Origin of the sequence: Rhizobium sp. RSm-3 (genome assembly GCF_001854685.1) — a bacterium.
Classification (GTDB): Bacteria; Pseudomonadota; Alphaproteobacteria; order Rhizobiales; family Rhizobiaceae; genus Rhizobium; species Rhizobium ecuadorense.
Genome location: NZ_MAWZ01000002.1, coordinates 55,119 through 112,237, shown reverse-complemented (window position 1 = coordinate 112,237; position 57,119 = coordinate 55,119). Strand labels below are relative to the sequence as shown.

The following is a 57,119-nucleotide window of genomic DNA, read 5'->3' as shown; positions in this document are numbered from 1 at the left end:
CCACGACTGCTTCGCCGGCCCGGGCTGATTTCTGGTCTGACGCCGGGGCTAAATACAAGGGCGTGACGCTGCACGGCGTCACCGAAAGCACCCCGCCATCGAACTACATCAAGAACGTGCTCGCGCCGGAATTCGAAAAGAAGACCGGCATCAAGGTCGAAATCGAGACGACATCCTGGGATCAGATGTACGACAAGGCCATCAAGGACATGGAAGCCAAGACCGGCATCTACGACATGGTCTATATCGAGCAGGACATCATCTATTCCTATCTCGCCAGGAATTTCCTCGTTGACATCACCAAGACGCTGAAGGACCAGCCGGATCTGAAGGCGCCGACCTACGACGATACGAACTTCACCAGCTTCGCCGACTACTTCAAGGATGCCAACGGCGATCTCTTCGGCACGCCGATGGAAGCTTTCCTGAAGACATATCTCTATCGCAAGGATCTCTTCGACGATCCGAAGATCAAGGAGGCCTTCAAAAAGGAGGCCGGCAAGGACCTGAAGCCAGCGACCACCCACGAGGAATACACTGAGATCGCCGAGTTCTTCACCAAATACGGCAAGGACAACGGCCTGGAGCTCTGGGGTACGACCGCTCAGGCCCATACGGGCCATCCGGCGTCCTGGTACGAATTCTTCGAATCCATCGTGCCGACGTTCGGCGTCTATAATTGGGGCATCGACGCCAAGAACAATTATGCGGCGACGGTCGAACACGGCGGCACGATGAACGGCGACAAGGCGAAGGCCGCGTTGAAATACTGGCTGCACCTGCGCGACATCGCTCCGCCGGAATCGACGCAGTCGACCTGGACGGAGACGGCAACAACCTTCGCGGCCGGCCGCGTCGCTCAGGGGCTGATCTACGGTGAGAATGCCGCGTGGATTGCAAGCGATGCCGCGCAGTCGAAGGTTGTGGGACAGGTCGGGTTCGCACTGCCGCCGCTCGAGCCGGGCGTGCTGGACGATGCGAAAGCCGGAAAGGGCTATATCGGTTACTACGATGGCGGCGCCTTCGGCGTGCCGGTCACGTCGAAGAACAAGGAAGCGTCGCTGCTGTTTCTCGAATTCATCGGCCAGAACGAAGTGCAGCCCGACTGGGCCATCGCCGCGCCGCGCATCACCAACAAGGCAACGTTCGACGATCCGAAGGTGAAGGAGATGGACACCAAGCTCGGCGGCTTCTACACGATGCTGAAGGACGAGGGCAAACTCTTCGCCGGCGCTCCTCCCTACCCCTTCCATGCGCAGGTGCGTGAAGCGACCGCTCCGATCTTCTACGACATCCTGACCGGCAAGATCGCCCCCGATGAAGGCCTCGACCAGATGGCGGCCAAGGCCGAAGAAGAACTGACATCGCTCGGCTATCGCAAATAAACATCCTCCCCGACTGACGGGTCGTGTCCTACGACCCGTCATCTTTCGCTTCCTGCGTGGGGCGGACGTCGACATCAGGTTCAATGGGGGATAGGCGATGCATTCGCAGAAGCTCGGGTGGCTGTTGCTGTCACCGACCATAGTGATCCTCGGGCTGTTCGGGATCTTTCCGTTCATCTACGTCCTCTGGGTCTCGTTCCATGCATGGAACCCGTTCGCGGCCAATCCGGGCATGGTCTTCAACTGGTCCGACAACTATCGGCGGCTCGTCTTCGACGCCCAGTTCCTGGCCTCGCTCGGCATCACCCTGGCATTCGTCTTCTTCGCGGTCGTGTCGGAGCTGGTCCTCGGCTATGTCCTCGCCCAGGCGCTGCTCAAGGATTTTCCAGGGAAAGCGGTGTTTCGCACCATCCACACCCTGCCGCTGATCATGGCGCCGATCATCGTCGGCTCCGTGTGGAAGCTGATGACCACACCGTCGATCGGCATCATTCCCTATCTTCTCAGGAGTTGGTTCGGCTACGATCTGAATATCGGCCAGAGTGCTGCCGCAGCCTTCACCGTCACGGTGATCATGGACATCTGGCACTGGACGCCACTCGTCACCCTTTCGCTGATCGCCGCCCTGGTCTCGCTGCCGCCGGATCCGTTCGAGCAGGCGCAGATCGATGGCGCGGGCAAGAGTCAGATCTTCTGGCACATCACGCTTCCGCTGATCCGCCCGGCGCTCATCGCCACGGTGTTCATCCGGCTGATGGATGCGCTGCGCACCGTCGACGAGGTCCTGATGCTGACCGGCGGCGGCCCGGGTTCATCGACCCGCTACATCGGCGTCCATATTTTCAGGGAAGTCTTCCCCAAGACGAACTACGGCTACGGTTCGGCGATCTCGGTCATCGTCCTTTACCTCACCATCGTCGTCTGCTGGCTGCTCTATGTCGGCCTGATTGCGCCCCGTGTGAAGAGAGGCTGACGCGATGAAGACGCAGAACCCCTGGCTGCCGGTCGTGCTGTGGATCCTGATCAGCCTCGCGACGCTTTTCCCGATCTACTGGCTGTTCGTCATATCGGTGAAACAGCCCTTCGACCTGTTCTCGACGCCCGACGTCGTTCTCCGCAGCTTCTTCTGGAAGAACTACCAGGATGTGCTGACCAATCCGACCTTGCGCCGATACATGCTCAACTCGATGATCATTTCGTCGGGCAATGCGCTGCTCGTCACGACGCTCGGCTTTTTTGCCTGCTACGCGCTGACGCGCTTCGACCTCGCCGGCAAGGAAAGCATCTTCTTCTGGACGATCACCAACCGCATGGCGCCTCCGGCGGTCTTCCTGCTGCCGCTTTTCCTGCTGCTGACGCAGGTCTACAAAATCGGCGACTTCTCGCTCGCCGATTCCCGGCTGGGCATGATCCTTGTCTACTGTTCCTTCAACCTTCCTTTCGCCATCTGGACGCTACGCCCGACCGTCGAAGGAATTCCGAAGGAGTTGGACGAAGCCGCCTATATGGATGGCGCAAGCCCATGGACCGTCCTCTATGACATCATCTTTCCCCTGGCACGGCCAGGGCTTGCGGTGACGCTGATCCTGACCTGGGTATTTGCGTGGAACGAATACCTGCTGGCCGCGACGCTCACCAACTTCAATGCGCGGACCCTGACCACCGGCCTGTCGGAATATGTGACGACCACGGGGACGGCCTGGGGGATCATGGCCGCGATTTCGATGCTGACATTGGTTCCGGCGCTCATCGTCTTTTCGGTGGTGCAGCGCCACATCGTGGCCGGCCTGACTTTCGGTGCGGTGAAAGGGTGAAGCCATGACCTCTCCATCAGAAAACAACCCACGCAAGCCGGGATTTCTGCCGATCGAAACGAACTGGTTCGACCGGCTCTTCATCTCGGTGGTGATCTGGGTCGCGCTCTCGCTGTTCTGGATGCGGTTCATCGAGCCGTACGGGCTTTCCGTATGGTGCGCGGCGGCAATCTCGGCGGTTCTCGGCACCTATATCGTCTGGAAGGGATGAGCCGATGGCTTCCGTCAACACACAAGCCGCGCTGTTTTAGGGAGGAACGACATTGGCAAATGTACAGGTTAGCGACGTCACCAAGAGATATGGCGCGCTTCAGGTGATGCATGGCGTCAGCGTCGACATCGACGACGGCGAATTCGTCGTGCTGGTCGGCCCTTCCGGATGCGGCAAATCCACCCTGCTGCGGATGATTGCCGGTCTCGAGACCGTCAGCGGCGGGGACATTCGGATCGGCGGCCGTGTCGTCACCAACGCTCCGCCGAAGGAGCGCGACATCGCGATGGTCTTCCAGAGCTACGCGCTCTACCCCCATAAGACGGTGGCCGAGAACATGGGCTTTCCGCTGAAGATGGCCCGGCGCCCCAAGGCGGAGATCGACGAAAAGGTCGGCAGAGCGGCCGAGATCCTCGACCTGACGCGCTATCTCGACCGCTATCCGAAGCAATTGTCGGGCGGGCAGCGTCAACGCGTGGCGATGGGCCGCGCCATCGTCCGCGATCCGCAGGTCTTCCTGTTCGACGAGCCGCTGTCCAATCTGGACGCCAAACTTCGCGTCACCATGCGTGTCGAAATCAAGGAGCTTCACCAGCGGCTGAAGACCACCACCGTCTACGTCACCCACGATCAGATCGAGGCGATGACGATGGCGAGCAAGATCGTGGTGATGCGCGACGGCAGGGTCGAGCAGATCGGCAAGCCGCTCGATCTTTACGACTTCCCGGTCAACCTCTTCGTCGCCGGCTTCATCGGCAGCCCATCGATGAACTTCCTTCAGGGTCGCGTTGCGTCACGCGACGGCAGGAAAGTCGTCGTCACCGACCAGGGCGTCGCCCTTCCCATTGAAAACACCAATGCGGATGACGGACGGGCCGTCACCTACGGCATCCGGCCGGAGCACATCACGATCGGCGAGGACGGCGTTCCTGTGGAGGTATCGGTGTTCGAGCCCACCGGCTCCGAGACATTGATCTTCGGCCGCACGGGAGGCGTGCCGATCGACGCGCTGATCCGCGAGCGCATCGAGGTGGCGCCCGGACGGACGATGTACTTCCACATCGATCCCCGGCGTGCGCATATCTTCGATCGCGAAACGGGCCAGAGACTGTAAGGGGAGGCGACCATGGATTTTAATGGAAAGACGGTCATCGTGACCGGCGCCGGCAAAGGCATCGGACGCGAAATTGCGCGCATGCTCGTCGAACGGGGTGCGCAGGTCGTCGCTCTGACCCGCAGTGCCGCCGACGTCGACGCGCTGCGAGTGGAACCGGGCTGCCGCGCCATCCAGGTCGATCTCGCCGACGCCGAGGCGACGAGGAAGGCGGCGATCGCCGCTTTGCCCGCGGATTTCCTCGTCAACTGCGCCGGCACCACCGAATTGCAGCCGTTCCTGGATACGACAGTCGAAGCGTTCGATCGTCTTGTCGCGGTCAACACCCGTGCGCCGATGATCGTGGCGCAGGAATATGCCCGTTTCCTGATCAAGGAGGGCCGCAAGGGCGCCATCGTCAACGTCTCGTCGGTCGCCTCCTTCATCGGCATCCCCGACCACGCTGCCTATTGTGCCTCGAAGGGTGGATTGGACGGTTTGACGCGGGTCATGGCAAAGGAGCTTGGGCCGCACAGCATCCGCGCAAACGGCGTCCACCCGACGGTGACGCTGACGCCAATGGCGGTGAAGGCATGGAGCGATCCCGAAAAGGCGGCCGGGATGAAACAGCGCATTCCGGTCGGCCGCTTCGCCGAGCCGGAAGACGTCGCCGAGGTTGTTCTGTTCCTGCTCTCGGATGAGGCGGCGATGGTGAACGGGATATCGATGCCGGTGGACGGCGGCTATATGATTGCCTGAGGCCGGCAGCGCTGCGTCTTTTCCGGATCTACTGCACCAACCGGCGCAACTGATCCTGATCGACGAAATGATCCGTCACCCCGGCCTCTTTGTCAGGATGACTGAACACAAGACCGTCGGAATCCTCAAGCTCCAGCGCTTGCTCGGTATTCATAATCCCCAGCGGGTGGCGCTCGTACTCGGACTCGAGCGCCGCCTCGACGATGGCTTTTTTCTTGCGCATGTCCATGTCCTCCATTCCTTTAGGAGTAACGGACGGCCGGACTCGCGGTTCCCACGTGGGTTTCACGATATGAGACCAGCTGAAACGAACACCCGAGGGCTGACACGCCGCGCGGCCGCCAGCGCAACCGTCTGATCCGTTTTGCGAAGTTTATCCGAATCGCGCAGGCAACTTCGGCGGCGTTTCGACGTCGGCATCCTTTGTTAACTTCTCGCCACGCCTTAATGGCTCCAGTCCTTCGAGCAATGTCTCGATGCGCTGAGCTTCGGCGCCGCTGCCGAACTCGTCACGCCACGAATGAATTGTGGCGCTTTCCCCGATGCCCATAAATGCACGACGTCCTGATGCTGCTCTCGAGGGGCAGCCGGACGGGCTTGCTTCCAACGACTGAGGTAAATGCATGATCTCGAGCAGCCTGCTGGTTATTGGCATGCGAGCGGTCGACGCAATCGGGTTGTCGATCATCCAGGCCGGAGCGCTGAAATGAGCGGCACCGGCATGAGCGCATTGTTGAAAATCGTCTTCAGACCGAAGGTGAGCCGGAAAACACGTCACACCCTTGCGTCGCGGGCTTTACGGCTGGCGGCGCTGCGTATCGCTCTGGTCTGCGCCTGCGCCGGCGGCGTATCCTATTTCATCAATCATTCGGCGCTTGAGCAGTCGGTGCGGTCGCAGCTCTCGCTTTCGACCGAACAGGCCTTGCAGCGCGAGTCTCTACCATTCCGTGAAGTGACGGATCTTCAGAAGAATTTCCTCGCCGAATTCAACAGGATCTACGCGATACCGGAAGCCCGGCAATCATTGGCCCGGGATTTCGACGATATCTTCTATCGCCATGAGGATGGATCCTATACCCAGCGTCCGGGATTGTTCGAAGGCGAACCCTTGCCCGATGGGCGCAGATTTCCCGACATGTCGGCGACCTACGCGCCTGACGTGACGCCTGAGGAGGACGTGAAGACGCGGTTTGCGCTGTCGTACCTGCTCTCTTACCAATTCGGTTCTGCCGCCAAGGGCCGCCTCTTCAATTTCTACGGCGTGGTTCCGGAAAAAGGCTTCCCGATCTATCAGGCTGCCGACATCGCCAAGGTTTTCACATATGAAGGGCCGGATGCGCTGAAGCTCGAAACCTTCGAATTTTTCTCCCGCGGCTTCGGCGGGCCTCAAAGCGATACTTTCTTTACGCGCATCTATTGGGACCCATCCAACAATGCCTGGATGACAACGATCGCGACGCCCGATGCGCCTGACGCTTCGGGCAAACATCGCATCATGGCGTGTGTCGACGTGCTGCTCGACGATCTGATGAAACGAACCGCCAATCCGACGCTGCCGGGCGCGCGGGCGACGATCTTTACGGCCGATGCCGAGGGGACCCTGATCTTCGACGGCAAATATAGCGATGCGATTACGGCCAGCGCCGGCACCGCCTCGATTTCCTCACTGGCGCTCACCGACTACCAGCCCTTGCTAAAGGCAAGCCAGTCGATCGGAGCGGGTTCGGTATCGCTCATCGACAGCACCAGCGAAATTACCGCCGTCGGCCGCATCCCGGATACGCCCTGGGTGCTTGCCGTCCACTATCCGAAATCTCTGATGCGGCCCGCCATCCTCACCAATCTCGGGATCGTCATCGCCGTTGGCCTGCTCACTCTGTTCGTCGAACTCTTCATCCTCCGTTCGATCCTGCAAAAGCAGGTCGCCGAACCGCTGGTGAGATTGATCCACGCGACGCAGTTGGTCGGCCGTTCCGGCGTTACCGTTGCCAACGACGCCCTGCCCACACACTCCGACGACGAGATCGGCGAGCTTGCCCGCGATTTTGCGTCGATGGCCGCGCGCGTTCACGCCGCCCATGAAGCGCTTGAGGGAAAGATCCGGGATCGAACGTCCGAGCTGGAGCGGCTCAATCAGAAGCTCCTGACGATCAGCCAGACGGACGAGATGACGGGCGTCGCCAACCGCCGTCGCTTCGACGAGGTTCTCGCAAGCGAGCTCGCCGGTCTTGGGCAAGGTCGGGACCTGCTGATGCTTGCCATGGTGGATGCCGATTGGTTCAAGGGCTACAACGACCGATACGGCCATCCGGCGGGAGACGCCTGCCTGAAGGAAATCGCCGGGGTGCTGGAACGCAATACGCGAAGCAAACAGGATCTGGTCGCCCGTTATGGCGGCGAGGAGTTCGCCATCATTGCGCGGATCGCCTCAGCCGGCAACGCGCCCGTCATCGGACAGGCTCTCTGTTCGGCGATGGCGACCGTCAAGCTGGCGCATGAGGGATCGCCTTTCGGGCATGTGACGCTCAGCGTCGGCATTGCGCTGGCGGCGCCGGATCAGAATATCTCTCCGGAAGCGCTATTGCTCGAAGCCGATCGCGCGCTTTATCGCGCCAAGCAGGCAGGGCGAAATCAAGCCGTCGTTGCCGAGCCTTCTGCTGACACGCAGATACAGCAAATAGGCGCCTAGCTCGGGGAGGCGTCAGGGCCGCCGGCGGCTCTTTGAATCAGGCGGGCAACCACTTCAGTGCGGTTCTGCGCCTGCAGCTTGCGCATGATGTGTTGCAGATGCATCTTCACCGTATGCCCCGACAAATTGAGTTTTCCGGCAATGACCTTGTTTGAACAGCCGGATTGCAACTCCGCGAGGACATCCGCCTCCCGGGGCGTGAAGTCGGCAAGCGCCAGGTACTGTGTCCTATCATCCAAGCTCTTTTCGGCCTCATTTCTGGCCGGACTATGCTCGTTTGAGCCGTTTGCGGCAGCTCCCAAAAGCTGTGGGAAAAATGTTCCTCCTGCCAGAACGAGACGAAGACCGGCAAGGGCAATGTCGATGGGAAGTGACGTCGAGAAAAATCCGCGGATGCCGATCTTGAGCGCCTGGCGAGCTATGATGGCGTCATCCGTACCTGAGAGCAACGTGATAGGAACCTCGGGAAAACGTGCAGCAATCGCGGCGAGATCATCACGCAGGCTGGCGCTCTCGACATCTCTGCCAGCCAGATCCAATGCGATCAAACGCACCTCGGCTCCGAGCGCTCGATCGAGACTCTCGGTCGAGCTCAAATCGATAAAGTTCCACCCGGCGAGTTCACGCTCAAGAAGCTTCACCACGGTCGTGCGCGCCAGTGTAGAATGCTCAATAATGATCACAGTTGGTGCATTGCGCCGGCGCTTTATTCCAGCACTGTCGGACACTTGCGTGCTCCCCAGAATATGTGCAACCCAACAGTTATTCATCCTATTCCAGTTCTCGCGACATGTCATGATAAAAAGCGAGTGTATTCTCGTTATCAATAGTCGAATCTCTCATGATAATTCTTATAGTCTATAAGATTTCATCGATAGATAACTGTGATCACAGAACACGGCAAAAAGATTGTTCATCATGAGCTGTCGGTTCGACTTGTTGCCGAAGACTTTCCATTCTTCGCCGAATTCACGTACGGCAAGCAGGTCAACAAAACTTCCAAAAGCACTGAAAATGCAACCGATCCGCTAGAGACCTATTCAGCAAAGAGCTGTTGGATATACCGAGCCGCCGATCGGCTCGGCTTTATCACCCGATCTCAATTCAAAGCAGTCGCAGACCTCGACAGCAAAACGACAAATGCGAAAGGCAACAAAAGCCTGAGATCGCCTATTACCCGTTATGATTACTGAAAACTGCGCTCTAATGACGCATTAATACCAGCCGGCATCGTTTCTCCTGGCAGCACCGCGCGGGCGCCGACAATGCCGATAAGGTCATGGCGGAAGGGTCGGTAGTTCTGTCGAAACCCGGGCGGAGGAAGCGATCAACATATGGCTTTGAAAAACGGCGCCAAGAACAATCTCGTGCAGTTGAGCGGCGCAATACGAGCGGGGAGTCTATCCTTCTAAAGCGCGTCGCGATCTTTCAGATTCGCTCCTTGCGCTTTAGCTCTTTGTTTTTACGCATGCATGTCGTTGCGGCAAAAGCGCTTCGCGCTTTGCCTGGGAAAACCGCGGCACACTTTTGCGCGACATGCTCTAGCTATGCATGAAACTCAGAATGTCATCGACGAGCGCCGAATGGGCGTCGGTGAGGTTACCCTCTCCGCCGTGGCCTGCGATGCCGGCCAGCTGAAGCGCGTGCTGATCATAGAGAACATGATCGATCTGTTGAGCGTCCGCCGTTCCACCGGCGGGAACGGCAATATTGATGGGATGGAAATAGCCGACATTGACGTCGACCATGCTGCCGGTTGACGATCCGACGCCGCCACCGCCACCGGCATGATTGCCGGTAAAAATCGTGTCCGACGACAGGTTGAAGCCACCGCCATTGCCGCCGATGCCAGCGATCTGCACAGTGCCCTGATCGAAAATGACATTGTTTGTCTGATGGGCCTCCGCCGAGCCGCCTGCGGCGCCGATGGCGATGTTGATCGGCGAGAAGATGGCAATACTCACGTCGACCATGCTGCCGACGAAATATCCATCGCCGCCGTGGCCGGCATAAAAGTCGCCGGTCAATGTCAGTGCAGTTCCCCCGCTCATCGGCGAGCCGTGGCCCGCGACGTTATGGTCTCCGCCAGAGCCGCCCATGCCGCCGATCTGAGTTGCGCCCTGCAGGAACATTGCGTTGTTCGATTGTTCGGCGTGAGCCTCCGCGCCGGGGCCTGCAGCCACAGCAGTATTCACGGGGGCAAACAGCGCGACTTCGGTGCTGACGAGCCCGCCGTAAAAGACCCCGTTGCCCCCGGTGCCGGCATGACCGCCACCATCGCCGCTGCCGATGGCAACATTGCCACTTCCGCCATTCCCGCCGATCCCAGCCATTTCGGTGGGATGCTGGTTGATAAGCGCATCGTTGCCCTGGAAGGCGTCGGCACCCGAATGAGGTCCCGCAATAGCCGCATTGGACGGCATGAAGACGGCCAGCGCATTGCTGCTGATCACGCCTTCGCTTATCCCGTCACCTCCGCTGCCGGCTGAATTGTGACTTGGACCGGAAGCGACATCCAACGGAAGCCAGGTCGGCACCAGTGCCAGATGCCCCGCGGCCACATTGGAGGCGAGGTGTTGATCGGTGCCCGTCTTGGGCAGGTCTTCCAATAAGGGCCGAGTTTCCGCCATTGCCGTCTCCATTCGCGGCCGACCGCACGTCCACCGAGCATGCGGCGCTATGCAGCCTGAATTGTTCCGGCATTGTGCCTCCGAACGTGGGAAAAGCAGAGCCTGCAATTCGTCTACATCCTGTCGGCTAGTTCCATAGCCATTTGGCGGTCATCTCGGCAGCGCCGGTTTTGCGCGTTTGCGAGCGTTGGAACCTTTGGATGATAGGCGCTGGCGTCGCTTCGACGAGGTCGCAGACATGATCATGACCATGCCGCCCTGCACCAAATCACCAAACATCGGCCCAAATAAATCTTCGGCATCTGCAAGTATACATCCGAAGGAATGTCTCCGAATATCTAGATAGGCCACAGATTAAATCGCGGGCAATATTCCCTGGCGGTTGTATTGGCTGCGGTGACATGCTGGACGCACGCCGCAGGGGGACGCCGTCAAACGAAATCAGACGCAACGAAGTAGAAGGAGTGACATCAATGCCTATTCCACAAATATCCGACACGATTCACCTCAATCACCCAGATGCAGGTGACGCCAATGCCGGCAACGGCGGTGATGGCCACAATGATGGAAACATCAACTACAACCCGGTTGCCTATATCTCGCCCGTGCAAACGGTCGACGGAGCATCCACCCATCTGCACAACGGCGATCACGTTTGGCAGACGGCAGATTGGGACGCCGGCGGCGGTGGAGCCGGTGGCTTGAGCCAGGCTCAGAATGGCTTCCTGGCATCGCTGACCAGCGGCGCCGGCGGCGCTGGAGGAAACGCCCACTCCAACGGCGATCAAAGCAATACGAGCGGCCATGACACGGCTTCGGTGGCTGCGGCGACGACCGCCACGCAATATACCCAGCTCGTAGCCGATCAGCATGCCACCATCCTCGCAGGCGTCGGCGGCAACGGCGGCAACGGGAATAACGCTCTGGGCGGCGACATCTCGTCAGCTCTGGTTCACACCAATCCCGACACGACGACGGTGAACAATTCCCTCGATCACTTCATAAACGCCTTCGGCCATATCGACGTCGACCATCTCGGCTCCTGACCTCAGGCCCTGAAGGTCGCCGGTTTCGGCCGGCGACCCTCCTCAATTGCCGAACCTGCAAGCAGCCTCCTTTTGTCAGTATCAAGTGCAGCAGCGAGATCTGATAATGACAACGATTTCCATAAAGCCATCGCGGCCGCCGACACAGCTCGTTGTTGCGCTTCGGGCTTGCGCCGGAGCCTTCGGGTTGGTCTTCCTTTATAGCTGCGGCTACAATCTCTTTCTTCTCGCGCCTTCCCTCTATCTTCTGCAGATCTATGACAGGGTCATGTCGAGCCGAAGTGTCGACACGCTCGTGATGCTGACGATCATCATCGCCGCCGCCGTGTTGGTCGGGTCCACACTGGATATCGTGCGCAGGGCAGCTCTTTCGCGCATCGGCAGCTGGCTGGACCACAGGCTCCGGCCCATGGTGCTCACCGCATCGTTCGAATATGCCGCCCGCGCCGATACGGGAGCCGCCACGGAGTGCTACAGGGACCTGGCCGCCTTGCGCCAGTTCCTCGATTCACCGGCCAGCTCGCTGTTTTTTGACGTTCCCTGGGCGCCGGTATTCCTGCTTCTGCTTTTTCTTGTTCACCCGCTGCTTGGGACTATCGGTCTTCTGTGCGCAGTTGCGCTGCTGCTGTTTGCGCTGCTGACGGAACTGGCGACGCGAGAGCCGCTTGCCCAAGCCAATCTTGCCCTTTCGAGGAGCTATCTGCGATTTGCGACGGCGCTGAAAAACCTCGAGGTGATCCGGGCCATGGGCATGCAGGACGGCGCAGCGCTGATCGTCTACCGCGATGCGGAAATGGCAAGAAGGGCCCAGGACATCGCGATGCATCGCACGGAGATCATAATAGGTTGCTCCAAATCGATCCGCACGCTGGCGCAGATCCTGATGATGGGATCGGCGACATGGCTGGTGCTCGCAAACAGCGGCAGTCCCGGGATCATCTTCGTCTCAAGCCTGCTGCTCGGGCGCGGGCTTGCCCCTATCGAGGGCGCAATAGGGGCATGGCGCTCTTTTGCCTTTGCGCGCAACGCCTTCAATCGCTTGAACAGAATGCTGATAACGGTCGCATCGGAACGCGATGACCGCATCGTGCCGCTGCCGGAACCCAATGGCCTCCTTCTCGACAATGTCAGCTATATCAAGCCATTCGCCGATCGGCCGATATTGAGCGATATCACATTGCGCCTGGCACCTGGCGATTGCATCGCGCTCATCGGTCCGTCGGGATCGGGAAAATCGACACTGGGTCGCGTCATGGCAGGCGTTGTGCCGGCAACGAGCGGATATGCGCTTCTCGGTGGGGTCGACATCTCGGCTCTGCGCCTTTGCGGGGGGGCCGGCCACGTCGGATACCTGCCGCAGGACATCGAACTCTTCGGCGGCGCAATCAAGGATGTGATCGGCCGGCTGGATGGAGCAGATCCCGGCAAAGCGATCGACGCCGCAAAGCTGGTTGGATTGCACGAGGCGATCATGCGGCTGCCGCGGGGCTACGAGACCGATATCGGCGAAGGTGGAAGCCTGCTCCTTCGGGCTCAGCGCCAGCAGCTCGGACTGGCACGGGCAGCCTATGGAAATCCGTCTCTGATCGTTCTCGACGATCCGAATTCGAGCCTGGATTACGACGGCGAACGCATGCTGTTTACCGCCATCGAGCGCATGAGATCCCGGGGGATGACCGTGGTTATCATCACGCACCGGATGGGGATCCTGCCGGTCACCAACAAGATCGCCATCATGCGCAACGGGACAGTGGCTGCCTTCGGCGACAGCGAGCGGATTTATGAAACTTATCTTCAACCACCGTCTCGAACAGGAACCTAGGGAGGAGGGACGCTGCCATGACCCTTGTTCCACTGGACGCCACACCGGCGAGATCTTCGAATTCGTCAAGGATGGGCGAGCTGTTCCCTCGACGCTCGACAGCCAGGCAGCAGACCGCCTATGCGCCGGTGATCGAACAGAAACGGCGCGGACCCGCCCCGCCTTCGCCCATGCCGGGGCTCAGAGGCGTTGTCTGGACGGGCAACCTGCTGATCCTGGTTTTCATCGTCGGATTGGGAATCTGGTCGGTTCTGGCGCCGCTGAAAAGTGCCGCGATCGCATCGGGCGTTATCGAACCGGAGTTCAGCCGCAAGACCATCCAGCATCTGGAAGGCGGTATTGTGCGGCGGATCCTCGTCAGAAACGGCGATGCGGTGATGGCCGGGCAAATCGTGATAGAGCTCGAAGACACGAAGTTTCGCTCGGAGCGCGACAGCATTCAAGGGCAGCTTTGGGATGCCGAAGGAAGCCGCGCTCGGCTGTCTGCGGAGCAGACGGGTGGCGATCATGTTGCCTATCCCCAGGATCTCAGGGCAGCAATCGACAAATATCCTTCGGTCAGCGCGATTGTGATCGGGCAACAGAAAATCTTCGAAGCCCGTCGCCGGGTCGTGCAGGCGGAAATACAGATCGCCGATGAAAAAATCGCGCAGGTGCGGCAGGAAATCGTCGGACTTGGCGCGCAGAAGGCGGCACTGGCCGACAGAGCTGCCATCTCGAGCCAAGAACTGGAGCAGGTGACCGCCCTCAACGCCAAAGGACTGGAAACAAGGAGCAGGCTTCTCAACCTCCAGCGGGAAAAGGCAGACATCGATGGCCAGCAGGGTCAAATCGAGGCACAGATCTCTCGCGCCTACCAGGTGATCAGCGAGACGCAGGCCGATCTCGCAAAGCTCGAGAGCGACCGGCTGAGCGAAGTCGCCCAGGGCATGCGCGCTGCGGAAAGCCAGATCATGCAATTGCGCGAGCGCTTGCGGGCGATCGACGATCAGCTTTCGAGGACCGATATCCGGGCGCCCGAAGACGGCACGATCATGAACCTGCGCATCCACACATCAGGCGGGGTGATCGGCGCGGGCGAACCGCTCGTCGATCTTCTGCCACGCGCCGATCGCCTGATCGTGTCCGCCCATGTCAGACCGGAGGATATCAATCTCGTCCATGCGGGGCTGGAGGCACAGGTTCACCTTCTTCCCTACAATCAGCGGCGCGTTCCACTGCTGAAAGGCCGGGTCGAGTACGTATCAGCCGATCGCCTCACCGATACGCAGAGCGGCCAGCCCTATTTTGCCGCGACAATCCGCGTGACGGACGAGCGGCTGGCGAAAATGAAGGATGTCGAACTGGTGGCCGGCATGCCCGTACAGACATTGATCGAAACCGGCAAAAGCAGCGTCGCGCTCTATGCTGTCAGGCCACTGCTCGACAGTTTCAACAGAGCATTTCGTGAGGACTGAAGCGGTGATGGGCAAGAGAAAATTCGACGACGATCAGATTACGGGCATTCTGAAGGAGCACCAGGCCGGGGTGACGGTGGCAGATGTTTGCCACAGGTACGGCATCAGCGAGCCGACCTTCTATCGGTGGCAATCCCTGCAGCACGGAAATGTCGGCCTCCATGCCAGAAGGCTGAGAGCCCTGGAGGAGGAAAACCAGAAGCTGAAGAAGCTTTTGGCCGAATCCATGCTCTCGGCGGCAACGCTGAGCGAGATGCTGGCGAAAACATCGAAAGGGCGGAACTAACCTCAAAGGGGTTCGTTGGCCGCCTTCCGGCTTTGTATATCACGCGCGCGGCATCAATCCGTCGAAAACCAGTCCGACTGCACTTTGCCATTGTGCTCGCCAAGCCTCGGCGATTTGCGATGCGAGGTCAGCGCTGCCCCTGAGAAAATGATTGGCGTCCGGATGCCCGGTATCCCTTCATTCTCTACCATCATCTGCCGATGGGCGACCTGCGGGTCCGCGAAGACGTCTTCGACGGTGTTGATCGGCCCGGCGGGAACGCCCACGCGCGCCAGGTCGGCTAACAAATCCATCCGTCTGAAAAGCTTCGTCTGCGCTTCCATCACCGATGTCAGTTCCGCGCGATGACGCACCCTGTCGGCGTTCGTTTTGAAACGCAGGTCGGCCGCCACAGCCGATAGCCGGAGGATATCGCATAGGCGTGCGAACTGATTGTCGTTTCCGCAGGCGATAATGATACTGCCGTCGGATACCGGGAACAGCTGGTATGGCGCGATGTTGGGATGCGTATTGCCGAGTCTCGTCGGCGCCTTTGCCGAGGCCAGGAAATTCATCGCCTGGTTGGCCAGTACGGCGACCGTGCTGTCCAGCAGCGCCATATCGATATGCTGCCCCTCACCCGTACTGTTGCGGAGGATCAAAGCGGCCTGGATGGCGATGACCGAATAGAGGCCGGTGAAGATATCGCCGAACGCCACGCCGATTTTCTGCGGCTCCCGGTCCGGCTCACCGGTCAAATCCATGATGCCCGCCATGCCCTGGACGATGAAATCATAGCCTGCACGCCCGGCATAGGGGCCGGTTTGGCCAAAACCGGTAATCGAGCAATAGATCAGCTTCGGATTGATCGCTTTCAGACTCTCGAAATCGAGACCGAACTTCTTCAACCCGCCTACCTTGAAGTTCTCGATGACGACGTCCGCGTTCGCGATCAGCGCACGGAGCTTTTCGACGTCTTCCGCCGAGTTGAAATCCGCCGTGATGCTCAGTTTTCCACGATTGCAGCTATGGAAATAGGCTGCAGCCACATCATCCCCATCCGTGATGAAGGGAGGTCCCCAGCGGCGCGTATCGTCGCCCTCCGGGCTTTCCACCTTGATGACGGTCGCTCCCAAGTCGGCAAGTGTCTGTCCGGCCCACGGACCGGCCAGGATACGCGCCAGTTCCACGACCCGCACGCCTTCAAGCGGAAATTGCATCGGTAACTCCTTCATCATTCCCAAGCCCCGGACCAGCACCTGTCCTACATATTCGGATAGACCGGCCCCTCGCCGCCCTGCGGCGGCACCCAGTTGATGTTCTGGTTGGGGTCCTTGATGTCGCAGGTCTTGCAGTGGACGCAGTTCTGGGCGTTGATGACGAAGGTRTCCTGTCCGTCCTTCTCCACCCATTCGTAGACSCCGGCCGGACAGTAACGSGTCGACGGGCCGGCATARATRTCGTGYTCGGARCGCTTCTGCAGGCCYATGTCCTTGACCTKSAGATGCACCGGCTGATCCTCCTCGTGATTGGTGTTCGAYAGGAACACCGAGGACAGRCGGTCGAAGGTCAAAACGCCATCCGGYTTCGGATAGGCGATCGGCTTGTGTTGAGCGGCCGGCTCCAGCGACTGCGCATCGGTCTTGCCGTGACCAAGCGTGCCGAAGAAAGAAAAGCCGAACARGGTGTTGGTCCACATGTCGAGRCCGCCGAGCGCCACGCCGAGCGCCGTGCCGAACTTCGACCACAGCGGCTTGACGTTCCTGACCCGCTTGAGATCCTTGCCGATGTCGCCCTGGCGCCATTCRKTYTCGATCTCGRYSACYTCGTCATGGCTGCGGCCGGCTGYRATYGCMGCCGCSAYCTTCTCGGCCGCCAGCATGCCCGACAGCACCGCATTGTGGCTGCCCTTGATGCGGGGAACGTTGACCAGACCGGCGGAACAGCCGATCAGCGCCCCGCCGGGGAAGGACAGYTTCGGCACCGACTGRTARCCGCCCTCGGTGATSGCGCGCGCCCCATAGGACAGCCGCTTGCCGCCCTCGAAGGTGCCTCGAATGGCAGGATGGGTCTTGAAGCGCTGGAACTCCTCGAAGGGATAGAGATAGGGGTTCTTGTAATTCAGGTGGACGACGAAGCCGACSGCSACCAGATTGTCTTCGAGGTGATAGAGGAAGGARCCGCCGCCGGTCTTCATGCCGAGCGGCCAGCCGAAGGAGTGCTGCACCAGGCCTTGTCTGTGGTKCTCCGGCTTGACCTGCCAGAGCTCCTTGATGCCGATGCCGAACTTTTGGGGTTCGCGGTCTTTCGAGAGATCGAATTTGGCGATCAGCTGCTTGGCGAGCGAGCCGCGCACGCCTTCGCCGATCAGCACATATTTGCCGAGCAATTCCATGCCGCGGGTATAGTTCGGGCCGGGCTCGCCGTTCTTCTCGATGCCCATGTCGCCGGTGGCAACGCCGATGACCGCGCCCTTGTCATCATAGAGCACTTCGGTTGCGGCAAAGCCCGGATAGATCTCGACGCCGAGTTCCTCGGCCTTGCCGGCCAGCCAGCGACAGACATTGCCGAGCGAGACGATGTAGTTGCCGTGATTGTTCATCAGCGGCGGCATCAGCATGTTCGGCAGGCGGATCGAGCCGGCCGGGCCGAGCAGCAGGAAGTGGTCTGATGTGACCTCGGTCTTGAAGGGATGCTCACCCTCTTCGCGCCAGCCGGGCAGCAGCCGGTCGATGCCGATCGGATCGACCACAGCGCCGGAGAGAATATGGGCGCCGACTTCCGAGCCCTTCTCAAGCACGACGACCGAAAGCTCCGGATTGACCTGCTTCAGCCGGATCGCCGCAGAAAGACCGGCCGGACCACCGCCGACGATCACCACGTCGAATTCCATGCTTTCGCGTTCAGGCAACTCACTCGTCTCGGTCATTCACTCGTCTCCGCTTGGCGGCGCGCAGCCGTCATCCCTCAGGCACTTTCTTGTCAAAACGAGCAAGCCTTGTCGAGCCGGGATACGACAGCCAATCTTCAATTCGCACAATGATATGCCTTGTACGGCAGAATTATATAACGTTTACGTTAACGTCAATTAACAAACGCCGCCGAACCGGTCACACTCCCTTTCCTTTTCCGCTGCATGCGCCTTATACATCGCACGAAGATATCGAGCATGATGCCGAAAAGTGTGCGCGGTTTTCTTATGACATCATGCTCTAACTCTATAATGTAGAACAGGATTCAGATTTTAGGCCGACCCGGCCTAAAATCATCCGGTTCTAGGAGGACAATCATGGATCTCGGCATCGAAGGCAAACGGGCGCTCGTCCTCGCCTCCTCACGTGGCCTCGGCCTCGGTATCGCCACAGCACTGGCGCGCGAAGGCGCCAACGTGCTGCTTTGCGGGCGCAGCGGCGAGCAGTTGGAGGCCAATTGCAAGACGATCAACGGCGAAGGCAAAGGCCGGGCCGATTGGATCTGGGCCGACCTCGGAGATGAACGCTTCGTCGAGACGGTGACGACGGCGGTGAAGGAGAAGTTCGGCGGGCTCGATATCCTCGTCAACAATACCGGCGGGCCGACGCCCGGCACGACCGAGGAGATGACGGGTGAAAAGCTCGATACCTATTTCCTTTCCATGGTCGCCCGCGTCATCACGTTGACCAATGCGCTGCTGCCCGGCATGAAGGCGCAGGGCTGGGGCCGGATCCTGACGGTAGCTTCCTCAGGCGTGATCGAACCGATCGCCAATCTGGCCCTGTCGAATACGCTGCGCCCGGCGCTTGCCGGCTGGAGCAAGACGCTTGCCTCCGAAGTGGCTGGCTTCGGCGTCACCACCAACCTGCTCCTGCCGGGCAGCATCCTGACGGCGCGGCTCGACGATCTGGACGGTGCGGCGGCAAAGCGGACGGGCAAGAGCCTCGAAGAGATCCGCACCGATAAGGAAGCGCGCATTCCGGTCGGCCGCTACGGCCGGGTTGAGGAATTTGCCGCGACGGCAGCCTTCCTGTGCAGCCAGCCGGCCAGCTACATCACCGGCTCGCTGATCCGCTGCGACGGCGGCGCGGCCCGATCCGTCTGACGGCGGCTTAGCCGGCATGGGCCGCAACAGCGGCCCAACTCGCCGCACTTTGGACCATCGATCCGACATGCGCCGGATCGTCGGCAAGCTCGGCGAGCTCGGACAACCGATGGAAGCCGGTCAGGATCGCGATGCGCCGCCGGTCGAGCCTGCGTCCGGTCAGCATTTCATAGGCCGATATGATGCGGGCGGTCAGATCGGGCGAGATGAAGTTCGAATAGATGAACTCCTGATGCAACGGCCCGAAGCCCGAATCGGCGAAATCGTAAATGCCGTTGAGCCTGCCTTGCGCATGGTCGAAGGCCATGTTCCAGCCATGACCATCGAAGAAGCCGTAGATGTTGCCGTGGGGATCGGGCGGCAAGGTTTCGAAATCTGAAATTACAGCCTCGGCAAAGGGCCTGATCGCGGGCGGCAGCAGCGGCAAAGCCTTTATTCGCACAGTCTCTGGCGATTGCCAGGGCTGGATCGGCCCGGCGCCGGCCGAGCGCATCCGATCGGCATCGAGCACATGCAGCTCGGCGTAAAAGCGCGCCAGATCGTCGGCGAGGTGCTGACGATCGCCTTCGCCAAGCGTATCGTAATCTGCGGCAATGAGATGTTCGCCGTCGATCTTGGCATGGCTGGAGAAAATCGACGGTCCATCGTGAATGCGCATGTCGGGAACCGCCATCGACAGTGCCGGCCTGATGATGTCCAGCAAGGCGGCTTCCTTCACGAGCGCTCTTTCCGCACCTGAATGGCGGGGAAATTTGAAGATCAGCGTGTCATCGACGTCGACGGCAAGCGAGTCCCAGCTCTTCGACGCCAGCTTGAAGACAGAGGCCGTGAGTTCAGGAAACACGCTTATGATGAGAGAGCGAAATTCGCTGGCGTTCAACTCGGTCATGACGACCTGCTTTCTCGGGTTTTTCCCGTGTTTTTCGCCGGGCAACGAACCGTGCGGACCGACTTCGTCCGCCGTCAAAGGGCACCAGGCTACACTGGGCCTATATTAGTATAGTTTGAATATTACGGAATATTCATTACAAAAATTTAAGCCGTTATAACCACTTAGTGATGCCGACCCGGGAATTATGTCTTTTTTGCGCCGCAATATAGGCGGCTCAATCAGGGCATAAAATCGCAAACCCCGTTCAACACCCGGTCTCGCCCATGAAGAAATTTTGGATCACTGTCAGCGTTATCACAGTTGCCGCCGTCGGCGTCTGGCAATTCGGGAATCTGATCCCTTATGCCTCCCGCATTCCCACCCTCTCGCAGTTCATCAAGCAGCCGGTTGGCGGCAATGGCGGGCAGCCGGCAGAGGGCGATCAGGCGCAGGCCGATCAAGCGCAGAACGGTGGCCAACATCAGGGCGGCGGGCGCAAACGCGGCGGCGGCCCGACCGTCGTCAAAACAGTCGCGGCGGTGAAAACGACGCTGCCGACGGATGTGACGGCGACCGGCTGGGCCGACGCCGATGACAACACGACCATTGCCGCACAGGAACAGGGCCTGATCGTCAGTATCAATGGCCAGGATGGGGCGACCGTCAAAGCCGGCGACCTGATCGCCAAGCTGGACGACCGGACGGCCAAGGCGGCGGTCGACAAGGACAATGCGATGATCGTGCGTGACACGGCAACTCTTTCGGAATCCGAAACCGCATTGACGCGTGCGCAGGATCTCTTCGACCAGAAGGCCGGCACCCAGCAGAGTCTCGACCAGGCGGTCGCCGCCCGCGATACCGCCGCCGCCACGGTCGATGCCGACAAGGCGACGCTCGCCTCCGATCAGATCATCCTCGAAAACACCGATATCCGCGCCCCCTTCGACGGCCGGCTCGGCGATATCGCCATCAGCAGGGGCGCTTTCCTCAGTGCCGGCGCGGCCATCGTCACCATCGCCAAATACGATCCGATCTATGTAAAATTCCATCTGCAGGAACGCTACCTGCGCACCTTGAAGAGCGCACTCGCAGCCGGCCCGGTCGAAGTCAGCACGGTTCCCGCTTCCACCAAGGGACAGGTCCGCAAGGGCGAGATCAGCTTCTACGACAACACGGTCGACACCGCCTCCGGCACGATCCTCGCCAAGGCGAAATTCGAGAACGCCTCCGGGGCGCTCTGGCCCGGCCAGTCGGTCAATATCGTCGTGCATTTCAACAATAACGATCAGCAGGTGGTGGTGCCGACGGTTGCCGTCAGCCCCGGGCCGGACGGTTTCTTCGCCTTCGTCGCCAAGGACGGCAAATCGCATCTGACGCCGGTCACCGTTGCCCGCGCCAATGGCGGCTTCACCGCCATCGAATCGGGTCTTTCGGAAGGCGACCATGTCGTCGTCGAGGGTCAGGGCCAGCTCAGCGACCAGCAGGCGATCAACGAGCAGTTCGATGAAAAGGCGCTTGATGTCGCCTCCGCCGAAGAGCCTCGGCAACAGCAACAGTCCGAGACGATCGCGGTGGGAGCTCAGCAATGATCCCCAATTTCTGTATCCAGCGCCCCGTCGCCACGACGCTGCTTGCCATCGGCGTCATTCTGGCCGGTCTCGCCGGTTACCGGCTCGTGCCGGTCGCGGCATTGCCGCAGGTCGATTTTCCGACAATCAACGTTTCGGCGCAGTTGAGCGGCGCCTCGCCGCAGACGATGGCAACCTCGGTCGCCACACCGCTGATCAAGCAGTTCGAGACCATTCCCGGGATCAGCGAAATCAGCGCCTCGAGTTCGCTCGGCAGCAGCAGCATCGTGCTGCAGTTCGATCTCAACCGCGATATCGACGCCGCTGCGGCCGACGTGCAGGCGGCGATCTCGCATGCAACGAGGCAGTTGCCCGACAATCTGACGACTCCGCCGAGTTACCGCAAGACCAACCCGGCCGATGCACCGGTCATGCTGCTCTCGGTACAGAGCAACACCATGCCGCGCAGCAAGCTCGACGAGATCGCCGAGGATATCATCTCGCCGTCGCTTTCGACGCTGCCGGGCGTTGCCCAAGTCAGCGTCTATGGCGCGCAGACCTATGCCGTGCGCGTCGAGGTCGACCCCAACAAGCTGCTCACCCGCGGCATCGGCATCGATACCGTCAACAAGGCGCTGGCTGCGGCCAACAGCCAGCAGCCGGTGGGAACGCTGCAGAACAATTCGCAGAGCATGACCATCACGGCGAACACGCAGCGCACCAATGCCGAACAGTTCCGCTCGCTGGTCATCGCCAATCCGAACGGCGCGCCGATCCATCTCGGCGATATCGCCGACGTGCAGGACAGCGTCGAGAACCAGTATACCGGAAGCTGGTATGACGGCCAGCGCGGCATCATCCTCGCCATTCAGCGTCAGCCGGATGCCAACACGGTCGATGTCGTCGATGCGATCAACGCCAAGCTGCCGCAGCTTCACGCCGAAATTCCACCCTCGGTCAACACGGTCGTGATGAACGACGCGGCAAAACCGATCCGTGCCGCCATCGCCGACGTGAAGTTCACGCTGTTCCTGACGATCGGCCTCGTCGTTCTCGTCATCTACCTCTTTACTGGCCATGCCACGGCAACGATCATTCCGGGACTTGCCGTTCCGCTGTCGCTGATCTCGACCTTCGGCATGATGTATGTGCTCGGCTACAGCATCGACAACATCTCACTATTGGGGCTGACGCTCGCGGTGGGGCTGGTGGTCGACGACGCGATCGTCATGCTCGAAAACATCCTGCGCCATGTCGAGGAAGGCATGCCGGTGCGGGAAGCGGCGATCAAGGGTGCCGGCGAAGTCAGCTACACCATCATCTCAATGTCGGTTTCACTGATTGCGGTGTTTATTCCGATCCTGCTGATGGGCGGCGTCGTCGGCCGCGTGTTCAACGAATTCGGCATGGTGGTCGCCATCGCCATCATCTCGTCGGCGATCGTCTCGCTGACCGTGACGCCGATGCTCGGCTCGCGCCTCTCCAACAACCACAGCCGGCCGCCGCTTCTCATCCGCATCTTCGATGCCGGTTTCGAGCGGACGCTGAACGGTTATGACAGGGCGGTCGGCTGGTGCCTTCGCCATCGCCTGACGATCCTCGGGGTTTTCCTCGGCTCGGTGGCGCTGACGATCTATTTCTTCATGACGCTGCCGACGAGCTTCTTCCCGCAGGAGGATATCGGCCGTCTGACGATCAGCACCCAGGCGCGCCAGGATATTTCCTATACCGCCATGGAAGCGCTGCAGCAGCAGGCGGCAGCCGCCGTCAAGGCAAACTCGGCCGTCAACCACGTGATGTCGACGATCGGCGGCAACCCGAACAAACCGCAGAACAACGGCTCGATGTTCGTCGAACTCAAGGACAAGAAGGAGCGTCCGCCGCTTGACCAGACGCTGCGCGAGCTGCGCACGGCGATCAACAAGATCCCCGGATTGCAGGCCTTCGTGACGCCGAACCAGAGCCTGCGCTTCGGCGGCCGCCAGACCGCCAGCCAGTATCAGCTGGTGGTGCAGGCGCTCAGCGCCGACCAGACCAACCTCTGGGCCGGCAAGATCCAGGCGGCGATGCGTGGCGACCGCGGCCTGTTCACGGACGTGACCTCGGACGCCCAGAACAACGCTCTCCAGGCCAATATCGTCATCGATACCGAGCGGGCAGCCGCCTACGGCATCGACAACGACACGCTGCGCACGACGCTGCAGGAATCCTTCAGCGGCTATGCGGCGGCGGAAATCCAGTCGACCGGCGACAGCTACGACGTCATCGTCGAATACGACACCAGCAAACCCTGGGACGACCAGAAACTGTCGGAAATCCGCGTCGCCTCCTCCAATGGCAGCCTCGTGCCGCTGTCAAATTTCGCCCATGTGCAACGCACCACCGGCCCGGTGACTATCAACCAGACGGGCCAGCTGGTCTCGACCACGGTTTCCTTCAACCTGCCGGAAGGCGTCTCACTCAGCAATGCCACGGCGGCGGTCGAGCAGATCAAGAAGGACATCAGCGTGCCGGCCGACGTCTTCACCTCCTATGGCGGCACGGCTGAAATCTTCCAGCAGTCGCAGGGCAATACGCCCTATCTGATCCTGGCGGCGGTGCTGACCATCTATGTCGTGCTCGGCGTGCTCTATGAGAGTTTCATCCATCCGCTCACCATCCTCTCCGGCCTGCCGGCCGCGGCCTTCGGCGCGCTGCTGGCGTTGAAGATCATGGGCTTCGATCTGTCGATCATCGCCCTGATCGGCCTGCTGATGTTGATCGGCATCGTCAAGAAGAACGCGATCATGATGATCGACGTGGCAGTGGAGACGATGCGCACGACAGGCGAAAAGGCGACGGCGGCGATCCACGAGGCCTGCGTGCGGCGCTTCCGGCCGATCATGATGACGACCTTTTGCGCCCTGCTCGGCGCTCTGCCGATCGCGCTCGGCACCGGCGCAAGTTCGGAGCTGCGCCAGCCGCTCGGCATCGCCGTCGTCGGAGGCCTGATCGTCTCGCAGATGCTGACGCTATTCATCACCCCGGTCATCTTCGTCGAGATGGACCGCTTCGGAAACTTCCTCGGCCGCCTGATCGGCGGAAAGAAGGTGGAGGAACCGGTGGTGCAGGAGGCAAGGGCAATGGCAGCCGAATGATGACGGCCCTCTGATTTCGGTACTGCCGATTATCCCCTTGCGGCGCACTTCTTCATTCCAACCGGAAGAAGAAGTGCGCCTGCGGTCATATCAACCTTCAATTCCCTTGAATGTGTCACGCCCCTGTGGCATCACCCGCCCTCCTGAATCCGGGGCGTGCTTACGCCCCTTCGCGGAGCCATGCTCCGCCTCCAATAACAATCGGCATGAAAGAGGTGCGGGCATGGCTCAGGCGCTGGGTTTGGACTTCGGCACGACCAATACGGTTCTCGCCATGGCGGATAGCGGGGCGACGCGCTCGATGGCGTTCACCAGCACTGAAGGCACGGCCGACAGCATGCGCACGGCGCTTTCCTTCATGAAGGATGCGCAACTCGGCGCCTCGGCGCTGAAGGTGGAGGCGGGCCATGCGGCGATCCGGCAGTTCATCGACAATCCCGGCGACTGTCGTTTCCTGCAATCGATCAAGACCTTTGCCGCAAGCGCGCTTTTCCAGGGCACGATCATTTTCGGCAAGCGGCAGAGCTTCGAAGACCTGATGGAAATCTTCATCCGGCGCCTTCGCCATTACGCAGGCGAGAGCTGGCCCGATGATACCAGCCGCATCATCACCGGCCGCCCGGTACATTTCGCCGGCGCCAGTCCGGACCCGGTGCTGGCGGTGCAACGCTACAACGAGGCGCTGACGCGCTTCGGCTTTCCGGAAATTCACTATGTCTACGAGCCGGTTGCCGCCGCCTTCTACTTCGCGCAGAATCTGAAGTACGATGCGACCGTGCTCGTCGCCGACTTCGGCGGCGGTACGACGGACTATTCGCTGATCCGCTTCGAGACCAGGGCCGGCAAACTGACGGCAACGCCGATCGGCCATTCGGGCGTCGGTGTGGCCGGCGACCATTTCGATGCGCGCATGATCGACAACATCGTCGCGCCGCAGATCGGCAAGGGCAGCCATTTCAAGAGCTTCGACAAGATCCTCGAGGTGCCGTCGAACTACTATGCGAGCTTCAGCCGCTGGAATCAGCTGTCGATCTTCAAGACCTCGCGGGAATTCGAGGATCTGAAGAAGCTGGTGCGCACGGCGCTGGAACCGGAGAAGCTGGAAATCTTCGTCGACCTGATCGACCATGACGAGGGCTATCCGCTCTACCAGGCGGTCTCGGCAACGAAGATGGCGCTTTCCTCCGCCGAAGAGGCTCCGTTCGATTTCGCTCCGCTCGGCCGCGCCGGTCATCGCACAATCAAGCGCAGCGATTTCGAAAGCTGGATCGTCGACGACCTCGCCCGAATCGAAGGCGCGCTCGACGACGTGCTGGAAAAGACCAACACCGATGCATCCGGCATCGACAAGGTGTTCCTGACCGGCGGCACCTCCTTCGTGCCGGCGGTGCGGCGCATTTTCACCGAACGCTTCGACAGCGACAAGATCGAGAGCGGCGGCGAATTGCTGTCGATCGCCCACGGCTTGGCGCTGATCGGCGAACGCGACGACATCGCGCAATGGACTGTGCAATAGCACTGGCAAGGGTGGGCAATCCGTCGCCTGCCCTTTCCATGCCACAGTCTCTCCGCTAAACCTGTCGGATGATCTCCGCCAACGACCTTTCCCCCGCCGAGCTCGCAGCGCTTCTGCATTTCCATGCGGATGCCGGCGTGGAATGGTTGCTGGAGGAAGAGGCGGTCGACCGCTTCGCCGAATTCGAGGCGATGAAGGCCGCCCGGCGCCCGGCGACACAGGCGCAGTCGCAACCTGCCGCCGTCGGGGAACGTGCCATCTCCGGCGAAGGCCGGGCACCGACGCGCCCGAATGCAGCGGCACGCCCTGCCCCGGCCGAACGCGCCGCTTCCGGCCCGCAACCGGCGATCCCGGACGGCGAGGCGGTGCAGCAGGCGCGTTTCGTCGCCGAATCCGCGCGGTCGCTGGCAGAGCTCAAGACCGCGATCGAAGCCTTCAACGGCTGCAACCTCAAGCACAGCGCCCGCTCGACCATCTTTGCCAGCGGCGATGCCGAAAGCGGTATCATGGTGATCGGCTCGGCGCCGGGCGCCGAAGACGATCGTGAAGGCGTGCCTTTCTCGGGAAAATCGGGCCAGCTGTTCGACAAGATGCTGGCGGCGATCGGGCTGACGCGCTCGAGCATTCTGCTGACGCAGGTCATCCCCTGGCGGCCCCCTGGCAATCGTGCGCCCTCGGCCGCCGAAATGGACATCTGCCGGCCCTTCATCGAACGGCAGATCGCGCTGGCCGAACCCAAGGCGATCCTGCTGCTCGGCAATTTTTCGGCCCGCTTCTTCTTCGGCGAAAACGACACGATTCACGGCCTGCGCGGCCGCTGGAAGGAGATCGCCGCTGCAGACTGTGTCATTCCTGCCATAGCCAGCCTGCATCCGCAGGATCTGTTGACCGCGCCGGTCAATAAACGGCTGGCCTGGAACGACCTGCTCTCCTTTCAAGCGAAGCTTAAGTCTCTCTCTTTGCTTAGAAATTAGCCAAAGTTGAATAATTTATGAATCAGTCTATGCGCCTTGCGCATAGCTGCATCCCGCCGTGACGCATTGCGGAATCGATGCTGCACCGCAATATGAGGTGGTGTCTTGGGAGGAACCACAGGAACCAAGGCCATGAACAAGCATTTTCGTCCTATCCATAGCGGGTTTGAAACCCTTCGCCTCGCTGGCGACCAAGTTCGTTCCACCCACGGCTACAGCCGTTTCGGCTTTGCCGCGAATGAACAGATGACCGCCCGCGGCACCGGCATCAACGGCCGCACGGCGCGCCCCGACGCGATTTTCTCGGACTTCCAGCAATATTGAGCGGCAGGCGCTTCGCCTGCTTTTTAAGAGTGACAAGATGACGATCCTGATATCGCTTCTGCGCAACATCGAGACCTTCGAACATATCCGCGTCGCAGTCTCAGCCGCGCGGGAATATGAGCGCGAGCTTTCGGTAAAGCCGACCGATGCCGGCAATGGCGGCTCAAGCGCTGCGGCAATCGTTCTCTGATCAGACGGCCATTTCCTCGAACTGGGCTTTCGCCCATTCGAAGGCTTCGTCGACATAGGCGAACTTGACCGCCTGCCAGGCGCAATATTGCTCGACGAAATCCCGCGATATCCAAAGATGCGCCTTGCGTGGTTCGTCGTACCAGCCGACGCTGCCGCGTTGCGCCGCCTTTGCCAGGAGCCGCTGCAGATGGGTGCGCGACATCATGAAATCGGCCGCGAGCGCGCGGGTTTCGACCCGGCCGACGGAGAACCTCTCCGGTTCGCTGCTTTCCATATCCATGCGGGCGATGAAGTTGTCGACGACGAGGCCACCGGCTTCCGTCCAGAGGAACATCGCCACCTGTTCCGGCGGTTCGCGCCAGGCGGCATCCTCAAGGCAATGGCGGGCAATGCGCGGCTGAACGAGCCGCATCATGGATGGGTTTGCCTGAAAAAACGCCGCCCTTTGACCGCCGTCAAGCAGATCGAGCGCGCCGAGATTGGAATGAATCCAGGCAAACATCGCCTGATGGCTGACGTCGGCCGGCTCGAAATGACGCGGTCGCCGCCGCTCGTCGCCGGGAGTGTGAACGATGAAACGGTAGGTATAGAGCTCTTCGATGAAGGCGAGCACGGTGTTACGGCTCGCCACCTTATGCGCGGTGATGCGCCCGGTCAGCCGGACGGCGGTGAAACCCGAGGTCGGGTCGCGCGGATCATATTCCAGGTTGAGGGCATAGGCAGTCTGGGTCAGAAGCCAGCGCTGATGCGAGGCGAGCAATCGCGCCAGGCGCGGACCGGCATCGAACACACCGCGCATCTGCCCAGCCAAAAAGCGGATACTCAGCAGAAAGGAGCAGTTCTCCGCCAATTGCTCCGCCGTGAATGCCATTACGCTTTTCTCCACCTCCCTCGCCGACCGGCGATCGGAGTAACGACACCGAGCGCTCTTCCGGCATCAGCGGCCATTCAGACATGCACAGCTTCAAATAAATGATACTCGCTCATCTTCAACAAACATATTCCGTGAGAGAGCGGTATCCCAAGAATTCACCATTCTTTTCGCTCTTTGCGAGCAATTTTCCAATCGCGGCAATCCTCGCATTAAAGCCTTTCATATCAGCGGCTTGCCGGGGTCAGGCCGGCGGCGTCGTGGCTTTGCGCGCCTCCCGCTGCTCGATGCCAAGCTGGTGCTCGCGATAGATGATGAAGATGCCGGCGGAGATGACGATGAGGGTGCCGATCAGCATGGTCACGCTCGGCACGTCGCCGAAGACGAAATAGGCGACGATGCCGCCGAGCAGGATCGAGGTATATTCGAACGGCGCGATGGTGGAGACGTCGGCATGGCGGTAGCTTTCCGTCAGCAGGATCTGCGCGACACCGCCGCAAAAGCCGGCCGCGATCAGATAGAGCGCCGACGGCCATGCGAGGGCGAGCCAGCCGAACGGCAGGGAGGCCAGCGAGAAGACCGAAGCGGTGAGCGAGAAATAGAGCACGATCGTCGCCGTCTTCTCCTCCTCGACGAGGCGGCGCACCTGGATCATCGCCATGCCGCCGAGAACCGCCGAGAGCAGCACTGCGAGCGCGCCGACGGCCTGCTCGGCCTCCATGCCGCCATTGCGGAACAGCGTGAGTTTCGGCCAGGAGACGATGGCGACGCCGACGATGCCGACCAGGACTGCGCTCCAGCGATAGATGCGCACGGTCTCGCCGAGAAAAACCGCGGCGAAGATAACGGCGACGAGCGGCAGCGCATAGCCGAGCGCAATCGCCTCCGGCAGGGGCAGATGCAGCAGACCGTAGAAACCGAAAGCCATCGACAGAATGCCGATCGTGCCGCGCTTCAGGTGGCCGACCGGATTGGCGGTGTAGAAGGCGGCGCGCAGTTGCCCGATATAGGCGAGATAAGCCATGATCGGAAAGAGCGCGAAGAAGGACCTGCAGAAAGTTACCTGCCCCGGCGGAATGTCCGAACCGGCCAGCTTGATGAAGGTCTGCATGGCCAGGAAGACCACGACCGACGAGACCTTCAGCGCAATGCCTCTCATCGGGTTTTTGAGAACCGCGTGCATGATCCTGGCTCTTGATACCGACTTAACGGGAACGGGAAGACGCGTTCGACTCGGGAACGCAGAGGATGACGTTCCCTATCGTAGCGAAGAAAATCCGGATTGGCGAAAAATTCGCAAGCAGCGCGGCAGAATCGCAAAATCATCGTCGACCGCTGGCTGGACGGAGCGGCAATGCACGCCCACGCATCGAATTTATCCTCTCTTCAGCGATTTCGCCCCAAAATGTTCACCTCTGACCGGTCGGTGTTAACCAATTGAAAACCATAGGCACGCATCGTTTTTACAGATCTCGAAATTTTTCGACCTGCAAACGATTGCCCGCCCCTTCCAGGATCATTTGATGAAGCCGCTTAGCGCCGAAACCATTGCCCAGTCGCAGAATGCGACACCGCGCTCGATGCGCGTCGTCACCGACGGCATCAGCACCGACCTCGAGCGCTTCAGCGCCGACAACACCAATATCGTCAAGCAGATCAAGCTACTCGCCATCAATGCGCTGATCGAAGCGGCAAGAGCCGGAGAGACCGGAAAGGGCTTTGCGGTCGTTGCCAACGAGGTACAGCGGCTGGCACAGATCGCAACCGACATCACCGGCAGGTTCGAGAGCAACGTGCTCGGCCGCATCGGCCTCAGCCGCGCCATGGCGGATTGCCTGGTCGAGGAAATGGAAGGCGTTCGCCTCACCGACCTGGCGCAGACGCTGGTGCAGCTCATCGTCCGCAATCTTTTCGAGCGCACCGCCGATGTGCGCTGGTGGGCGACGGATCCGGCACTCTGGCAGGCACTTGAGAATCCGGATCGGGAAACCGTCGCCTTTGCGGCGGAGCGTCTCGGCGCCATCAACCGCTTCTACACCGTCTATCTCGATCTCGTCATGACCGATCTTTCCGGCAAGGTGATCGCCTCCGCCAATCCCAAGTTCCAGCGCAAGCTCGTCGGGACAAGCCTTGCCGGCGATCCGTGGTTCCGTGCGGCGTCGGCCTGCTCCTCCGGCGACGCCTATAGTGTCGACGAGGTCAAGGCGAGCCCGCTCCACGACAACAGGCATGCGCTCGTCTATGCCACCGGCATCCGCCAGGAGGGCAAGCTCGACGGACGGCTGATCGGCACGCTCGGCGTTTATTTCGACTGGCAGAACCAGGGCCAGGCGATCGTCGAAAAAGAGGCGAACCTGCCGCCGCAGATGGCGGAGAAAACAACGGTCATGCTGCTCGACGGCAAGAGCCGGGTGATCGCCACCACCAATCCCGCCCTGCTGTTTTCGCATTTCGCCCTCGCCAATCCCGCCGGCCGGGCCAAGGGCAGCTACTACGACAATAATGGCTCGATCGTCGCCTTCGCGCGCACCCTGGGCTACGAGGATTATGATGGGCTCGGCTGGTACGGCGTCGTCGTACAGCAGACGGAAAATGACGCGACAATCAAGGCGGCGCTCAATCTGAAATAGCGGCGCGCTCCGCAGCGGCCGGGCTTATCCGCTCCAAACAGGATATTTTGCCCGTGAACTTGGTGTTTGCGGGCAATTTGCTTTAACTTTAGTTCAGACTTTAATGTAATCATGCCCGGCAAATTTATGGCAGAGTGCGCCCGCCTCTGTATTCCGCGGTTGTCAAATAACGGTCTTCAGGAAACACCATGCGAACAGATACCGGCCAGGTCATTCATCTGGCAGATTACCGTCCCACCGACTTCGTGCTGGAACGCGTGGACCTGACCTTCGAACTCGACCCGACGGAAACAAAGGTCGAGGCACGCCTGATCTTTCATCGCCGCCCCGGCGCCGATCCGGCAGCGCCGATCGTGCTCGACGGCGACGAACTGACGCTGTCGGGGCTGCTGTTCGACCAGGTGGAGCTCGACCCTTCGCGTTATGACGCAACGGCGGAAAGCCTGACGGTGCGCGATCTGCCCGAGAGTGCGCCCTTCGAGCTGACGATCACCACGGTCATCAACCCCGAGGCCAACACCCAGCTGATGGGCCTTTACCGCACCGGCGGCATCTACTGCACGCAATGCGAGGCGGAGGGCTTCCGCCGCATCACCTATTTCCCCGACCGGCCCGACGTGCTTGCGCCGTTCACGGTCAACATCATCGCCGACAAGGAGGCCAACCCGCTGCTCTTGTCGAACGGCAACTTCCTCGGCGGCGCCGGCTATGGCCCCGGCAAGCATTTCGCCGCCTGGTTCGACCCGCATCCGAAGCCGAGCTATCTCTTTGCGCTCGTTGCCGGCGATCTCGGCGTCGTGGAAGACACGTTCACCACCATGTCCGGCCGCGAGGTGGTGCTGAAGATCTATGTCGAGCACGGCAAGGAGCCGCGCGCCGCCTATGCGATGGACGCGTTGAAACGCTCGATGAAGTGGGACGAAGAGAGGTTCGGGCGCGAATACGATCTCGACATCTTCATGATCGTCGCCGTCTCCGACTTCAACATGGGCGCGATGGAGAACAAGGGCCTCAACGTCTTCAACGACAAATACGTCCTTGCCGATCCGGAACTGGCGACCGATGCCGATTATGCCAATATCGAAACGATCATTGCGCATGAATATTTCCACAATTGGACCGGCAACCGCATCACCTGCCGCGACTGGTTCCAGCTCTGCCTCAAGGAAGGCCTGACGGTCTATCGCGACCACGAATTCTCGTCCGACCAGCGCTCGCGCCCGGTCAAGCGCATCGCCGAGGTGCGCCATCTGAAATCGGAGCAGTTCCCGGAAGACGGCGGCCCGCTCGCTCATCCGGTGCGGCCGACGAAATATCGCGAGATCAACAATTTCTACACGACGACGGTCTACGAAAAGGGCAGCGAGGTCACGCGCATGATCGCGACCCTGCTCGGCAAGGACGGCTTCAAGAAGGGCATGGATCTCTATTTCGATCGCCATGACGGCCAGGCCGTGACGATCGAGGATTTCGTCAAATGCTTCGAGGATGTGAGCGGACGCGACCTCACGCAATTCTCGCTCTGGTACCATCAGGCCGGCACGCCGCTCGTCACCGCATCCGGCAGCTATGATGCGGCCGCCGGCAGCTTCACCCTGTCGCTCGAACAGATGATCCCGGCCACTCCCGGCCAGCCGAGCAAGGAGCCGATGCATATTCCGCTCAGCCTGGCGCTCTTCGGCGAAAACGGCGGCAAGCTCGAGCCGAGCTCGGTCGAGGGCGCGGAATATGCCGGCCAAGTGCTGCATTTCACCGGCCGCACGCAGACGGCAGTTTTCCACGGCATCGGCTCGCGGCCGGTCGTTTCGATCAACCGCAGCTTCTCGGCGCCGATCAACCTGCATTTCGATCAGAGCCCGGCCGATCTCGCCCACCTCGCCCGACATGAGACCGATCACTTCGCCCGCTGGCAGGCCCTGACCGATCTGGCACTGCCGAACCTCCTCAAAGCCGCGCGCGACGCCCGCGAGGGCAAGCCGGTCGTCTGCGAGGCGACCTTTGTCGAGACGCTGATTGCGGCGGCCGCCGACGACAGCCTCGAGCCTGCCTTCCGCGCCCAGGCGCTGGCGCTGCCGAGCGAATCCGACATCGCCCGCGAACTCGGCGGCAACAACGATCCCGATGCCATCCATGCCGGCCGGCAGGCAATCCTCAAGCAGATCGCCGATGCCGGGAAGGATGTTTTTGCCGGCCTCTACGCCGCGACGACGACATCGGGCGATTTCAGCCCGGACGCGAAAAGCGCCGGCCTCAGGGCGCTGCGCAATACGGCGCTGACCTATCTCTCATATGCCGAGCAGACGCCGGCCCGCGCCAGGGCTGCCTTCGATGCGGCCAACAACATGACCGATCTCAGCCATGCGCTGACGATCCTCGCCCATCGTTTCCCCGACAGCGCGGAGACAGCCGAAGCGCTCGCCGCCTTCCGTGAGCGGTTTGCGGAGAATGCGCTGGTTATCGACAAATGGTTTGCGATCCAGGCCGGCATTCCCGGCGCGAAAACCCTGGATCGGGTCCGCGCCCTGATGAACGATCCGCTGTTCAAGCGGACCAATCCGAACCGGATGCGGTCGCTGGTCGGCACCTTCGCCTTTGCCAATCCGACCGGCTTCGGCCGCGCCGACGGCGAAGGCTATCGTTTCCTCGCCGGTCAGATTCTCGATATCGACGAGCGCAACCCGCAGCTTGCCGCCCGCATTCTGACCTCGATGCGCTCCTGGCGCTCGCTGGAACCGGCGCGCGCCGATCACGCCCGCGCGGCGCTGAACGAGATCGAGCAGGCCGACGCTCTTTCCACAGACGTGCGCGATATCGTCGAGCGCACGCTTAAAGGGTAATTTGCTTCGACCGGCCGCAGGGAATAATTCGGCGGCCGGTTGCCGAGTAGATCGAATCGCCCGAAAAGCGCTAGATTATAAATAGTTAACGGATTTTTACCTTTGCCTCTGGACAAGGCGAATCACCCATGATTCTCTAGGTCAGGTTCGAGCGAGCGGCGCGCGAATCACACGAGGGACAAGGCGAAAAGATGATGGACGTGCGGCGGGCAACCGTGGCCGGAGGACGGCTGCGTGTCGATTTTGACGGGTTGAAAGCCTGGCGAGACAGCCTTTCCGGTCATGCGACATCGGAACCGCTTCTGCGTCATCTGCCAAAGGCCGAGCTGCTCCTGAAGCGCGCCATTCCGGCGCTGATCGTCGCCTTCCTCTTCGTCGTCGCCGCCTCGCATTTCTTCGGCATGGTCAGCGAATACTCCCGCCTGGAAGCCTCTGCCCGCCATGCCACGGCACTTTCGGCCGCGACCGCCTCCGCGGTGTTTGCCGATGCATCCGACATTTTCGACAGCGGCGATATCGCAGAAGCGCAGGCCCGGCTCGCCAGGTTCCTGCCGCAGGACCGGCTCGACAGCGGCGCCTTCGTGCTGCTCGTGCAGGCGAGCGGCAAGGTCTTTGCCGCAACGACCGCCGGGCTTTCGCATGTCGGCAGCAATGTCGGCGATTTCTTCCCCGAGGTTTCGGCGATCCGGCGTTTCGGCGATCGCGCCGGCGTCATCGAAACGACGATCGGCGGCGTGCCGCACTACGCCGAGATCACGCTGATGGGCAATGCCGGCGGTTATATCGTCGCCGCCACCTCGCTCGACGAGATCAGCCGGCTCTGGCGCGAGCAGCTGGCCCTCAACGTGACGCTGTTTGCCGGCATCTCCTCGATCCTGCTCGTCATCCTCTATGCCTATTACACGCAGGTGAAGCGCGCCCGCGACGCCGACGACATTTTCCTGGAATCGAACCTGCGCGTCGAGACGGCACTGTCGCGCGGCCGCTGCGGCCTGTGGGACTTCGATTTCGAGAACCGCGAATTCTTCTGGTCGCGCTCGATGTACGACATGCTCGGCCTGCCGGGCTCCGACAAGACGATGGGCTTCGGCGAAGCCGCGCGGCTGATGCATCCCGATGACGGCGGGCTCTACGAGATCGCCCGCGCCATCGCCAAGGGCCATTCCGGCCAGGTGGATCAGATCTTTCGCATGCGCCATGCCGGCGGCCACTATGTCTGGATGCGCGCCCGCGCCCAGGTGATCCGCAGCAATTCCGGCCGTGTGCACCTGATCGGCATCGCCATGGATGTGACCGAACAGCATCGGCTCGCCCAGCGTTACGCGGAAGCCGACCAGCGGCTTGCCGACGCCATCGAATGCACCTCCGAGGCCTTCGTGCTGTGGGACAAGAACGATCGGCTGGTCATGTGCAACACGCATTTCCAGCAGGCTTACGGCTTGCCGGACAGCGTGCTCGTGCCCGGCACCGAGCGCTCGATCGTCAATGCCGCCGCTGCCCGCCCCGTCATCGAGCGGCGGATAGCCGATGCTGACGGCCCCGGCTATTCGCGCACGACCGAGGTGCAGCTTGCCGACGAGCGCTGGCTGCAGATCAACGAGCGGCGCACCCGCGACGGCGGCAGGGTCTCTGTGGGAACCGACATCACGCTGATGAAACGCCATCAGGAGCGGCTGCGCGAATCCGAGCGCCGGCTGATGGCGACGATCGGCGATCTCTCGGCCTCGCGCCAGACGCTGGAGATCCAGAAATCCGAGCTTTCGACCGCGAATGCCAACTACCAGGCGGAAAAAGAGCGCGCCGAGGCCGCCAACAAGGCGAAGTCGGAATTCCTCGCCAACATGTCGCATGAGCTGCGCACGCCGCTCAACGCCATCCTCGGCTTCTCCGAAATCCTGCAGAACCAGATGTTCGGGCCGCTCGGCTCGCTGAAATACGACGAATATGCCCGCGATATCCATGACAGCGGGAAACACCTGCTCAACGTCATCAACGACATTCTCGATATGTCGAAGATCGAGGCCGGCCATCTCCGGCTGCATTGCGAGCGCATCGATCTGGTGCCGCTGATCGAGGAAAGCCTGCGCTTCACCGCCATTCCGGCGGCCGAGAAGAACATCGTCATCGATCAGCGCATCTCATCCGGCCTGACGCTGACGGCCGACCGCCGGGCGATGAAACAGGTGCTTCTCAACCTGCTCTCCAATGCGGTGAAGTTCACCGACAATGGCGGCCGCATCGCGGTGCGCACACGCCGCATCGACGGCGCCGTCCTTGTCACCATCGCCGACACCGGCATCGGCATTCCACGCTCGGCGCTGGCGAAGATCGGCCAGCCCTTCGAGCAGGTGCAGAGCCAATATGCCAAGAGCAAGGGCGGCTCCGGCCTCGGGCTCGCCATCTCCCGCTCGCTGACCGCGCTGCATGGCGGCCGCATGAAGATCCGCTCCCGCGAAGCTGTGGGCACGGTGATCTCGCTGCGCATTCCGGATGATGTCTAAAACACGTCGCCGTTCATCCTGCCTCAGGCCGTTACGACCTTCAGGAAGATCTTCCTGACCGCCTTCGAAAGCCGTTTCAGCTCGCCTTCCAGCGTCCTGATATCAGGGCAGTCGCCGGCGCGGCAGACGAGTTCGACGAGGCCGGACGGCGCGTCGTTCGGGTCGAACTCGCTCTCGATGCAGAGTCGGATCAGCTGTGAAAGACTGGTGTGGAGTGCGAAGGCTTCGAGGCATATATCGAGATCGGCCGCCGCCATCAGCCGGTCGCCCAGCACCTTCAAGGCCTCGCCAGTGCTCAGCCCGTTGACTGCAATGCCTACACCCCGGGTGGGGGCGATCAGCGCCAGATACTGGGCGATGAATTCGAGATCGATGACACCGCCGGGGATCAGCTTCAGGTCCCATGGGCCGGAGGGCGGCTTTTCCGTGTCGATCAGTTCGCGCATCTGGGCAACGTCATGCGCCACCTTGTCAATGTCGCGATCTGAAGTCAGCACCTCGCGGATGATATGTTCCGCCTCGGCGATCAGGCTGTCATCGCCCGAGATCAGCCGGGCGCGGCTCAGCGCCATGTGCTCCCAGGTCCATGCCTCTTCACGCTGATACTTGCCGAAGGCATTGATACGAGTGGCGACCGGCCCCTTGTTGCCGGAGGGGCGCAGCCGCATGTCGACCTCATAGAGCACGCCTTCGGCGGTCGGCGCCGACAGAGCGGCGATCAGCCTCTGGGTGATGCGGGTGAAGTAACGCGTCGCGTCCAGCGGCTTTGCCCCGTCGGATTCGGAGGCATCGCCGTCATAGTCATAGAGCAGGATCAGGTCGATGTCGGACCCCGCGGTCAGCTCGAAGCTGCCGAGCTTGCCCATGCCGGCGACGGCGATGCGCCCGCCGGGATAGTCGCCGTGCGCTATCCGCATCTCGCTGACCACGGCCTCGAGCGCGGCTGTGATGATCAGATCGGCGAGATGGGTGAAGGCGCGTGCGGCCATCTGGCCGTTGATTGCACCGGTCAACAGGCGGATGCCGATCAGGAAGCGCTGCTCGGCGGCGAAGATGCGCAGCCGGTCGAGCAGCTCCTCATAATGGCGCGCCTGGGCAAGCGAGCCCTTCAGCCGTTCGCCGAGATAATCGCGGGTCGGCAGCTCGGCCATCAGGCCGGGATCGAGCATGCCGTCGAAGACATGCGGCCTCGCGGCAATCACCTCGGCAAGCCGTGGTGCCGAGGACATGATGTTGACGATCAGCGACAGGAGCGCCGGGTTGCTGCCGAGCAGCGAGAACAGCTGAATGCCGGAAGGAAGCCCGGAGATGAAGCTGTCGAAACGCAGCAGCGCCTCGTCGGCGCGCTTGCTTTCGCCGAAAACCCGCAAAAGCTCCGGCGCCAGCTCCGTCAGCCTTTCGCGCGCCTCGACCGATTGGGTGGCGCGGTAGCGGCCGTAATGCCAGGTGCGGATGATGCGGGAAATATCGGATGGCCTGGTGAAACCGAGCTTCTTCAGCGTCTGCAGCGTATCCGGATCGTCGCCCTGGCCGGTGAAGACGAGGTTTCCGGTGCCGGTGGAAAGCTTGCTTTCCTGCTCGAACAGGTGGGCATAACGCCGCTCGACCGTCTTCAGCACGCCGACCAGCCGTTCGGCGAAGCTCGGCGTATCGGTAAAGCCCATCATGAAGGCGATGCGCTTCAGGTCGCCATCCGTCTCCGGCAGCAGATGGGTCTGCTCGTCGCGCACCATCTGGATGCGATGCTCGACATCGCGCAGGAACCAGTAGGCCTCCGTCAGTTCGTCCCGCGTCTCGGCATCGATCCATTTCGCCTTGGTGAGTTCGCCGAGCGTTTCTTCCGTCGCCCGGCCGCGCAAGGCCGGCATGCGGCCGCCGGCGATCAGCTGCTGGGTCTGGACGAAGAATTCGATCTCGCGGATGCCGCCGCGACCGAGCTTGACGTTGTGGCCTTTGACGGCGATGGCGCCGTGGCCCTTATGCGCGTGGATCTGCCGCTTGATCGAATGGATATCGGCGATCGCCGCATAATCCAGATATTTGCGGAAGACGAAAGGGGAAAGCCCGCGCAGGAAATCGCTGCCCGCGGCAAGGTCGCCGGCAACGGCGCGCGCCTTGATGAAGGCTGCCCGCTCCCAGTTCTGGCCCCTGCCCTCATAATAGATCATCGCCGCCTCGACCGGGATCGCCAGCGGCGTCGAGCCGGGATCGGGGCGCAATCTGAGATCGGTGCGGAAGACATAGCCGTCGGCGGTACGCTCCTGCAGGATGCGCACCAAGCGGCGCATCATCCGGGGGAACACTTCGATCGCGTCATCGGGATCGGGCACGATGCCGGCCTCTTCGTCGAAGAAGACGACCAGATCGATATCGGAGGAATAGTTGAGCTCACAGGCGCCGAGTTTGCCCATGCCGAGCACGATCAGCCCGGAGCCGTCGCTGGGGGCAGCCGGATTGCGCAGCTGCAACTTTCCGCCCTGATGGGCCGCCAGCAGCAGATGGTCGATCGCGGCGGCGACTGACGCTTCTGCCAGCTCGCTCAGCCAGGCCGTCGTCGCCCGCCCGTCGAAGATGCGCGAGAGATCAGCGAGCGCGACTAGGAAGGCGACCTTGCGCTTGATGATGCGCAGCCTGGTCATGACAGCCGATTCCGCCGGTGCGGCCCCCTCGCCCTCCGGCCGCCAGCAGCCGCGCGCCTCGGCGACCAGCGCCTCGATCTGCGGCTCCAGCGGCTGCGTGACGGCGCCGGCGAGGACGGCGGGATCGAGATTGGCGATTTCGCGCAGATAAGGCGACAGCGTCAGCGCCGCGGCGATGAAATCGCGCAGCGGGCCTTCCGTCTTCAGCATCGCAGCCACCGACCGCTCGCTTTTGCCAGCCTCCTGAAGATCGGCCATCGCCAGCTTCAGCTCCGTCTGGCTCAGCGGACGCAGCAGGCCTTCGGCCACATCCTTCAGGCCATGCGTCGATTTCGTCAGCATGCGCTCTCCCTGGCTTCAAGCGGAAGAAAGCGGCCACGGGGAATCGCGAACCGCCTGCTTCGATCGGGATTAAACTAGGGTCTTGGCGCCAAACCGCCAATACGCGATTCAGCCGATGGTCATTCGGCAGAAGAGTCACGCAGCCTTGGCCGGGAAAATCATGCTGACGGTCAGGCCGCGCTGTCCGGGCTTGTCCGGATCGGTATCGGAGAGCTCCAGCCGGCCATTGTGCAGCTCCATGACGGCTTCCACCAGCGAGAGCCCGAGCCCCGTCCCGGGCTTCGAACGGCTTTCGTCGAGGCGCACGAACCGCTTCACCACGTCGTCGCGCCGCTCGGCCGGAACGCCCGGCCCATGATCGGCCACCGAAAGACAGATGCCGTCCGGGCGGCGGGCCAGCTTCAGCGATACCGTGCCCGCCCCTTCGGTATCGGAGGAATATTTGATGGCATTGTCGAGCAGATTGAAGATCGCCTGGCCGATCAGCTCGCGATTGCCCTGCACCTCGACACCGGGTTCGACGCTGGCGCTGAGGCCGAGCCCGGCCTCCTCGGCCGCCGGTTCGTAAAGCTCGGCGCTGTCGGAGACGATCGCCGAAAGCTCGACCGGCGACATCTCCGCCGCCACCGATCCGGCCTCGACGCGCGAGATCATCAGCAGCGCGTTGAAGGTGCGGATGAGCTGATCCGATTCAGAAATGATGCCTTCGAGCGCGGTGCGCCGCGTCTCGCCATCGGTCATGTCGAGCGCATCGGCGGCCTTGTTGCGCAGCCGCGTCAGCGGCGTCTTGAGGTCGTGGGCGATATTGTCGGAGACCTGCCGCAGGCCTTCGTTCAGCTTCTCGATGCGCTCCAGCATGGTGTTCAACGACATCGACAGCCGGTCGAATTCATCGCCGGAGCCACCGACCGGCAGGCGCTGCGACAGGTCGCCGGCCATGATCTTCTTGCTCGCATCCGACATGCGGTCGATACGTTTCAGCGCATTGCGGCCGATGGCGAACCAGATGATGATGGCGCCGAGCCCCATGATCGCCAAGGCCACCATCAGCGCCTGGCGCACCAGCAGACGAAACCGCTCGGGATCGCCGAGGTCGCGGCCGATCAGGATCCGCAAGCCGTTGTCGAGCACGAAGATATTGGCGATCGCCTTGTGGCGGCGCTCGACGCCGCTGTCGGTATAACGCTGATAGATGAAAGACGCGGAGGTCCAGCCGATTTCCTCGAAAACACCCGGCTGCACCGAGGCGACGTTGCCGGCGAGAATATCGCCCGAGGGGCCGGCGATGATGTAGAGATTGGCGCCCGGCTGACGGGCGCGCCGCTCCATGGTGCGCAGGAGAAGGTTCATGCCGCCGGTGTCATAGGCGCGCTGCACCTGCTCCACCTCCTGCTTGACGGCATCGCGGATCTGGCCGGTCAACAGCCGTTCCGACATCGCCGTCACATAGAAGACGAGGGTCGCGGCGCAGATGGCAAAAAGCAGGATATAGAGTGCCGAAAGGCGGACTGCGGTGGACTTGAAGAGAACCCTGAAGCGGCTCATCCCTCATCCTTGATCATGTACCCCGCGCCCCGAATGGTCTTCAGGAGCGGCTGGCTGTAATCCTTCTCGATCTTCGAGCGCAGCCGCGAGACATGGACGTCGATGACGTTGGTCTGCGGGTCGAAGTGATAGTCCCAGACGTTTTCGAGCAGCATGGTGCGGGTCACCACCTGGCCGGCGTTCTTCATCAGATATTCGAGCAGGCGGAATTCGCGCGGTTGCAGCGGGATTTCCTTGCCGCCGCGGCGCACCTCGTGGGAGAGGCGGTCGAGTTCGAGATCGCCGACGCGGTAGACGACGTCCTGATCCGGCGTGCCCTTGCGGCGGCCGAGCACCTCGACGCGGGCCAGCAATTCGCTGAAGGCATAGGGCTTCGGCAGATAGTCGTCGCCGCCGGCACGCAAGCCGGTGACGCGGTCATCGACCTGGCCGAGCGCCGAGAGGATGAGGACCGGCGTATGGATCGCCTTGCGGCGAAGCTCGCTGATGACGGAGAGACCGTCGCGACGCGGCAGCATACGGTCGATGACGATGACGTCGTAGGTATTTTCCGACCCCATGAACAGGCCGGCCTCGCCATCGCTGGCGTGATCGGCGACGATGCCCGCCTCACGAAAGGCTTTCGTGAGGTAGACCGCGGCTTCGAGATCATCTTCGATGATGAGAATCTTCATGCGGCCGACATTACCCACCGGCTGCGTTTCGGCAAGGCTCAAAGCATCTTCCTGCGGGGCGGCGCTCATCGCGATCATCCTTCAAAGGTCAGAAGAATTAAGCCGCGCGGATTTCATCCGCACGGCTTCTGTTTTCGTAAAGGATCAGCCCTGGCCGTTGATCGGAAGTGCGACGAAACGGCTTCCTTCGCTCGACTGGATCTGGAACAGCGCGCGGGTGCGGCCGTCTTTCTTGGCCTGGTTCAGCACCTTGACGACATCGGCGGGGCTGGAGACCTCCTGGTTGTTGACCGAGGTGATCTTCTCGCCTTCCTTGATGCCCTTGTCGGCGGCGTCGGAATCCGGGTCGATGCCGGTGATCGCCAGGCCCTTGCCGTCATCGGAAGGACCGACCGTCAGGCCGAGATCGGCAAGCGCCTTCTCGGAAGCCGGTGCCTCGGGCTGCTGCGGCTGGTTGTTGTCGTCGGCGGACGCGTCCTTCTGGTCGGCCGGCAGCGTGCCGAGTTCGACGGTCAGGGGCTGCGCCTTGCCGGCGCGCCAGACGGAAAGCTCGACCTTGCTGCCCGGCTGCATCGCACCGATGCGGCGGCTGAGGTCACGCGCATCCTTGATCGTTTCACCGTTCAGCGCAGTGACGACATCGCCGGCCTTCATGCCGGCCTTATCGCCCGGAGATCCAGCCTGCGGGGCGACGACGAGGGCGCCGCTCGGCTCGGAAAGGCCGATGGATTCGGCGATATCCTTGGTCACCGGCTGGATCTGCACACCCAGCCAGCCACGCGAAACCTGGCCGTCCTTCATCAGATCAGCGACGACATCCTTGGCGGTCGAGGCGGGAATGGCGAAGGCGATGCCGACGCTGCCGCCCGATGGCGAGAAGATCGCGGTGTTGATGCCGACGACTTCGCCGCTGAGGTTGAAGGTCGGGCCGCCGGAGTTGCCGCGGTTCACAGCGGCATCCACCTGCAGGTAATCGTCATAGGGGCCGGAGCCGATATCGCGGCCGCGGGCCGAGACGATGCCGGCCGTGACCGTGCCGCCAAGGCCGAAGGGGTTGCCGACGGCGACGACCCAGTCACCGACGCGGACGTTGTTGTCGTCGGCCCAGTTGACATAGGTGAACTTCTTGCCCTTGCCGTCGACCTTCAGCACGGCGAGATCGGTGCGCGGATCCTTGCCGATCAGCTTGGCATCGAGCTCGGTGCCGTCATTCATGACGGCGACGAAGGCCTGGCCATCGGAAACGACGTGGTTGTTGGTGACGATGTAACCGTCCTCGGAAATGAAGAAGCCGGAGCCTTGAGCGACGGGGCGCAGACGGCCCTTCCCGCCGGGGCCATTCGGGCCGCCCGGGCCGTTCTGGCCAAAGCGCCGCTGATGGCCCTGCTGATCATTTGGGTCCTGGCCGCCGAACTGCTTGAAGAAGCGCTTCAGCGGATGATCATCGGGAAGATCGTCGAAGCCGCGGCCTTCGAGGGAAAAGCCGTCATTGTCGGAGACGGGATTGACGCGGTTCTCAACGCGGACGGAAACCACGGCCGGCGAAACGGCATCGACAACATTGGCAAAGCTTGGGACAGCAGGTGCTTGAACCTTGACTGCTTCGGCATAAGACCGGGTGATTTCGAGCGGAACGCCGGTTGCAAGCACAGCGGCTGCGATACCGGCGACGGTAGAAGCCTTGAGCACAGTGGCGAGGGACGGACGTCCGTTGAAATTCTTGAGCATTGGAGCACCTTCTGTTGTTCTTAAATCTTCAGCCCGGCAGCGCCGGATCAGTCGATGCATCAAGATATAGGATGGCGCACCTTACTGCGAACTGTCCGGCCAATGAAAAGTTGGTAATGTTTGCAATGTTTGGCAAAGGGCCGAACGCAGATGGACTTCACCCGCGGCGACCTCCGGCTCAGAGATCCCGCGCTACACGCGCTCCTTTGCGGAAGCGGCCTTCAATTCCCGTAGACTTCGGCTGGCTAAAGCGCGTCGCATCAAATTTGATTCATGCGGCGCGCTTTAGTCCTTTGTTCTTATGCATGTCGTTATCCCGGAACCGCTGCACACTTCCGGGCGACATGCATTAATAGGTTCTCGAACAATAGGTTCTCGAACCGTTTTGAGACGTCTGTTACCGCCGTCGCAAAGTTGAGTTTTTTCAGCGGTTTGCCGGTTCTTGTGCTTTGGTCGACAGCTGCTTCAACACATCTACGAAGTCATCGAAGCGCTCCTTTCCAACCTCTTTGGACCATTGCTCATGCAACTGCCGAAGACATCCGAAAATGGCTGCGACGACTTCATGTCCCCGTGGCGTCAGATAGACCAGTCGGCGATCGCTGCCGTCGACTGCGCGACGCTCGACATAGCCCAGGTCTTCAAGCTGGCTGAGCAGATAATTCACAGCTTGTCGCGACATCCGCTTCTGACGCGCGAGTTCGGACGGTCTCGTGCCATCCGGCAGCGGAAACGAGAACACGGCAAAATGCGGCTCCTGGAAGTCGGCAAAGCCCGCCTCGTGAATGGCTTGCAGCATGCGTTCGCGCACATGCTGCCAGACAATGCGCAGCAGCGCGCCGAAGAACGGCGGACCGGGCAACGCGTCGGGAATTGAATCCGGGGGCAATGGGATTGACATATGTGTAAAGCCACTTTACGTTTCGATGTAAAGTTACTTTACATTGTGGGGGCCTTAGATGGAAGCGGTACGAAACGATATTGTGCGGATCGGGCAACTCGAACTGCGTTTTCTCATCAGTGAGGTCGGCGCGACGGTGTTCGAATTCACAGTGCCATCCCGGGCGCGCGTTCCCGCTCCGCACAGTCATCGGGATGCAGACGAATTCCTCTACGGCCTTGAAGGCGCGCTCACCGTCATTGTCGACGGGCAAACGCGCGAGATTCGCGCCGGCGACGCCATATTCATTCCGCGAGGGGCGGTGCACCATCACGAGAACCTGCATGATGGCACAGCCAAGGTCTTGGCGACCATCACGCCGGGTACAATTGGACGGCGTTATTTCGAGGAAATTGCCGAGGTGGTGAACGTGCCCGGCAAACCGGACCTCGCGAAGGCCAATGAAATCATGCTCCGCTACGGACTGGTCCCGGTCTGATCAGGTCACCCAAGCTTCACAATTTTGCAGTTGATTGCGCATCACCCCGCCGCGCGCACACGTCACGCTGGAGAGTTGCCAGCTGGCCAGTTATTTTTTCAGAAGCTCGCTCAGCTTCGCCTGTTCGTCCGCCGTCAGCTTGCTGCCAGTCGGTTTGCCAGCCCTTTTGCGCGCAAAGACCAGCAGCGACAGTCCGCCGGCGAGCACCAGCAGCACCGGAGCGCCCCAAAGCAGCACCGTCTTCATCCCGACACGCGGCTTCAGCAGCACGAACTCGCCGTAGCGCGAGACGATATAGTTCAGCACCGCCTCGTCGCTGTCGCCGTCGGTGATGCGCTCGCGCACCAGCAGGCGCAGGTCCTTGGCAAGATCGGCATTGGAATCGTCGATCGACTGGTTCTGGCAAACCATGCAGCGCAGTTCCGCCGAAAGGGCCCGCGCCCGGGCTTCCAAAGCCGGATCAGCCAGTACCTCGTCGGGATTGACGGCGAAGGCGGAGAAGGGTGTGAAGAGGATGAACAGGATGACGAGGAGTCGGGAGAGCAGCCGCATTCCCCTTCGCCCCTCGGGGAGAAGGTGCCCGACAGGGCGGATGAGGGGGCGGCCAGCAGCAAAAACGACCTTTCGCTTGCGCTCAAGCTCCTCGCGGCTCTGCCGCTCGGCCCCCTCATCTGCCCATCGGGCATCTTCTCCCCGATGGGGAGAAGGAGGAAAAAGGAGAGAGCCCATCATTCTGCCGGCTCCAGAGTAGGGGCTGCCGGCTTTGCCGCCTTCGCCTTCCTGCGTGGCGCGCCGACGCGCAGGCGGCGGTCGCTGAGGGAGACCAGGCCGCCGAAGGCCATGATCAAAGCGCCGCCCCAGATGCAGAGGATGAACGGCTTCCACCAGATGCGCACGACGATGCCGCCGTCCTTGGTGGCGTCGCCGAGCGAGACGTAGAGCTGGCTGAGGCCGAAGGTCAGGATGCCGGCCTCCGTCGTCGGCATCTGGCGGGCGGTGTAGAGGCGCTTGGCCGACCAGGTATCGGCAACCGCGACACCGGCGCGCCGGATGGTGAAGTGGCCGCGCTCCTCGGTGTAATTCGGCCCGGTCGCCGGCTGCATGCCGTCGAAATGCAGGCTGTAGCCGCCGGCATCGGTGGTCTCGCCGGGCTTCATCGCGATGACATGCTCGGTCTGGAACGTCGTCACCGCGACGATGCCGAGCACGCTGATGCCGAGCCCGGCATGGGCAAGGGCGGTGCCGAAGGCCGAACGCGGCAGGCCGGTCAGACGGCGCCAGGCAACACTGCCCGCCACCTTGCCGATGCCGGCGCGATACCAGAGATCGGCGATGGCCCCGAACACCAGGAACAGCCCTGCGGCGAGACCGAGCACTGAGAGTACCGGCCCGCCATGCTGGAGATAGAAGAAGATCACCGCGGCAGCGAAGGCGAGACCGGCCACCACATAGAGCCGCTGCAAAACGCCGAGCAGATCGCCGCGCTTCCAGGCCAGCAGCGGCCCGAAGGGCACGATGACGATCAGCGGCGCCATCAGCAGGCCAAAGGTCAGGTTGAAGAAGGGCGGCCCGACGGAAATCTTGTCACCAGTGAGCGTCTCCAGCAGCAACGGGTAGAGCGTGCCGGTGAGCACCGTGCCGCAGGCGACCGTCAGGATCAGATTGTTGACGACGAGCGCGCCCTCGCGCGAAATCGGCGCAAACAGCCCGCCGGCCGAAAGCTTCGGCGCGCGGAAGGCAAACAGCGACAGTGCGCCGCCAATGAAGATCAGCAGGATGCAGAGAATGAAGACGCCGCGGGAGGGATCGCTGGCAAAAGCGTGCACCGAGGTCAACACGCCGGAGCGCACCAGGAAGGTGCCCATCAGCGACAGCGAGAAGGTGAGGATGGCCAGCAGCACCGTCCAGATCTTCAGCGCCTCGCGCTTTTCCATGACGAGGGCCGAATGCAGCAGCGCCGTGCCGGCAAGCCAGGGCATGAAGGAGGCGTTTTCGACCGGATCCCAGAACCACCAGCCGCCCCAGCCGAGTTCGTAATAGGCCCAGTAGGAGCCCATGGCGATGCCAAGCGTCAGAAAAGTCCAGGCGGCGAGCGTCCAGGGCCGCACCCAGCGGGCCCAGGCGGCGTCGATGCGGCCTTCGAGAAGGGCTGCGACGGCAAAGGAGAAACAGACGGAGAAGCCGACATAGCCGAGATAGAGCAGCGGCGGGTGGATCGCCAGACCGATATCCTGCAGCACCGGATTGAGATCGCGGCCCTCGGCCGGAGCCGGATCGAGCCGCAGGAAGGGATTGGAGGTCAGCAGGATGAACAGGGTGAAGGCGACCGAAATCCAGGCCTGCACGGCAAGCACATTGGCCTTCAGCGTCTCCGGCAGGTTGCGCCCGAAGACGGCGACGAGCGCGCTGAACAGCGTCAGGATCAGCAGCCAGAGCATCATCGATCCCTCGTGATTGCCCCAGACGCCGGAATATTTGTAGATCAGCGGCACCAGCGAATGCGAATTCTCCCAGACGTTCTCGACCGAGAAGTCGGAGACGACATGGGCATAGGTCAGAACCGCGAAGGCGAAGCACACGAGCAGGAACATTGCCAGCGAACCTGATGTCGCCACATCCATCATCGCCCGGTCAAAGCGGCGCGCGCCGATGACAGGGACGACCGAAAGAATGAGCGCCGTCGCCAGCGCCAGCACCAGCGCGTAATGGCCGATCTCGATGATCATTGCGTCGCCTTCGCCTCCTCACCCTGACCCTCTTTCCACAGCCCCTGCTGCTTCAGCCTGTCGGCCACGTCCTTCGGCATATAGGTCTCGTCATGCTTGGCAAGCACGGTGTCGGCGGTAAAGACGTTGGTTCCCGGCGCAAACATGCCTTCGGTGACGACCCCCTGCCCCTCGCGGAAGAGATCGGGGAGGATACCGGTATATTGGACCTTGACCGCATTGGCGCTGCCGTCGGTGACGGAAAATTCCACGGTCGAGCCGGCGCCGCGCACGACGCTGCCTTCGCCGACCAGGCCGCCGAGCCGGATGCGGGTTTCCGGCGCCACCGGCGTCTTTGCCAGATCGGCCGGCATGTAGAAATAGGCGACCGACTGGCTAAAGGCGAACATCACCAGCAGCACGGCGGCGGCAATGAAGACCATGCCGCCGGATATCACCGCCAGGCGCTTCTGCTTGCGCGTCATTCAGCCAATCCTTCCGTTGATATGCCGAGTTCCCTGGCCAGCGCCAGCAATTGCCTGCCCTGTTCACCCGCCGGCGGAAAGGCCGTAAGCCCGCGCTTCAGCGCAGCGGCGGCACGATCCTTATCGTTCAATACGGCGTAAGAGCGGACGAGCCGCACCCATCCCTCGAAATTGTTCGGATCGGCGCTGAGCTTGGCATCGAGGCTCTCGACCATGCCGCGGATCATCTGCTGCCGGTCGCCGGCGCTCATGTTTTCGGCCGCCGCCACATCCTGCTGCGTGGGATTGCCGGGGGCAGCCGGATTGGCGCCCGGGGCAGCCGGATTGGCGCCCGGGGCAGCCTGATCGGCGCTCGGAGCAACCTGATTGGCGCCTGCCGGCGCGCCGCCATTCATGGCGATATGCTGGTTGACCAGCGGCAGCCAGGGCGCATCGGCCGGCGATTGTTTCGCCAGCGCCTCGAAGGCCTGGCGCGCCTCATCGGGCCGTCCCGCCTGCTCCATGCTGAGCGCGATGTAGAAGCGGGCGCGCGGATTGTCGGGCTCCAGCGTCAGCGACTGTTCCAGCACCTGGCGCGTCTCCTCCGTCACCACCCCATCGGAGACCGCCATCAGCGTCTCGGCAAGGCCGTCCAGCCGGGCGGGGCTTGGGCCGAGCAGCCGGATGGCGTTGCGATAGGCCACTTGCGCATCGTTCACCCGCATGGTGCGCAGATAGATCGGCGCCAGCACGTCCCAGCCCTTGCCGTCATCGGGGCTTTGCGCCAGGTGCCGTTCCGCCTTGGCGATCAGCACCGCCACATCGTTGCCGGGATTTTCCAGCCGCGCTTCCAGCGGCTGCGAGGGCAGGTCCGGCCTGCCCGTCGTCAAATAAAGACAGAGCCCGAGAAGCGGCAGCACCAGCAGCACGAAGGCCTCGGTGAAACGGTGATGCCGCACGGGTTTCCGCATCTCTTCCGGCTCGTCGGCAGAAACGGCGATCAGCCGACGGCCGACTTCCGCCCTGGCATAATCGGCTTCTTCAGGGGTGATGAGCCCGCCATTGAGATCGCGGTCGAGTTCGCGCAACTGGTCGCGATAGACCGCCGCCTCACCCGCACGGATATTCTCAGCCGCCTTCGCACCGCGCAGAAGGGGGTAGAGCAGGACAGCAGCGACGACTGCCGTCAGAACGGCAACGAGAATCCAGAACAGCATATCGGCCCAAATACGTGAAGCGGGCCGCCATTCCAACTGCCAAAGCCGGAATGACGAAGATTTGAGGCTATAAGCCGCAATTCACCTGTTTCAGCCGAGCGGTGACCAGCTGCCATCCTCGTTGCGGCAGGCAGCGCCCCGCACCACGGTGTCCTTGCCGTCGACGGTCAGCGTATGGGTATATTGCCGGCAGTTCTGCGAGCCGACCTGATAGGGTGCAGCGGCGACCACCTTGCCGGTGACGTCCTTGCCGGTCCACAGCACCGGCTGGCCGACGGCCGCACCTTCCAGCGCCCGATATTCCGCCTCCAGCGCCCGCTGCTTGTCGCTGTCGTTCAGCGTCACGCCGCTGCGGCCGGCAAGACCGCCTTGTAGCGCGGTGAGGAAGGCGGCCGAGGCCGAGGGCTTGCTCGAAAAAATGCCGCGTGAAGCGGCACCCTTCGTCGTCGTGCAGCCGGTGAGCGCGACGGCGACGAGGAGAGCGGAAGCGATCATGCCTTGCGAGCGTAAAATCATTGCGTCGAACCACGATCAGGGGTCAATTTCAGCCGATCGAAGTGCAGCGTCCCCGTGTCAGCATTAAGGCAAAGCATGCTATACATTTGCCAGTATCTTTGTGACATCAAGCAGTTGCTCATGCAACATCCTTTGTGATACCGGGCAGGATAAGCTTCGCCTTGAGCCCGCCCCATTCGCCGCGGGACAGCTCAAGCCGTCCTTGATACTCACTCGAAATCTCGGTGACGATCGACAGGCCAAGCCCGGTTCCGGGCTTGCTCTCGTCGAGCCTGCGGCCGCGCTTCAGCGCCTCGCGGATCTGATCGGGCTCCAGGCCCGGTCCGTCATCCTCGACGGCGAGCTCCACCCAGTGGCGGCGCGCGCTCGCCTCCGCTCCCCTGACGTCGTCGCCGGCCTCGACGGCCGAAAGCCGGACCTTGCTCTTGGCAAAACGCGCCGCATTCTCCAAGAGGTTGCCGACGGTCTCCTCGAGATCCTGCTGCTCCATGGCGACGGCCAGATGCGGCGGCGAGACGACGAGATCGAATTCGGTATCGACGTTCAACCGGCGCATGACGCGCACCAGCCGCTCGAGCGCCGGCTCGGCATCGGTGCGGGCAAGCACGGATTCGCGCTGGGCGGCGATACGCGCCCGGTTGAGATAGGACTGTACCTGCCCCTGCATCGATTCCGCCTGGCTGCGCACCAGTTCGCCATGGGATTTTTCCAGCACGCGCGCCTCATTGAGGAGCACGGCGATCGGCGTCTTCAGCGAATGCGCGAGATTGCCGACCTGCATGCGGGCCCGCTCGACGATGCGGCGGTTGCTGTCGATCAGTGCGTTGACCTCGTTGGCGAGCGGCAGAATCTCCCGCGGGAAATCACCTTTCAGCTGCTCGCTCTCGCCGGCGCGGATGCGCTCCAAGGCGGCGCGTGCCTTGTCGAGCGGCTTCAGGCCATAGAGAATCGCCAGCGCATTGACGATCAGGCTGCCGACGCCGAAGCCGGCGAGCGCCAGATAGAGGCTGTGGGAAAAGGTGCGGACGTCGTCCTCGACGACATCGACATTGCCGGTGACGCGGACGCGCGCCGCGCGCCCGTCTGTGTCGAGCACCACTTCGGTTTCGGCCACCTGCACGCGGTTTCCGGAGGCATCCGTCACCTGGTAGTAGCGTTCGTAATTCTTGTCGAAAGGCGCCTCGACAACTGAAGGAACCGGAATCAGCGCCGAGCCGAGCGAGGGCGAGACCAGCGGCGCCGTCGTATAGGTGCCGAGCGGCTCGACCACCCAGTACCAGCCGGTCTTCGGCTGGGCAAAACGCAGGTCGCCGAGCTGTGGGCTGCCGCTGAGCGCACCCTGATCGCCTATCGTCACCGAGTTGATAACGTTATAGAGCTGCGCCCGCAACAGATCCTGGAAACCGCGCTCGGCGCTCTTGCGGTAGAGGGTGGAGATCAGCAGGCCGATCACGACAAGCGCCACCGTCGACCAGACCGTGGTCAACAGCAACACACGTGCGGTGAGCGACTTAATTCGCATGTTTCGGCGCTTGGATGCGGTAACCGAGACCGCGCACCGTTTCGATCAGATCGACGCCCATCTTCTTGCGCAAACGGCCGACAAAGACTTCGATCGTGTTGGAATCGCGGTCAAAATCCTGGTCGTACATGTGCTCGACCAATTCGGTGCGCGAGACGACCTCGCCCATGTGATGCATGAGATAGGCAAGCAGGCGGTATTCGTGCGAGGTCAGCTTCAGCGTCGTGCCGTTGACCGTCGCCTTCGAGGATTTTGTATCGAGCCGTACCGGCCCGCAGATGATCTCGGATGAGGAATGCCCGGCCGCACGCCGGATCAGCGCCCGAATGCGCGCCAGCACTTCCTCGACATGGAAGGGCTTGGTGACGTAGTCGTCGGCCCCTGCGTCGATGCCGGCGACCTTGTCGCTCCAGCGGTCGCGCGCCGTCAGGATCAGCACCGGCACGCCGCGGCCGGCGCCGCGCCATTTTTCAAGAACGGAGACCCCGTCCAGCTCCGGCAGGCCGATATCGAGAATGATGGCGTCATAGGGCTCGGTATCGCCGAGGAAATGGCCTTCCTCGCCGTCGAACGCCTGATCGACGACATAGCCCGCCTCCTTCAGCGTGTCGGCCAGCTGCCGGTTCAGATTGACGTCGTCTTCGACTACCAGAATGCGCATCGGTCCGCCTTCGTCCGCTTCATATCGATGATGTCCTGAATAGACCGATTCCGCCTACATCGGAACCTTTACCGTCACCTTGCGCGGGCGCTGGCCGTTGCCCGACACCAGAACGGTGATGATACAGGTATCGCCCACCGGCTGCACGGACAGGAGCTGACCGCCCGTCTGCTCGACGACCTGGGCTGCGGCAGCGCTGCAATCGCCTGCTACGCGATGAATGAGGGTGCCCGCGCCATCCGGTGAGGGCGCCGATACCACCAGTCCGGCGGCCAATGCTGCGACGCTCAGAGGAAAGGCCATGTGCTATGCTTTCAAGGTAATGCCAACGTGCCCCGAATATGTACTCACGCGACCTGAATGGCAAATGAATGCGCTGTAATACAGGGCATTTAGAACCGTTCTCGATTGCTGGCGGCGGCTGCTACCGCGGCACCTTCGGCGACCTTCTCCGCATGAGAAAAGTCTTCGGCACCAGGCGCATACGGAGCGCTGGGGGTGGATGCTCGGGTCAAGCCCGAGCAGGACGGAGGGTGGGGATAACGACCTGCAAGAAGCGGGATGTGCGGAGGAATTCCATCAAAATCGTCGGGGCGGATTTGCGTGGGAATTGCGCAAAACAAAAGACGGCAATTCCAACAAAACCGCTGCGCACTTACGGTATTTTCTCCCTGGGCTCCCCACCCTCCGTCTGCTCGGGCTTGACCCGAGCATCCATGCTCACCTGACCGGAGACAGATGGCCGCGCACCGCGGACCGTCGAGAATTGCGATCGCAGCTTTTACCGGCCGATTGAAACTGTTATGTCCTTGCGGCTCCCGCATTCAGGCCATTTCAGCACCCATGCCAAATTCCTTCCGCTTCCGCTCGGCGCAGACGGTCACCGTGCTTGCCGTCACCCAGCTGATCGGCTGGGGCACGACGTTCGACATGCTCGGGGTCATGGGCCGCATCGTGGCGCCCGCTCTCGGCTTGGCGAACGAGGTGGTGTTTGCCGGCCTGACGATCATGATGATGGTCAGCGCCCTCGTCGGTCCCACGACCGGTCGCTGGCTCGCCCGCTACGGCGCCGCCCGGGTGCTTTCGGCCTCATCGCTCACCTTTGCGCTTGGCCTGCTTCTGCTTGCGGCGACAAACGGCGTCGTGCTCTATGTCGCCGCCTGGGTCGTCATCGGCATCGGCGGGGCCTGTGGCCTTTCGGCGCCGGCCTATACCGCCGTTGTCGAGCGCGAAGGGGTAAACGGCAAACGCGTCATCGCCATTCTCATGCTGTTCACCGGCCTATCGAGCACCATCTTCTGGCCGATCCTCAGCCTGCTGAACGAAGCGGTGGGATGGCGTGTCACCTTCCTCATCTGCGCCGGCCTGCAATTCTTCGTCTGCCTGCCGCTGCATCTTTTCGCCCTGCCGAAACCAATCGTGACGCATGTCGACGGCAGCGGGGCAGACATTGCCCCAGTGCCACTGTCGAAGACGGCGCGACGCAAGGCCTTCCTGCTGATTGCCGCGGCGACAACGATCTCGACCTTCATCACCTTCGGCGTCTCGCCATCGCTGCTCGAAATCTTCCGCCAGTCCGACGCCTCGCCAGCCTTCGCGCTGCAGCTCGGTTCGGCACGCGGCATCCTCGGCATCTCGGCGCGTTTCCTCGACATGCTGCTCGGCCGGCGCGGCAACCCCATGCTCAGCGCGGCCACGGGCATCGGCCTGATGATGATCAGTTTCCTGATTTTGTTGGTCGCCGGTACGTCGACACCGCTGCTCGTCACCTTCGTTCTACTCTACGGCTTCGGCGCCGGCGTCATGACCGTCGCCCGCGCGCTTCTGCCGCTGGCGTTGTTTTCACCGGCCGAATACGGCCTGCAGTCGGCCCGGCTGTCGCTGCCGCAAAACCTCGCCAACGCCATAGCCCCCGTCATCTTCACCGCCATCCTCGACCGTGCCGGCACCGGCCCGGCGCTTATCGTCTGCGCCGCTCTCGCAGCCTTGTCGCTGATCTTCGTGCTGATATTGATGACGATGGTGCGCGGCGCCCACGCGTCGCAGCTGAGCCCGGCCGCCTCTCAAGAACCCGGCCGTCAGGTCAGCCCTTCTTAATATGTCGTGATTATCATCGACATTAGAACGAGTGCGGCTCTCCGTCCACGCGCCGCGACCGTTGCCGCCGCCTGACCATCAGCACGCCGCCGTTTTGCCGAATCTTTTGAATCGCTTGCCGCCGCCTTTTCGAAAGTTGAGTCCGGCGGCTCGGAAGTTGATTGAGGTTCGGCGCGTTCCCGCTGCGCAAAATCATTCATCCAGTTGAAATATCAATGGAATGTGGCAACCGAATGCGGATATTCAAAGCGGCCGCGTCACCGCCGTGCGGCTGTCGTAATCGGCGGCAATGCGCTTTTCGCGGAGCGGCCGCACTCGCTCGATCGAAAGCTGATAATCCGGATGGGCCTTGTAGGCGGCAAGTGCTGCCTCATCGTCAAATTCGCCATAGACCACGAGATCGATCTCGGTGCCCAGCTGATCGGTCTTCACATTGGTGCCGATTTCCAGGAGCCGCGCATGCGGAATGGCGGTCAGGATCGAAAGCCCGGCCCTCACCTCCTGCAGATGTTCCTCCTGCACGGTGAAGAAGACGATATGGCGGATCACGCGAAGCTCCTGTCAGGTTTCAGAGGGTCAGCCGCGCGATAACACGCGCGCCCCAGGCCTTCAACCGCGCGATCAAGCCATGCGCAGCATTGGGACGCATCGCCGCATGGAAGGCCATGGCATAAGTCGCAAGCTTTTCCGCCCGGTCGGTGCCGTTGACGATGCGCCGCGCGTTCACCCAGTCCTCGGTCGCCTCGTTCAGGTGATCGGCAAGCTTGTGGCCGGTAAAGCTGCCTTGCAACATGCCGTCGATCAGGATCGTCACCGCCGCATCCATCTCCATCGCCCGGTCGGGATCGGCAACGAGGTCGATGCCGGTCAGCGTACTCATCGCCTCGTAGTTCCGCTTGTGGGTGAGCTGCACCAGGCCGCGCCCGAGCCAGCAGCGGCCATCTTCATCCGGCCGCCAGTAGGGCGTCTTCACCCAGGAAAGCCGGCCTGCGGCAAAGGCCGTTTCCAGGATTTCGACGGCGCGGGCATCGCTTTGCGCCAGGGTCTCGCGAACCGGCTGCATCGTATAGGCGGTCTCGTGATAGGCGGTTGCGAGGATATAGGCGAGCCACCGCAGGTCGGCATGGGAAAACCGCTCTTCCCAGGCGTCGAGAATCGCCGTCATGCCCACTACCTGAGGATGCGTCATCTCTCCCTTGAAGAGTTCGCCCCGCACCGCATCGAAAAAGACACTTCGGTCCATGTGGACAACCATTCCGCGCTTCCCAGAAATATTGTGGTTAAAACCGCCTTAATCGATTAAAATTCATTTAATCGTTTAAAGTGTTTAAGCCACTGATTTACACACCTTTTGTGTTGTGCAATGCATCTTCGTGCCCTGAAGCCTTGCCGCGAAAAGAGGAGACTTCCGATGCAGACGCCTGCGACTCCGCAAACCACCATTCCCCAGCACTTGATCGACCAGATGGAAAACGAATGGCGCCAGATTCGCCTTGAACGGGAAAATCCGCGTCCGGCCCCGCAGCCTCAACAACAGCGCTGAGAGATACAGGCAAAGCGGCGCGGATGTAAGGCCAGTCCTCATCGCGTCGCAGCCTCAAACCGCTTCGCCAGCGTTTCCAGCGAGCGGGTAAAGATCAATTCGTCTCCCAGCGCCCGCGCCAAAACCAGCGCGCCTTGAATGCCGGCGACACCTTCCTCTGCGAGCGCTTGCGCCTCTGAACAGCCTGCGCGAGTCAGCGCCGAACGCAAGGCGCCAATCCAGCGGATGAAGTAGTCACCGATCGCCGCCGAAAACCGCTCCCTTGTGTCGTCAAGGGCAAAGGCGCCGACAAGGCAGATGCGGCGGCCGGATCTGAAGTAATCATTCACATTGACCCACATCGCCGCGATCGCCTGGTGGGCGTCGTCCTGTCTCAGCGGCCGATAGATCGCCTGCTCGAACCAAGCGTCGATATCGGCAAGCACGGCGTTAGCCATCTCCTCCTTTCCCCCGGGAAAGAAGTGGTAAAGGCTGCCCTTGCCGAGGCCGGTGCGTTGGGTGATGCGGCTGAGCGACGTCCCTTCGTAGCCGAGTTCGCGGAAAATCTCCGCCAGCAACGGCACGATGTCGGCGCGTTCGTGGACGGTCTTCACCGGCGGAGTTCCTTGGCCTCGTTTGCGTCAGAGGCCAAGCTCGGTCAGACCGGGATGATCGTCCGGCCGCCGGCCGAGCGGCCAGTGGTATTTGCGCTCCGATTCGCCGATCGGCAGGTCGTTGATGCAGGCGAAGCGGCGCTGCATCAGGCCGGCGGCATCGAATTCCCAGTTCTCGTTGCCATAGGAGCGGAACCAGTTGCCGCTGTCGTCGTGCCATTCATAGGCGAAGCGCACGGCGATGCGATTATCGGTGAAGGCCCAGATCTCCTTGATCAGCCGGTAATCCAGCTCCTTGGCCCATTTGCGGGTGAGAAAGGCGACGATCTCGGCACGGCCGTTGACGAATTCAGCGCGGTTCCGCCAGCGGCTGTCCGGCGTATAGACGAGCGAGACGCGCTCGGGATCGCGGCTGTTCCAGCCGTCCTCGGCAAGACGGACCTTCCGGGTGGCGGTCTCAAGGGTGAAGGGCGGGATGAGGCTGGACATTGACGCTCCTGTACTGAACGGCAATCATTGTACCGATCGGTACAATGATTGCAAGATGGCCGAGGCCGTGTTCTGTCTTGGAAGTCGAGAGGCAGCCAAGGCCCCCTCACCCGCGGGAACGGCGCAGCAGATCGGCGCTCTCCTTGCTCCATCGCAGCGGCAGGGCATCCGGGCGAAGCACGATCTTTTCGGGCGAGAAACGCCACAGCCTCTCCGCGTTTTGAAAGGCGGTGATGTCGGGCGAATCCAGCAGCACCTCGACCGTCCCCGTCAGTTGCAGCATGTCGCCGGTTTCGAAATCGATGAAGACCAGCCCGGCCTTCGGGTTGACGAGG

52 protein-coding genes (2 of these 52 cut by a window edge) are annotated in these 57,119 nt (G+C 61.8%); 25 read left to right on the top strand and 27 right to left on the bottom strand.

Features of this window, described 5'->3' with window-relative positions; translation table 11 throughout:
• The 6 genes from BBJ66_RS03745 to BBJ66_RS03720 all read left to right on the top strand — a co-directional run.
• A protein-coding gene (locus BBJ66_RS03745) for an extracellular solute-binding protein (RefSeq protein WP_049733142.1) crosses the window boundary here: on the top strand, window positions 1-1,385 show its 3' portion. Its footprint begins 49 nt before the window's first position; 1,385 of the gene's 1,434 nt are visible here — the last part of the coding sequence; the start codon falls outside the window, past its left edge; its stop codon occupies window positions 1,383-1,385.
• A 97-nt stretch (window positions 1,386-1,482) separates the two neighbouring features.
• Window positions 1,483-2,358, top strand: coding sequence for a carbohydrate ABC transporter permease (locus tag BBJ66_RS03740; RefSeq protein ID WP_071085128.1), 876 nt, complete (start codon window positions 1,483-1,485; stop codon window positions 2,356-2,358).
• A 4-nt stretch (window positions 2,359-2,362) separates the two neighbouring features.
• A complete protein-coding gene (locus BBJ66_RS03735) occupies window positions 2,363-3,199 on the top strand; it encodes a carbohydrate ABC transporter permease (protein ID WP_049733144.1) in 837 nt (278 codons plus the stop codon).
• Window positions 3,200-3,203: 4 nt separating this feature from the next.
• A complete protein-coding gene (locus tag BBJ66_RS03730; RefSeq protein ID WP_071085126.1) occupies window positions 3,204-3,410 on the top strand; it encodes a DUF2160 family membrane protein in 207 nt (68 codons plus the stop codon).
• 52 nt (window positions 3,411-3,462) lie between these two features.
• On the top strand, window positions 3,463-4,524 hold the full coding sequence (locus BBJ66_RS03725; RefSeq protein WP_071085124.1) for an ABC transporter ATP-binding protein: 1,062 nt from the start codon (window positions 3,463-3,465) through the stop codon (window positions 4,522-4,524).
• A 12-nt stretch (window positions 4,525-4,536) separates the two neighbouring features.
• Window positions 4,537-5,262 (top strand): SDR family oxidoreductase, encoded by a 726-nt coding sequence (locus tag BBJ66_RS03720; protein ID WP_071085122.1) that lies wholly within the window; start codon window positions 4,537-4,539, stop codon window positions 5,260-5,262.
• 28 nt (window positions 5,263-5,290) lie between these two features.
• Here the strand turns inward: BBJ66_RS03720 and BBJ66_RS03715 are convergent, their stop codons facing one another.
• Both BBJ66_RS03715 and BBJ66_RS34525 read right to left on the bottom strand, forming a co-directional pair.
• Window positions 5,291-5,491 carry a hypothetical protein gene (locus tag BBJ66_RS03715; protein ID WP_190238016.1) on the bottom strand — a complete coding sequence of 67 codons (201 nt, stop codon included), beginning with the start codon at window positions 5,489-5,491 and terminating at the stop codon, window positions 5,291-5,293.
• Window positions 5,492-5,635: 144 nt separating this feature from the next.
• Window positions 5,636-5,950, bottom strand: a complete 315-nt coding sequence (locus BBJ66_RS34525; RefSeq protein WP_128146112.1) for a hypothetical protein — start codon at window positions 5,948-5,950, stop codon at window positions 5,636-5,638.
• Between the two features lie 18 nt (window positions 5,951-5,968).
• Here BBJ66_RS34525 and BBJ66_RS03710 point away from each other — a divergent pair, with 18 nt between their 5' ends.
• A complete protein-coding gene (locus BBJ66_RS03710) occupies window positions 5,969-7,951 on the top strand; it encodes a diguanylate cyclase (RefSeq protein ID WP_071085120.1) in 1,983 nt (660 codons plus the stop codon).
• Here BBJ66_RS03710 and BBJ66_RS03705 read toward each other — a convergent pair.
• Window positions 7,948-8,721, bottom strand: coding sequence for a response regulator transcription factor (locus BBJ66_RS03705; protein WP_049733149.1), 774 nt, complete (start codon window positions 8,719-8,721; stop codon window positions 7,948-7,950). The genes BBJ66_RS03710 and BBJ66_RS03705 overlap by 4 nt on opposite strands.
• Window positions 8,722-8,835: 114 nt before the next feature.
• Here BBJ66_RS03705 and BBJ66_RS03700 point away from each other — a divergent pair, with 114 nt between their 5' ends.
• Entirely contained in the window at window positions 8,836-9,144 is a 309-nt protein-coding gene (locus BBJ66_RS03700) for a hypothetical protein (protein WP_071085118.1), read from the top strand.
• Window positions 9,145-9,492: 348 nt separating this feature from the next.
• On the opposite strand, the gene BBJ66_RS03695 is transcribed toward BBJ66_RS03700, so the two are convergent.
• On the bottom strand, window positions 9,493-10,581 hold the full coding sequence (locus tag BBJ66_RS03695) for a hypothetical protein (protein WP_049733150.1): 1,089 nt from the start codon (window positions 10,579-10,581) through the stop codon (window positions 9,493-9,495).
• Window positions 10,582-11,054: 473 nt separating this feature from the next.
• Here BBJ66_RS03695 and BBJ66_RS03690 point away from each other — a divergent pair, with 473 nt between their 5' ends.
• The 4 genes from BBJ66_RS03690 to BBJ66_RS03675 all read left to right on the top strand — a co-directional run bounded on the left by BBJ66_RS03690 (window position 11,055) and on the right by BBJ66_RS03675 (window position 15,192).
• Window positions 11,055-11,627, top strand: a complete 573-nt coding sequence (locus BBJ66_RS03690) for a hypothetical protein (protein ID WP_049733151.1) — start codon at window positions 11,055-11,057, stop codon at window positions 11,625-11,627.
• Window positions 11,628-11,733: 106 nt separating this feature from the next.
• Window positions 11,734-13,449 carry a type I secretion system permease/ATPase gene (locus BBJ66_RS03685; RefSeq protein ID WP_071085116.1) on the top strand — a complete coding sequence of 572 codons (1,716 nt, stop codon included), beginning with the start codon at window positions 11,734-11,736 and terminating at the stop codon, window positions 13,447-13,449.
• Window positions 13,450-13,466: 17 nt separating this feature from the next.
• Window positions 13,467-14,906 (top strand): HlyD family type I secretion periplasmic adaptor subunit, encoded by a 1,440-nt coding sequence (locus BBJ66_RS03680; RefSeq protein WP_071085114.1) that lies wholly within the window; start codon window positions 13,467-13,469, stop codon window positions 14,904-14,906.
• Between the two features lie 7 nt (window positions 14,907-14,913).
• A complete protein-coding gene (locus tag BBJ66_RS03675) occupies window positions 14,914-15,192 on the top strand; it encodes a transposase (RefSeq protein WP_049733154.1) in 279 nt (92 codons plus the stop codon).
• 53 nt (window positions 15,193-15,245) lie between these two features.
• Here BBJ66_RS03675 and BBJ66_RS03670 read toward each other — a convergent pair whose 3' ends face one another.
• Both BBJ66_RS03670 and BBJ66_RS03665 read right to left on the bottom strand, forming a co-directional pair.
• Complete coding sequence (locus BBJ66_RS03670) at window positions 15,246-16,391, bottom strand: CaiB/BaiF CoA transferase family protein (protein WP_071085111.1); 1,146 nt, start codon at window positions 16,389-16,391, stop codon at window positions 15,246-15,248.
• Window positions 16,392-16,435: 44 nt separating this feature from the next.
• Window positions 16,436-18,100 carry an electron transfer flavoprotein-ubiquinone oxidoreductase gene (locus BBJ66_RS03665; protein ID WP_071085109.1) on the bottom strand — a complete coding sequence of 555 codons (1,665 nt, stop codon included), beginning with the start codon at window positions 18,098-18,100 and terminating at the stop codon, window positions 16,436-16,438.
• A gap of 360 nt (window positions 18,101-18,460) precedes the next feature.
• Here BBJ66_RS03665 and BBJ66_RS03660 point away from each other — a divergent pair, with 360 nt between their 5' ends.
• Window positions 18,461-19,249, top strand: a complete 789-nt coding sequence (locus BBJ66_RS03660; protein ID WP_049735282.1) for an SDR family oxidoreductase — start codon at window positions 18,461-18,463, stop codon at window positions 19,247-19,249.
• 7 nt (window positions 19,250-19,256) lie between these two features.
• Here the strand turns inward: BBJ66_RS03660 and BBJ66_RS03655 are convergent, their stop codons facing one another.
• Window positions 19,257-20,138 carry a phosphotransferase family protein gene (locus BBJ66_RS03655; RefSeq protein WP_071085108.1) on the bottom strand — a complete coding sequence of 294 codons (882 nt, stop codon included), beginning with the start codon at window positions 20,136-20,138 and terminating at the stop codon, window positions 19,257-19,259.
• A gap of 266 nt (window positions 20,139-20,404) precedes the next feature.
• Here BBJ66_RS03655 and BBJ66_RS03650 point away from each other — a divergent pair, with 266 nt between their 5' ends.
• The 6 genes from BBJ66_RS03650 to BBJ66_RS34850 all read left to right on the top strand — a co-directional run bounded on the left by BBJ66_RS03650 (window position 20,405) and on the right by BBJ66_RS34850 (window position 27,829).
• Window positions 20,405-21,709, top strand: coding sequence for an efflux RND transporter periplasmic adaptor subunit (locus BBJ66_RS03650; RefSeq protein ID WP_071085106.1), 1,305 nt, complete (start codon window positions 20,405-20,407; stop codon window positions 21,707-21,709).
• A complete protein-coding gene (locus BBJ66_RS03645; RefSeq protein WP_071085105.1) occupies window positions 21,706-24,825 on the top strand; it encodes an efflux RND transporter permease subunit in 3,120 nt (1,039 codons plus the stop codon). Before BBJ66_RS03650 ends, BBJ66_RS03645 begins: the two co-directional genes overlap by 4 nt.
• Before the next feature lie 223 nt (window positions 24,826-25,048).
• The gene (locus BBJ66_RS03640; RefSeq protein ID WP_071085103.1) at window positions 25,049-26,341 is read left to right on the top strand and encodes an Hsp70 family protein; all 1,293 of its coding nucleotides are present in this window, start codon (window positions 25,049-25,051) and stop codon (window positions 26,339-26,341) included.
• Window positions 26,342-26,409: 68 nt separating this feature from the next.
• Window positions 26,410-27,315, top strand: coding sequence for a uracil-DNA glycosylase (locus tag BBJ66_RS03635; RefSeq protein WP_071085101.1), 906 nt, complete (start codon window positions 26,410-26,412; stop codon window positions 27,313-27,315).
• A gap of 132 nt (window positions 27,316-27,447) precedes the next feature.
• On the top strand, window positions 27,448-27,639 hold the full coding sequence (locus BBJ66_RS03630; RefSeq protein WP_003569328.1) for a hypothetical protein: 192 nt from the start codon (window positions 27,448-27,450) through the stop codon (window positions 27,637-27,639).
• A gap of 37 nt (window positions 27,640-27,676) precedes the next feature.
• Window positions 27,677-27,829, top strand: a complete 153-nt coding sequence (locus tag BBJ66_RS34850; RefSeq protein WP_167347825.1) for a hypothetical protein — start codon at window positions 27,677-27,679, stop codon at window positions 27,827-27,829.
• Here BBJ66_RS34850 and BBJ66_RS03625 read toward each other — a convergent pair whose 3' ends face one another.
• Window positions 27,830-28,702 (bottom strand): hypothetical protein, encoded by an 873-nt coding sequence (locus BBJ66_RS03625; protein ID WP_049735276.1) that lies wholly within the window; start codon window positions 28,700-28,702, stop codon window positions 27,830-27,832.
• A gap of 244 nt (window positions 28,703-28,946) precedes the next feature.
• Window positions 28,947-29,885 (bottom strand): DMT family transporter, encoded by a 939-nt coding sequence (locus tag BBJ66_RS03620; protein WP_049735275.1) that lies wholly within the window; start codon window positions 29,883-29,885, stop codon window positions 28,947-28,949.
• Between the two features lie 340 nt (window positions 29,886-30,225).
• Here BBJ66_RS03620 and BBJ66_RS35600 point away from each other — a divergent pair, with 340 nt between their 5' ends.
• The 3 genes from BBJ66_RS35600 to BBJ66_RS03605 all read left to right on the top strand — a co-directional run bounded on the left by BBJ66_RS35600 (window position 30,226) and on the right by BBJ66_RS03605 (window position 36,670).
• Window positions 30,226-31,332, top strand: coding sequence for a methyl-accepting chemotaxis protein (locus BBJ66_RS35600; RefSeq protein WP_049735274.1), 1,107 nt, complete (start codon window positions 30,226-30,228; stop codon window positions 31,330-31,332).
• A gap of 188 nt (window positions 31,333-31,520) precedes the next feature.
• A complete protein-coding gene (gene pepN, locus BBJ66_RS03610; RefSeq protein ID WP_049735273.1) occupies window positions 31,521-34,169 on the top strand; it encodes an aminopeptidase N in 2,649 nt (882 codons plus the stop codon).
• 191 nt (window positions 34,170-34,360) lie between these two features.
• Window positions 34,361-36,670: a PAS domain-containing sensor histidine kinase gene (locus tag BBJ66_RS03605; protein ID WP_049735272.1), complete on the top strand. Its 2,310-nt coding sequence runs from the start codon at window positions 34,361-34,363 to the stop codon at window positions 36,668-36,670.
• Between the two features lie 23 nt (window positions 36,671-36,693).
• Here BBJ66_RS03605 and BBJ66_RS03600 read toward each other — a convergent pair whose 3' ends face one another.
• The 5 genes from BBJ66_RS03600 to BBJ66_RS03580 form a co-directional block, all read right to left on the bottom strand.
• Window positions 36,694-39,651 (bottom strand): bifunctional [glutamine synthetase] adenylyltransferase/[glutamine synthetase]-adenylyl-L-tyrosine phosphorylase, encoded by a 2,958-nt coding sequence (locus BBJ66_RS03600; protein ID WP_071085099.1) that lies wholly within the window; start codon window positions 39,649-39,651, stop codon window positions 36,694-36,696.
• 135 nt (window positions 39,652-39,786) lie between these two features.
• The gene (locus BBJ66_RS03595; RefSeq protein WP_071085097.1) at window positions 39,787-41,196 is read right to left on the bottom strand and encodes a sensor histidine kinase; all 1,410 of its coding nucleotides are present in this window, start codon (window positions 41,194-41,196) and stop codon (window positions 39,787-39,789) included.
• Complete coding sequence (locus tag BBJ66_RS03590; protein WP_375166091.1) at window positions 41,193-41,948, bottom strand: response regulator transcription factor; 756 nt, start codon at window positions 41,946-41,948, stop codon at window positions 41,193-41,195. Before BBJ66_RS03590 ends, BBJ66_RS03595 begins: the two co-directional genes overlap by 4 nt.
• A gap of 66 nt (window positions 41,949-42,014) precedes the next feature.
• On the bottom strand, window positions 42,015-43,598 hold the full coding sequence (locus BBJ66_RS03585; protein ID WP_049735269.1) for a Do family serine endopeptidase: 1,584 nt from the start codon (window positions 43,596-43,598) through the stop codon (window positions 42,015-42,017).
• Window positions 43,599-44,022: 424 nt separating this feature from the next.
• A complete protein-coding gene (locus tag BBJ66_RS03580) occupies window positions 44,023-44,499 on the bottom strand; it encodes a MarR family winged helix-turn-helix transcriptional regulator (RefSeq protein WP_071085095.1) in 477 nt (158 codons plus the stop codon).
• 58 nt (window positions 44,500-44,557) lie between these two features.
• Here BBJ66_RS03580 and BBJ66_RS03575 point away from each other — a divergent pair, with 58 nt between their 5' ends.
• Window positions 44,558-44,977: a cupin domain-containing protein gene (locus BBJ66_RS03575; RefSeq protein WP_049734398.1), complete on the top strand. Its 420-nt coding sequence runs from the start codon at window positions 44,558-44,560 to the stop codon at window positions 44,975-44,977.
• A 90-nt stretch (window positions 44,978-45,067) separates the two neighbouring features.
• Here the strand turns inward: BBJ66_RS03575 and BBJ66_RS03570 are convergent, their stop codons facing one another.
• The 8 genes from BBJ66_RS03570 to BBJ66_RS03535 all read right to left on the bottom strand — a co-directional run bounded on the left by BBJ66_RS03570 (window position 45,068) and on the right by BBJ66_RS03535 (window position 52,365).
• Complete coding sequence (locus BBJ66_RS03570; protein WP_049734577.1) at window positions 45,068-45,523, bottom strand: cytochrome c-type biogenesis protein; 456 nt, start codon at window positions 45,521-45,523, stop codon at window positions 45,068-45,070.
• Between the two features lie 182 nt (window positions 45,524-45,705).
• The gene (locus BBJ66_RS03565) at window positions 45,706-47,703 is read right to left on the bottom strand and encodes a heme lyase CcmF/NrfE family subunit (protein WP_071085093.1); all 1,998 of its coding nucleotides are present in this window, start codon (window positions 47,701-47,703) and stop codon (window positions 45,706-45,708) included.
• Entirely contained in the window at window positions 47,700-48,167 is a 468-nt protein-coding gene (ccmE, locus tag BBJ66_RS03560; RefSeq protein WP_071085091.1) for a cytochrome c maturation protein CcmE, read from the bottom strand. Before ccmE ends, BBJ66_RS03565 begins: the two co-directional genes overlap by 4 nt.
• Window positions 48,164-49,363, bottom strand: coding sequence for a c-type cytochrome biogenesis protein CcmI (gene ccmI, locus BBJ66_RS03555; protein WP_071085089.1), 1,200 nt, complete (start codon window positions 49,361-49,363; stop codon window positions 48,164-48,166). The genes ccmE and ccmI overlap by 4 nt, the downstream gene beginning before the upstream one ends.
• 90 nt (window positions 49,364-49,453) lie before the next feature.
• Window positions 49,454-49,879, bottom strand: coding sequence for a hypothetical protein (locus BBJ66_RS03550; protein ID WP_049734402.1), 426 nt, complete (start codon window positions 49,877-49,879; stop codon window positions 49,454-49,456).
• 118 nt (window positions 49,880-49,997) lie between these two features.
• A complete protein-coding gene (locus BBJ66_RS03545; protein ID WP_049734403.1) occupies window positions 49,998-51,401 on the bottom strand; it encodes a sensor histidine kinase in 1,404 nt (467 codons plus the stop codon).
• On the bottom strand, window positions 51,391-52,062 hold the full coding sequence (locus BBJ66_RS03540) for a response regulator transcription factor (RefSeq protein ID WP_049734404.1): 672 nt from the start codon (window positions 52,060-52,062) through the stop codon (window positions 51,391-51,393). The genes BBJ66_RS03545 and BBJ66_RS03540 overlap by 11 nt, the downstream gene beginning before the upstream one ends.
• Window positions 52,063-52,116: 54 nt before the next feature.
• A complete protein-coding gene (locus BBJ66_RS03535) occupies window positions 52,117-52,365 on the bottom strand; it encodes a hypothetical protein (RefSeq protein WP_049734405.1) in 249 nt (82 codons plus the stop codon).
• Window positions 52,366-52,905: 540 nt separating this feature from the next.
• Here BBJ66_RS03535 and BBJ66_RS03530 point away from each other — a divergent pair.
• Window positions 52,906-54,159, top strand: a complete 1,254-nt coding sequence (locus BBJ66_RS03530) for an MFS transporter (protein WP_190238011.1) — start codon at window positions 52,906-52,908, stop codon at window positions 54,157-54,159.
• Between the two features lie 243 nt (window positions 54,160-54,402).
• Here BBJ66_RS03530 and BBJ66_RS03525 read toward each other — a convergent pair whose 3' ends face one another.
• A complete protein-coding gene (locus BBJ66_RS03525) occupies window positions 54,403-54,708 on the bottom strand; it encodes a Dabb family protein (RefSeq protein ID WP_012557062.1) in 306 nt (101 codons plus the stop codon).
• 19 nt (window positions 54,709-54,727) lie between these two features.
• Window positions 54,728-55,414 carry a hypothetical protein gene (locus tag BBJ66_RS03520; protein ID WP_071085087.1) on the bottom strand — a complete coding sequence of 229 codons (687 nt, stop codon included), beginning with the start codon at window positions 55,412-55,414 and terminating at the stop codon, window positions 54,728-54,730.
• Window positions 55,415-55,570: 156 nt separating this feature from the next.
• On the opposite strand from BBJ66_RS03520, the gene BBJ66_RS35595 reads away from it, so the two are divergent.
• Window positions 55,571-55,702 (top strand): hypothetical protein, encoded by a 132-nt coding sequence (locus BBJ66_RS35595; protein ID WP_274534065.1) that lies wholly within the window; start codon window positions 55,571-55,573, stop codon window positions 55,700-55,702.
• Window positions 55,703-55,740: 38 nt separating this feature from the next.
• On the opposite strand, the gene BBJ66_RS03515 is transcribed toward BBJ66_RS35595, so the two are convergent.
• The 3 genes from BBJ66_RS03515 to BBJ66_RS03505 all read right to left on the bottom strand — a co-directional run.
• Window positions 55,741-56,295 carry a TetR/AcrR family transcriptional regulator gene (locus BBJ66_RS03515; RefSeq protein ID WP_049734407.1) on the bottom strand — a complete coding sequence of 185 codons (555 nt, stop codon included), beginning with the start codon at window positions 56,293-56,295 and terminating at the stop codon, window positions 55,741-55,743.
• A 27-nt stretch (window positions 56,296-56,322) separates the two neighbouring features.
• Entirely contained in the window at window positions 56,323-56,784 is a 462-nt protein-coding gene (locus BBJ66_RS03510; protein WP_071085085.1) for a nuclear transport factor 2 family protein, read from the bottom strand.
• 106 nt (window positions 56,785-56,890) lie between these two features.
• Window positions 56,891-57,119: the 3' end of a pyridoxamine 5'-phosphate oxidase family protein gene (locus BBJ66_RS03505; RefSeq protein WP_071085082.1), read on the bottom strand. The gene runs 725 nt beyond the window's last position; only the last 229 of its 954 coding nucleotides appear in the window; its start codon lies beyond the right edge, outside the window — the gene reads right to left on this strand; its stop codon occupies window positions 56,891-56,893.

Bases quoted from the DNA above. Each gene is read 5' to 3' on its own strand.
- BBJ66_RS03535 (WP_049734405.1), bottom strand. From the start codon at position 52,365: ATGGCCTTTCCTCTGAGCGTCGCAGCATTGGCCGCCGGACTGGTGGTA.
- BBJ66_RS35595 (WP_274534065.1), top strand. From the start codon at position 55,571: ATGCAGACGCCTGCGACTCCGCAAACCACCATTCCCCAGCACTTGATC.
- BBJ66_RS03575 (WP_049734398.1), top strand. From the start codon at position 44,558: ATGGAAGCGGTACGAAACGATATTGTGCGGATCGGGCAACTCGAACTG.
- BBJ66_RS03645 (WP_071085105.1), top strand. From the start codon at position 21,706: ATGATCCCCAATTTCTGTATCCAGCGCCCCGTCGCCACGACGCTGCTT.
- BBJ66_RS03550 (WP_049734402.1), bottom strand. From the start codon at position 49,879: ATGATTTTACGCTCGCAAGGCATGATCGCTTCCGCTCTCCTCGTCGCC.
- BBJ66_RS03740 (WP_071085128.1), top strand. From the start codon at position 1,483: ATGCATTCGCAGAAGCTCGGGTGGCTGTTGCTGTCACCGACCATAGTG.
- BBJ66_RS03650 (WP_071085106.1), top strand. From the start codon at position 20,405: ATGAAGAAATTTTGGATCACTGTCAGCGTTATCACAGTTGCCGCCGTC.
- ccmE (WP_071085091.1), bottom strand. From the start codon at position 48,167: ATGACGCGCAAGCAGAAGCGCCTGGCGGTGATATCCGGCGGCATGGTC.
- BBJ66_RS03655 (WP_071085108.1), bottom strand. From the start codon at position 20,138: ATGACCGAGTTGAACGCCAGCGAATTTCGCTCTCTCATCATAAGCGTG.
- BBJ66_RS34850 (WP_167347825.1), top strand. From the start codon at position 27,677: ATGACGATCCTGATATCGCTTCTGCGCAACATCGAGACCTTCGAACAT.
- BBJ66_RS03630 (WP_003569328.1), top strand. From the start codon at position 27,448: ATGAACAAGCATTTTCGTCCTATCCATAGCGGGTTTGAAACCCTTCGC.
- BBJ66_RS03705 (WP_049733149.1), bottom strand. From the start codon at position 8,721: ATGAATAACTGTTGGGTTGCACATATTCTGGGGAGCACGCAAGTGTCC.
- BBJ66_RS03660 (WP_049735282.1), top strand. From the start codon at position 18,461: ATGGATCTCGGCATCGAAGGCAAACGGGCGCTCGTCCTCGCCTCCTCA.
- BBJ66_RS03520 (WP_071085087.1), bottom strand. From the start codon at position 55,414: ATGGTTGTCCACATGGACCGAAGTGTCTTTTTCGATGCGGTGCGGGGC.
- pepN (WP_049735273.1), top strand. From the start codon at position 31,521: ATGCGAACAGATACCGGCCAGGTCATTCATCTGGCAGATTACCGTCCC.
- BBJ66_RS03565 (WP_071085093.1), bottom strand. From the start codon at position 47,703: ATGATCATCGAGATCGGCCATTACGCGCTGGTGCTGGCGCTGGCGACG.
- BBJ66_RS03510 (WP_071085085.1), bottom strand. From the start codon at position 56,784: ATGTCCAGCCTCATCCCGCCCTTCACCCTTGAGACCGCCACCCGGAAG.
- BBJ66_RS03595 (WP_071085097.1), bottom strand. From the start codon at position 41,196: ATGAGCCGCTTCAGGGTTCTCTTCAAGTCCACCGCAGTCCGCCTTTCG.
- BBJ66_RS03690 (WP_049733151.1), top strand. From the start codon at position 11,055: ATGCCTATTCCACAAATATCCGACACGATTCACCTCAATCACCCAGAT.
- BBJ66_RS03620 (WP_049735275.1), bottom strand. From the start codon at position 29,885: ATGCACGCGGTTCTCAAAAACCCGATGAGAGGCATTGCGCTGAAGGTC.
- BBJ66_RS03720 (WP_071085122.1), top strand. From the start codon at position 4,537: ATGGATTTTAATGGAAAGACGGTCATCGTGACCGGCGCCGGCAAAGGC.
- BBJ66_RS35600 (WP_049735274.1), top strand. From the start codon at position 30,226: ATGAAGCCGCTTAGCGCCGAAACCATTGCCCAGTCGCAGAATGCGACA.
- BBJ66_RS03600 (WP_071085099.1), bottom strand. From the start codon at position 39,651: ATGCTGACGAAATCGACGCATGGCCTGAAGGATGTGGCCGAAGGCCTG.
- BBJ66_RS03540 (WP_049734404.1), bottom strand. From the start codon at position 52,062: ATGCGCATTCTGGTAGTCGAAGACGACGTCAATCTGAACCGGCAGCTG.
- BBJ66_RS03715 (WP_190238016.1), bottom strand. From the start codon at position 5,491: ATGGACATGCGCAAGAAAAAAGCCATCGTCGAGGCGGCGCTCGAGTCC.
- ccmI (WP_071085089.1), bottom strand. From the start codon at position 49,363: ATGCTGTTCTGGATTCTCGTTGCCGTTCTGACGGCAGTCGTCGCTGCT.
- BBJ66_RS34525 (WP_128146112.1), bottom strand. From the start codon at position 5,950: ATGATCGACAACCCGATTGCGTCGACCGCTCGCATGCCAATAACCAGC.
- BBJ66_RS03680 (WP_071085114.1), top strand. From the start codon at position 13,467: ATGACCCTTGTTCCACTGGACGCCACACCGGCGAGATCTTCGAATTCG.
- BBJ66_RS03635 (WP_071085101.1), top strand. From the start codon at position 26,410: ATGATCTCCGCCAACGACCTTTCCCCCGCCGAGCTCGCAGCGCTTCTG.
- BBJ66_RS03670 (WP_071085111.1), bottom strand. From the start codon at position 16,391: ATGCAATTTCCGCTTGAAGGCGTGCGGGTCGTGGAACTGGCGCGTATC.
- BBJ66_RS03735 (WP_049733144.1), top strand. From the start codon at position 2,363: ATGAAGACGCAGAACCCCTGGCTGCCGGTCGTGCTGTGGATCCTGATC.
- BBJ66_RS03545 (WP_049734403.1), bottom strand. From the start codon at position 51,401: ATGCGAATTAAGTCGCTCACCGCACGTGTGTTGCTGTTGACCACGGTC.
- BBJ66_RS03640 (WP_071085103.1), top strand. From the start codon at position 25,049: ATGGCTCAGGCGCTGGGTTTGGACTTCGGCACGACCAATACGGTTCTC.
- BBJ66_RS03710 (WP_071085120.1), top strand. From the start codon at position 5,969: ATGAGCGGCACCGGCATGAGCGCATTGTTGAAAATCGTCTTCAGACCG.
- BBJ66_RS03590 (WP_375166091.1), bottom strand. From the start codon at position 41,948: ATGATCGCGATGAGCGCCGCCCCGCAGGAAGATGCTTTGAGCCTTGCC.
- BBJ66_RS03695 (WP_049733150.1), bottom strand. From the start codon at position 10,581: ATGGCGGAAACTCGGCCCTTATTGGAAGACCTGCCCAAGACGGGCACC.
- BBJ66_RS03730 (WP_071085126.1), top strand. From the start codon at position 3,204: ATGACCTCTCCATCAGAAAACAACCCACGCAAGCCGGGATTTCTGCCG.
- BBJ66_RS03580 (WP_071085095.1), bottom strand. From the start codon at position 44,499: ATGTCAATCCCATTGCCCCCGGATTCAATTCCCGACGCGTTGCCCGGT.
- BBJ66_RS03585 (WP_049735269.1), bottom strand. From the start codon at position 43,598: ATGCTCAAGAATTTCAACGGACGTCCGTCCCTCGCCACTGTGCTCAAG.
- BBJ66_RS03685 (WP_071085116.1), top strand. From the start codon at position 11,734: ATGACAACGATTTCCATAAAGCCATCGCGGCCGCCGACACAGCTCGTT.
- BBJ66_RS03530 (WP_190238011.1), top strand. From the start codon at position 52,906: ATGCCAAATTCCTTCCGCTTCCGCTCGGCGCAGACGGTCACCGTGCTT.
- BBJ66_RS03675 (WP_049733154.1), top strand. From the start codon at position 14,914: ATGGGCAAGAGAAAATTCGACGACGATCAGATTACGGGCATTCTGAAG.
- BBJ66_RS03625 (WP_049735276.1), bottom strand. From the start codon at position 28,702: ATGGCATTCACGGCGGAGCAATTGGCGGAGAACTGCTCCTTTCTGCTG.
- BBJ66_RS03605 (WP_049735272.1), top strand. From the start codon at position 34,361: ATGATGGACGTGCGGCGGGCAACCGTGGCCGGAGGACGGCTGCGTGTC.